A 55813-nucleotide genomic window follows, 5' to 3' on the forward strand; every position below is an offset into this window, starting at 1 on the left:
AGCTTGCCGGGCACCTCGCGGCTGGCCTTGGGCTTGAGTTCCAGGGCCATCTGCACGGCGATCACCAGGGCGAACACGCCGATGATCTTCTGCAGGTGCGGGCCGGAAATGGCCTCGGCCGTCAACGCCCCGAACCCGGCCCCCATGAGGATGCCCAGGGTCATCCAGGCGAATATCGGCCAGCGCACCGCGCCCCGGCGGTGGTGTTCGCGCACTGAATTGATGGACGTGAAGATGATGCTGGCCAGGGAGGTGCCCACTGCCAGGTGGGTCAGCACCGAGGCATCGAAGCCTTGCAGGGTGAAACTGAACACCAGCACCGGAACGATGATGATTCCGCCGCCTACGCCGAACAGCCCGGCCAGTACGCCCGCACAGGCGCCCAAGAGCAGATAGAGCAGAAATTCCATGGGAGCATCCAAAAATGAGTTCGGCATGGTAACGGATGCGCGGCCCAGGACTCCACCGGATGACGATGGATACCCATCGGCTCTGTGCGTAAAGTGGGCAAAAACACACAGGGGGCCACCTTCATGTGCTTGATTGTCTTTGCCTGGCGACCGGGACACACCCAACCGCTGATCGTCGCGGCCAACCGTGACGAGTTCTATGCCCGGCCCAGCCTGCCCCTGGCGCAATGGCCGGAGTCGCCACAGATCCACGCCGGACGCGACCTGGAGGCCGGCGGCACCTGGCTCGGGGTCGGCGCCGACGGGCGCTTCGCGGCCCTGACCAATATCCGCAACCCGCACCAGCCGCCGGCACGTCGCTCTCGCGGGGAACTGGTGGCACGCTTCCTGGCCGGCACCATCGACCTGGACGAGTACCTGCGTGACGTAGTGGGCCGCTCCCTGGAATACGCCGGTTTCAACCTGCTGCTGGGTACCGCGGACCAGCTCTGGCACTACAACGCCCATGACCCGGAGCCACGCCAGCTGGAGGCTGGCGTCTATGGCCTGTCCAATGCCGGCCTGGACACCCCCTGGCCCAAGCTGCTCAAGGCCAAGGCCGCGCTGCGTGAGGTGCTGGACGATCCCCGGCCCGAGGCCTTGCTGGCGCTGTTGGGCGACCCGCAGACCGCGCCTTTCGCCGACTTGCCAGACACTGGCGTGGGCCTGGCCACCGAGAGCCTGCTGTCGAGCATCTTCATTGCCAGTCCCAGTTATGGCACTCGCGCCAGTACCGCGCTGATCGTCCACGCCGACGGCTCACGGCATCTGGTCGAGCGCAGCTTTGGCCCCTATGGCGGGCATCTGGGAGAGATCGAACTGAGGATTTGAGGCGCCGTCGGCGGCCGGTCTCAAGGAGGACCGGCACGCGAACTAGAGGGTCTTGTTCGACGCGGGGTTGATCATCCGCGCCAGGCCGAGCTTCTTCAGCGCCAGCTGCAGCGAGCTGTGGATAACTTGCGGGTTGTCGATGGTCATCATCTCGTCCAGCAATTCCTTGGCCTTGGTCATGCTGATCTGGCGCAGCATCCACTTCACCTTCGGCAGGTTGGTGGCGTTCATCGACAGGCTGTCAAAACCCATGGCCATCAGCAGCACCGCAGCGGCCGGGTCGCCGGCCATCTCGCCACAGATACTCACCGGCTTGCCTTCGGCGTGGGCGTCGCGGACCACGGTCTGCAGGGCTTGCAACACCGCCGGGTGCAGGTAGTCGTAGAGGTCGGCCACCCGCGGGTTGTTGCGGTCCACCGCCAGCAGGTACTGGGTCAGGTCGTTGGAACCCACCGACAGGAAGTCCACCTGGCGCGCCAGTTCCTTGGTCTGGTACACCGCCGCTGGAATCTCGATCATCACCCCCACCGGTGGCATCGGCACGTCGGTGCCTTCGTCGCGCACCTCGCCCCAGGCCCGGTGGATCAGGTGCAGCGCCTCTTCCAGCTCGTGGATGCCGGAGATCATTGGCAACAGGATGCGCAGGTTGTTCAGGCCCTCGCTGGCCTTGAGCATGGCCCGGGCCTGCACCAGGAATATCTCCGGGTGGTCGAGGGTCACGCGGATACCGCGCCAGCCCAGGAACGGGTTATCTTCCTTGATCGGGAAGTAGGACAGCGACTTGTCGCCACCGATGTCCAGGCTACGCATGGTGACCGGCTGCGGATGGAAAGCCGCCAGTTGTTCACGGTAGATCGCCAGCTGTTCCTTTTCGCTGGGGAAGCGCTGGTTGATCATGAACGGCACTTCGGTGCGGTACAGCCCCACGCCCTCGGCACCACGCTTCTGCGCCCGGGCCACGTCCGCCAGCAGGCCGGTGTTGACCCACAGCGGCATGCGGTGGCCATCGGGGGTCACGCAAGGCTGGTCGCGCAGCGCATCCAGGCCCTGGGCCAGTTGCCGCTCCTCTTCCACCACATCGGCGAACTGCTTGCGCAGCACGTCGCTGGGGTTGGTGTAGACCTCGCCATGGTAGCCATCGACGATCATCTGGATGCCATCGACCTTGGAGTACGGCAGGTCGACCAGGCCCATCACCGTCGGGATACCCATGGCCCGGGCCAGGATCGCCACGTGGGAGTTGCCCGAGCCCAGTACCGAGACCAGGCCCACCAGCTTGCCCTCGGGCACTTCGCCGAGCATGGCTGGAGTCAGCTCCTCGCTGACCAGGATGGTGTTGTCGGGGTAGACCAGGGTCTGCTGGCGCTCTTCCTGGAGGTAGGCCAGGAGCCGCCGGCCCAGGTCCTTGACGTCCGAGGCGCGCTCGCGCAGGTAGGCATCGTCCATCAGTTCGAAACGGTTGACGTGATCGCTGACCACCTGGCGCAACGCACCCTGGGCCCATTGGCCGGTCTTGATCACGGCCTTCACTTCGCTGCCCAGGGAGGCATCGTCGAGCATCATCAGGTAGACGTCGAACAGCGCCCGCTCCTCGGGACGCAACTGGGTCGCGAGCTTTTCCGACAACGCCCGCATGTCGGCGCGCACCCCTTCCAGGGCGCTCCTGAACAACGCCAGCTCGGCGTCGATATCGGTGATGTGCTTGTCCGGCACCACGTCCAGGTCGGCCGGCGGCAGCATCACCACCGCGCTGCCCACGGCGGCGCCGGGAGAACCCGGCACGCCAACGAACTTGGCTTCCTGGATACCCTTGCCCTGGCGTCCCAGGCCGCGGATCGAGCCGGTGGCCTCGGCATGGGCGATAACCCCGGCCAGCTGGGCACTCATGGTCACCAGGAAGGCTTCTTCGCCTTCGTCGAACTGGCGGCGCTCCTTCTGCTGGATCACCAGGACCCCGACCACCCGCCGGTGGTGGATGATCGGCGCCCCGAGGAAGGAGGCATAGCGCTCCTCGCCGGTCTCGGCGAAGTAGCGGTAGCGGGGGTGATCGGCGGCGTTTTCCAGGTTGAGGGGTTCTTCCCGAGTGCCTACCAGGCCCACCAGGCCTTCGTTGGGAGCCATGCTGACCTTGCCGATGGAACGCTTGTTCAAGCCTTCGGTCGCCATCAGCACGAAACGGTTGGTTTCCGGGTCCAGCAGGTAGACGGAGCAGACCTGGCTGCCCATGGCCTCTTTGACGCGCAAGACGATGATCCCCAACGCCGTCTTGAGATCCTTGGCGGAGTTAACTTCCTGGACGATCTTGCGCAGCGTATTGAGCATGGCTCGGGGTCGAACTCCGTCGTCAGTCGCGCACTAGAAGGCGCGGGGCAAGCTCTTTGAGAGCGCGGCGATACACTTCGCGCTTGAATGTCACCACCTGGCCCAACGGGTACCAATAACTGACCCAGCGCCAGCCATCGAATTCCGGTTTACCGGTCAAATCCATCCGCACCCGCTGCTCGTTGGAGATCAGGCGCAAGAGAAACCATTTCTGCTTTTGGCCGATGCACAGCGGTTGGCTGTGGGTCCTTACCAGGCGCTGCGGCAAACGATAGCGCAACCAGCCGCGGGTGCAGGCGAGAATTTGCACATCTTCGCGCTCCAGGCCCACTTCTTCGTTCAACTCGCGATAAAGAGCGTCTTCCGGCGTCTCGTCGGGGTTGATGCCGCCTTGGGGAAACTGCCAGGCATCTTGATTGATACGGCGAGCCCATAGCACCTGGCCGGCATCATTCGTCAGAATGATCCCGACATTGGGGCGAAAACCATCGGGGTCGATCACGGCTACAACCTCGCAAACGCATGTCGCCGCATTGTTCCATAAAGCTTGGGAATGCAGCAACGAGGCTGCCAAGCTTATGTGCACTCTTGTGAAAAGACCGTATTCTGGGGGCCTTTTCCAAGACTTTTCAGTGAGTAACTGCAATGCGCCTGGCTTTATTCGACTTGGACAACACACTCCTGGGTGGCGATAGCGACCATGCCTGGGGCGACTACCTGTGCGAGAAGGGCTTCCTCGACCCCGTGGCCTACAAGGCCCGCAACGACGAGTTCTACCAGGACTACCTGGCCGGCAAGCTCGACAACGCCGCGTACCTGAATTTCTGCCTGGAAGTCCTCGGCCGCACCGACATGGACGTGCTGGAACAATGGCATCGCGACTACATGCGCGACTGCATCGAGCCGATCCTGCTGCCCAAGGCCCAGGCCCTGCTGGCCCGGCACCGCGAGGCTGGCGACAAGCTGGTGATCATCACCGCCACCAACCGCTTCGTCACCGCCCCGATCGCCGAGCGCCTGGGCGTGGAAACCCTGATCGCTACCGAGTGCGAGATGCAGGACGGTCGCTACACCGGCCGCAGCACCGACGTACCGTGCTTTCGCGAGGGCAAGGTGACCCGCCTGCTGCGCTGGATGGAAGAAACCGGCCACGACCTGCAAGACAGCTATTTCTACAGCGATTCGATGAATGACCTGCCGCTGCTGGAGCAGGTGACCACTCCGGTGGCCGTCGACCCTGACCCCAACCTGCGCGCCGAAGCCCAGAAACGCGGCTGGCAGGTGATCAGCCTGCGCGATTGAAGCGGCGCCCCGGGCCGCAGTGCGGTCCGGGGCCGCTCTGGGCATCAGGCCGGCTTGGCCACCATCAGGTAGAAGATCGCCATGAAGGCCAGGAACGCCGGCCAGCCCAGGGCGAACCACCAGCGCATATAGAGAGTGGCGCGCATCGGCATCGGCGTCCCATCGCGCAAGGCCTGCTCGGCCATCTTGTGCACCCGGATCTGCAACCAGACCACCGGCAGCCAGCACACCCCCGCCAAGACATACAGCCCCAGGCTCCACATCAGCCAGGACTGCTGGATCGACCATCCTGCCAGGTGGATCAGGCCCAGCCCGCTCAGCGGCTGGAACACCGCTGTGGTCGCGGTGAAGGCCCAGTCGGCGAACACCAGGTGCCTGAAGGTCACGGCGATCACCTGCACCTGGCCGCTGCGCCAGGCCCGCAAGGCATAGTAGGCCGACCCGGCGCCCAGGCCGAAGAGCACGGTGGAAGACAGGATATGCAGGGTTTTCAGCAGCAGGTAAGCGCTCATCGACGAGGTTCGGTCCACAACAGCCAAAGGGTCGCCACCATCAGCACCAGGTTCTTGGCGACGGCGGCATAAGGGTCAAACCAGAAATGCGGCAGGATCAGGCTGATGATCATTGTGTAGCCAAGCATCAGCAGCAATTGCGCCTGCAAAGCCCGCCGGCGCCAGCGCCGCAGCAGCAGGCCGACGCCGAGCACCGCGTCGCAGAGCGAACCGCCGATCACCGCCAGCACCGCCCAGGCGCCCTGCACCCCAGCCTCGGCCATGATCCGCAGGCCCCAGTCGTAGCCGGGCCCGATGCACACCACTGCCGTCCCGAGCCAGATCAGCACCATCACCGCCAATAGTAGCGGCCGCAGCACCCACTGGGTGGTTTGCCCGGCCTGGGGCCAGCCCTGCAGGCGCGTCGCCAGGGGAGCGGCGTGATAACCACAGACCGATGCCAGCACCTCGGGGTCCGCCAGGTTGTCCTGCCGGGCCATGCTCAGGCTTTGCCGGCTCAGCGCCCGCCAACCCAGGCGCTCGCCCAGCAGCGCGGCCAGGCCCAGGAGCGGCCCCGGCAACTGGATATAACGGGCCGGCGCCCAGCCCTGGGCCGCTCGCAGGCGATCGAGCAATTGCCCCATGGTCATCCGCTCCGGGCCAACCAGCGGCAGGACCATGGATTCTGTCGGCCACTGCCGCAGCAGCGCCAGCACCGCGGCGCTCAAGTCATCCACATGCAGGGGCTGCATCTGTGCCCTGGAGGACAGCAGCGGGATCAGCGGCCAGGGCGAGAGTCGTGCCAGCCAACCGCTACTGGCACCACCCGCCCCCAGCACCAATGAAGGACGCAGCACCACGGCTGAAATGCCCAGGCCCAGCAGATAGTCGTCCGCCACGGCCTTGCTTGCCAGGAACGGCACCCGAGGCTGGCTGCCGGCGCCCAACGCGGAAATCTGCAGGACTCGCGCGCCACGAGCCGCCGCCAGGTCGAACAGCGCGCGCGTACCCAGGTCCTGGGTCAGGTTCAAGGCCTGGGGGTCGTTGCTCAGCAAACCGGCGGCATTGATCAGCAGGTCGGTATCCGCTGGCAGTTCGAACGAACCGGGCTCACGACCGAGACGGTCAAGATCCAGCTGCAACCACTGCACCCCGGGCAAACCCCGAGGTTGTGGCTGGCGGCTGGTAGCGATCAATTGATGACCGGCGGCGTGCAACGCCGCCAGCAGATGACGGCCGACAAACCCTGTGGCCCCCACCAGAACAACCTTCATGGCAATCCTTAAGACCGGATCAGACCGGCTTGGCCCCCATGAGGCCGGCAATGGTGACGAAACACAGGGCGCTGAAGACCGCCAGGACCAGGGTAAAAGCCAGGCCACTGGCAGCCTTGGCCACGCGCAGGCGATTGAGCCGCACCATCAGCCATAGCCAGGCCAGCGCCCCCAGGGTGTAGAGCACGCTGGAGCCCAGGACCCAGGTCTGCCCCAGCGGCCAACCCACCAGGTGCACCAGCCACCAACCGGTGACCGGCAGGGTCACCAGGCCCAGGGCCAGTAGCAACCAGCCGAACAGGCCCGGGCGGTGCAGTACCCGGCTGTAGACCCCCGCGTCACCCTGGCGGCGCAGGCGCCAGACCCAGATAGCCAAGCCCAGCGCGCTGCCCAGCAGCAATACCGTGGCCGATACATGAAGCGTCTTCAGCGTGCTCAGCGTTTCCATATTCTCGTGTCCTTAAGGCCTCGATTCAGCGTAGCCGCTCAGCCGAGGAACAGCTGGTAGGCCGGGTTGTCGCTTTCGTCCCAGTACGGATAACCGATCTGCTCCAGGGCCGCAGGAACCAGGTGGCGCTCCTCGGCCGGCACCTGCAGGCCAGCGACCACTCGCCCGTCCGCCGCACCGTGGTTACGGTAGTGGAACATGGAAATGTTCCAGCGCCCGCCCAGCTTGTTGAGGAAGTTGAACAAGGCGCCCGGGCGCTCCGGGAACTCGAAGCGCAGGACCAGTTCGTCGCTGACCTTCTCCGCACGCCCACCGACCATGTAGCGAATGTGCAACTTGGCCAGTTCGTTATCGGTCAGGTCGATCACCGGGAAACCCTGGTCAGTCAGGTTGGCGATCAGGGCACTGCGCGGGTCGTTTTCCGGGTGGGTCTGCACGCCGACGAAAATGTGCGCCTCGCTGCCGGTGTTGTAGCGGTAGTTGAATTCGGTGATCTGGCGTTTGCCCACCGCCTCGCAGAAGGCCTTGAAGCTGCCAGGCTGCTCGGGAATGGTCACGGCGATGATGGCTTCGCGGCCCTCACCCAGCTCGGCGCGCTCGGCCACGTGGCGCAGGCGGTCGAAGTTGACGTTGGCACCGGAATCGATGGCCACCAGGGTCTGCCCGGTGATGCCACGCTGCTCGACGTACTTCTTGATCCCCGCCACCCCGAGGGCACCGGCAGGTTCGGTGATCGAGCGGGTATCGTCGTAGATATCCTTGATTGCCGCACAGATCTCGTCGGTGCTGACCGTGATGACCTCGTCGACGTGGTCCTTGCAGATATCGAAGGTGTGCTGGCCGATCTGCGCCACGGCCACGCCGTCGGCGAAGATGCCCACGGTTGGCAACACCACCCGCTCGCCGGCGGCCATGGCCATTTGCAGGCAGTTGGAGTCGTCCGGCTCGACGCCGATCACCCGCGTCTCGGGACGCAGGTACTTCACATAGGCTGCGATGCCGGCGATCAGCCCGCCGCCGCCGACCGGCACGAAGATCGCATCCAGCGGGCCGGGATGCTGGCGCAGGATCTCCATGGCCACCGTGCCCTGCCCGGCAATGGTGTGGGGATCGTCGTAGGGATGGATGTAGACGTAACCCTTCTCGTCCACCAGTTTCAGCGAATAGGCCAGCGCTTCGGGGAACGTATCGCCGTGCAGCACCACCTTGCCGCCACGGGAGCGCACGCCTTCGACCTTGATCTCGGGAGTGGTCTTGGGCATCACGATAGTGGCCTTGACCCCCAGCACCTTGGCGGCCAAGGCCAGGCCCTGGGCATGGTTGCCCGCCGAGGCGGTGACCACGCCACGGGCGCGTTCGACATCGGTGAGCTGGGTCAGCTTGTTGTAGGCGCCGCGAATCTTGAACGAGAACACCGGCTGCAAGTCTTCGCGCTTGAGCCAGACCTGGTTGCCCAGCCGCTCGGAGAGCTGGCGAGCGGACTGCAACGGGGTTTCTACGGCAACGTCATAAACGCGCGAGGTGAGGATCTTCTTTACGTACTGTTCGAGCATCGGAAAGCATCACTGAGCGGGTTGGGCAGGGCCAAGGAGTCTAACCCAGCGTTTGCCCGGGCGACCACACGAATACAGAGGTTTTGGCCTGTCTCCGGGACCTGTCGCCAATCCAGGCAAACGAGTGGCCAGACGGGCAATGACCTGGCCGGCGCCGGCGCCTATAATGCCGGGCTTTGTGCCCCCTGCCCGCTTCGGAGCCCGCATGACCCAGGATCAACTCAAACAGGCCGTCGCCCAGGCCGCCGTCGACCTCATCCTGCCGAAACTCGACGACAAGAGCATCGTCGGGGTCGGCACCGGCTCCACCGCCAACTGCTTCATCGACGCCCTGGCCCAGCACAAGGGCGCCTTCGACGGCGCCGTGGCCAGCTCCGAAGCCACCGCCGCGCGCCTCAAGGGCCATGGCATCCCGGTGTACGAGCTCAACACCGTCAGCGAGCTGGAGTTCTACATCGACGGCGCCGACGAAAGCGATGCGCACCTGAACCTGATCAAGGGCGGCGGCGCGGCCCTGACCCGGGAAAAGATCGTCGCAGCCGTGGCCAAGACCTTCATCTGCATCGCCGATGCCAGCAAGCTGGTCCCGGTGCTGGGCGCTTTCCCGCTGCCAGTGGAAGTGATCCCGATGGCCCGCAGCCACGTGGCGCGCGAGCTGGTGAAGCTCGGCGGCGACCCGGTGTACCGCGAAGGCGTGATCACCGACAACGGCAACATCATCCTCGACGTGCATAACATGCAGATCAGCAACCCGGTGGAACTGGAAAGCCAGATCAATGCCATCGTCGGCGTGGTCACCAACGGCCTGTTCGCCGCACGCCCCGCCGATGTGCTGCTGCTGGGCACCGCTGAAGGCGTGAAGACCCTCAAGGCCTGATGCCCCGAGCCAGCGCAGGCGCTCACCGGGCGCCCGCACTGGCAGCACATGGCTTATTCCCCAGGCTTCCTGAAGACGTAGAACAGGTTCGGCTCACTGACCAGGTACAGCGTGCCCGCCTTGTCCATGGCCATTCCTTCTGCCTGGGGCACAGCCTTGCTCAAGCCTTGGCGCCCCCTGCCCAGTGCCAGGGTACTCAACGGACGCCCCTCGGTATCCAGCTCTACGATCAGCCGCGACTCATCCGACAAAGCCAGCAGATGCCCGCTGCCCGCGTCGTACTGCAAGCTGGAGAGATCACGCACGAACAACCCCGCGTCGCGCTTGGGATCATTCACCACATGCATGCCACGAGGCGCGTGCGGGTCGCTGTCGGGAAAGCCCCGCACCTCATAGATCAGCATCGGATCGCGCTCCTTGGCGACGAACAGCCGCTTGCCCGAGGCATCGTAGGCCAGGCCTTCGAACCCCTTGTTACCTCCCAGGTGCATGCCGAGGGTCACCTGCTCGGACAGCGCCGCATCCACCTGCGTCGTGTCCTCTTGCAGGTGGATCTTCACCAGCCGCTGCTGGCGCTCATCACTGATGACGTAAGTATCGGCACTGATGAACTCCACCGCCTCCGGGTCCGTGAAGCCGGCCAGGGCGATCCGCCGGAGAACCTGCCCCTCCAGGGACAGCTCGATCAGCTCGGCGTTCTTGTTGGTAACGGTGAACAGGCTATTGCGCAGCGGGTCGTAGGTCAGCGCCGAGACATCGTCCAGGCCCTCGATAAGCTGCGCCTCACGCACCACTCGGTAATCGCCCAGGCTCAGCGAGCGAGGATCACCCGCCTGCCAGTAGGCCTGCCAGTCGAACCAGGCGCGCTGCCACAACCGCTGGTTATGCGCGAACGCGACAAACAGCACGGCCACCAGGCAGAGCAATAGAGAGAGGGAATGAAGACGACTCAGAGGGTACATGGCGGACAGGCTCGAAATCAGGACAGGCCGATGAAATATCACAGCCGACTGAATTCAAGCTTAATCCGCGGGAAGGCCCGGGAAACCGGGCCAGGACTCAGCGCTTCTCGAAGCGGTAGAACAGATTGGGCTCACTGACCATATACAGGTTGCCAGCTTCGTCCATGGCTACGCCTTCGGCCCGCGGAATGGTGTGTTCCAGGCCGTTGAAACCACCGAGCAGGGTCATGAAGCTGACTTGTTCGCCTTGCTCGTCCAACTCCAGCAACAGGTGGGAGTCGGCAGACAGCACCAGGGTATGGCCGGTGCGCGGGTCGATCCCCAACGCCGATAGATTGCGCAGGTCGAGCTCGTCGCTAGGCAGCTTCTGCTTGTCGCCCTTGAGCACGGTACCGTCGCTGCTCCAGGTGAACAACGCCGGCGGACGCTCCTCTCCCAACAGCAGTTGCTGCTTGCGCGGGTCCCAGGCCACAGCCTCGAAAGCCTTGTTCTGGTCTGCCGAGGGGCCCAGGTCATACTTCGGGAAGTCCGCGATGTTCAGCTCCCTGGTATTGCCATCGACCTTGACGACCACCAGCGAATGCTCGCGCTCATCGACAATCGCCAACAGGCCGTTTTCCATGACCGCCACCCCTTCCGGGTTGCTCCAGCCCACCAGGGGAATCTTGCGCAGGACATCGCCCTGCAGGGTCAACTCCACCAGGAACGGGTGTTTGCCCATCACCGAAAACAGGGTCTTGGTCTGCGGACTGTAGGAAAGATCGGAAGCTTCATCACGCTCCATGCCCGGCAGGACCTTGGCATCGATCACCGCGCGATAGGCAGGCAGCCAGATACTGGCGTTGCGCTCGGCAGGACTGACGAAGCCTTCCTGGACCCAAAGCGCACCACGGTCATCCCAGTGCATGATGCTGGCGACGCCATAGCTGATCACCCCGGCCAACAGCAGCCAGGAATACCAACGCATGCGCAGGCGGCGCAGAGTAAAAGGTTTGGTCAGCGGTTGGGCATCCATTTCACAGATTCCAGAAGCTCGGCCATAGGTAATAGCACGCAGATTTCACATCCGCGAACGGTAAACCCAGTGATTATCCAGAGAGAATGTGAAAAAACGGTTAATGCCCTGGCGTTTTTACGAGGCGTCCAGATATTCAGGGCCGCCTCGCAGAAAGTTTCCGATCAACGGACGCTACTGGTAAAGCGACTGGCGCCTGGCAACTCCAGTACCAGCTCATCCCCCACGTTCAGCGGACCGACACCCACCGGTGTGCCGGTGAGAATCACATCGCCAGCTTGCAGGGAGAAGCAGCCAGCCATGTACTGGATCATGGGGACGATGGGATTGAGCATGATGCTGCTGTTGCCATCCTGGCGCACCTCGCCATTGATGGTCAGGCGAATGCCGATATCGCCCAGGTCGGCAAAGGTACTGCCCACTACAAAGGGCGCGATCACCGCCGCGCCATCGAACGACTTGGCGATTTCCCAGGGCAGGCCCTTGGCTTTCAGTTCGGCCTGCTTGTCCCGCAGGGTCAGGTCCAGGGCCGGGGCGAAGCCGGAAATGGCATCCAGCACCTCTTCACGGCTGGGCTTGGTGGACAGCGGCTTGCCGATCAACACGGCAATCTCGGCCTCGTAATGCACCGAGCCACGCTCGGTAGGAATGGCGAAACCGCCCTCCAGGGGAACGACGCAGCTACCGGGCTTGATAAACAACAAGGGCTCGGTGGGAACCGGGTTGTCCAGCTCCTTGGCGTGCTCGGCGTAGTTGCGACCGATGCATACCACCTTGCCCACCGGGAAATGAATCCGGGTACCGTCGACATACTGGTGCTGATAGCTCATTACCGACTCCTGCTCGTACGCGTGCTCTGGACGCTGCCTGGATTCAGGCAGCGAAGATCTTGCCCGGATTCATGATGCCGTTCGGATCGAATACCGCCTTGACCGCCTTCATGTACTCGATCTCCACCGGCGAGCGGCTATAGGTCAGGTAATCGCGCTTGGTCATGCCTACGCCATGTTCCGCGGAGATCGAGCCATTGTGCTTCTCGACGGTTTCGAACACCCATTTGTTGACCGTGGCGCACTTGGCGAAGAACTCGTCCTTGCTCAGGTTGTCCGGCTTGAGGATGTTCAGGTGCAGGTTGCCGTCGCCGATATGGCCGAACCAGACGATCTCGAAGTCCGGGTAGTGCTTGCCGACGATGGCGTCGATTTCCTGGAGGAATGCCGGCACTTTCGACACTGTGACCGAGATGTCGTTCTTGTACGGGGTCCAGTGGGAGATGGTCTCGGAGATGTACTCGCGCAGCTTCCACAGATTCTGCAGCTGGGTTTCGCTCTGGCTCATCACGCCATCCAGGACCCAGCCCTGCTCGACGCAATGCTCGAAAGTCTCCAGGGCGTGGTTGGCCACCTCTTCGGTGGTGGCTTCGAATTCCAGCAGGGCGTAGAACGGGCAGTCGGATTCGAATGGCGCCGGTACGTCGCCGCGGGCCAGGACCTTGGCCAGCGCCTTGTCGGAGAAGAACTCGAAAGCCGTCAGGTCGACCTTGCCCTGGAACGCATGCAGCACCGGCATGATCGAGTCGAAGTCAGGCGTGCCCAGGACCATGGCGGTGAGGTTCTTCGGCGCGCGATCCAGGCGCATGGTGGCCTCGACCACGAAACCCAGGGTGCCCTCGGCGCCGATGAACAACTGGCGCAGGTCGTAGCCGGTGGCGTTCTTGATCAGGTCCTTGTTCAGTTCAAGCAGGTCGCCGTTACCGGTGACCACCTTCATGCCAGCCACCCAGTTACGGGTCATTCCGTAGCGAATGACCTTGATCCCGCCGGCATTGGTGCCAATATTGCCGCCAATTTGGCTGGAACCTGCCGAAGCGAAGTCCACCGGGTAGTACAGGCCGTTTTCTTCCGCCAGGTTCTGCAGTTGCTCGGTGACCACGCCCGGCTGGCACACTGCGGTGCGATCGGTCAGGTTCAGTTCGAGAATCTGGTTCATGTAGTCGAAGGACACCACCACTTCGCCGCTGGCCGCCACGGCAGCGGCCGACAATCCGGTACGACCGCCCGAAGGCACCAGCGCCACCTTGTGCTGGTTGGCCCAGCGGACGATGGCCTGGACCTGTTCGATGGTCTTGGGGAACACGATGGCCGTGGGTGCGGGGGCGAAGTGCTTGGTCCAATCCTTGCCGTAGGCATTCAGCGAGTCAGCGTCGGTCAGCACCTTGCCGGGCTCAACCAGGGTCTTCAGCTCATCAATCAGGGCAGGATTGGTCATCGACAGAACTCTCGAACAATTCATGGTCATCCTGAGAACGCTTCACGTCGCAGGAATGAGTGTTTAGCGGGGCGCGTATGCTAGCATACCGCCCCCGCAGAAGAGTGCCCAAGGGCCTTCTGCGGTGTCGGCCACGCGCCGCCCAGGTCAGCTCAAGCTGTCCACTTCCCTGCCAATTTTCTCCGGGACACAGGTTTACGCAGATGAGCAAGACTTCTCTCGATAAGAGCAAGATCAAGTTCCTTCTCCTCGAAGGCGTCCACCAATCCGCTGTCGACGTGCTCAAGGCCGCCGGCTACACCAACATCGAGTACCTCACCAGTTCTCTGCCCGAAGCCCAGCTCAAGGAAAAGATCGCCGATGCACACTTCATCGGTATTCGCTCCCGTACCCAACTGACCGAAGAGATCTTCGACCACGCGAAGAAACTGGTCGCAGTAGGGTGCTTCTGCATCGGCACCAACCAGGTTGACCTGGCTGCTGCTCGCGAGCGCGGCATCGCAGTGTTCAACGCGCCTTACTCCAACACCCGCTCGGTAGCCGAGCTGGTACTGGCCGAGGCCATCCTGCTGCTACGCGGCATCCCCGAGAAAAATGCATCCTGCCACCGTGGCGGCTGGATCAAGAGCGCAGCCAATTCCTTCGAAATCCGCGGCAAGAAGCTGGGTATCGTCGGTTATGGCTCCATTGGCACCCAGCTGTCGGTCCTGGCCGAGGGCCTGGGCATGCAGGTGTTCTTCTACGACACCGTGACCAAGCTGCCGCTGGGCAACGCCACCCAGGTGGGCAACCTGCACGAGCTGCTGGGCATGTCCGACATCGTGACCCTGCACGTACCGGAAACCGCAGCCACCCAGTGGATGATCGGCGAGAAGGAAATCCGTGCCATCAAGAAGGGCGGCATCCTGATCAACGCTGCTCGCGGTACCGTGGTCGAGCTGGACGCCCTGGCGGACGCGATCAAGGACAAGCACCTGATCGGCGCAGCCATCGACGTGTTCCCGGTCGAGCCACGCTCCAACGACGAAGAGTTCGAAAGCCCGCTGCGCGGCCTGGACAACGTGATCCTGACCCCGCACATCGGCGGTTCCACTGCCGAAGCCCAGGCCAACATTGGCCTGGAAGTGGCCGAGAAGCTGGTCAAGTACAGCGACAACGGTACCTCGGTGTCCTCGGTCAACTTCCCCGAAGTGGCCCTGCCTGCCCACCCTGGCAAGCACCGCCTGCTGCACATCCACGAGAACATTCCGGGCGTGATGAGCGAGATCAACAAGGTCTTCGCCGAAAACGGCATCAACATCTCCGGCCAGTTCCTGCAGACCAACGAGAAGGTCGGCTACGTGGTGATCGACGTCGACGCCGAATACTCGGACCTCGCTCAAGAGAAACTGCAGCACATCAACGGCACCATCCGTTGCCGGGTGCTGTTCTAAGAGCAGCTGCAAGCGGCAAGTTTCAAGCGGCAAGCAAGGGCCCGCCCTGGTTTGTAGCTGCAGCCTTGTAGCTAGCCGTACAAAAAAGGGAGCCTTGATGGGCTCCCTTTTTTTGCGCGGCATTTACGTTTATTTCACTGTCACTGTGATTTTCTTGGAGACGATCACCGGGTCGAACGGTACGTGGTTCTTGTCTCCCAGCTCCAGTTGCAGGGTGTGCTTGCCCGGGGCCAGGGTCACTTCGGTCTCGGTCTGGGCCTTGCCGAAATGCAGGTGCTTGGCGTCCATCGGGATCGGCATGTTCTCGGCCGGCAGTTGGTCGACATCGATCAGCAGGTGATGGTGGCCGGTATTGGCGGCCTGGTCGCCAGCCGGCGCCAGGGCAATGCCCTCGACGCCGAACTTGACCTTGAAGGTCTTGTCCACGGTATCTCCGTCAGCTGGAGATACGATGAACACCTTGGCACCGGCGGGTGCCTGAGTACGAGGAATTTCAGCGGCGCCGACCTGCAATGAGGCCCCCAGCAACAGACCGGCCAGTGCCGCGCAAGACATGAATTTATTCATTTTTTTCTCCAGTTTTCCGCAAATCTTTTACGGTTATGACAACTTCGTGGCGATTCGTTGTCGAAGGCACTCAACACCTTAGCAAAGCGAGCCTGAATGGCGCATCGCTCATATGACTTCAAGGAGTGACCATGCGTTTGCCTGGCCTGATACTTTTGCTACCTCTGGTAAGCCTCTGCGCCCAAGCCGAACTGATTGACGACATCAACGACCGTGGTGAACTGCGCATTGCCCTGGAAGCCGATACCCCCCCCTTCAACTTCAAGGACGAAGGCAGGCTCACCGGCTTCGAGGTCGAACTGGGGCAGTTGCTGGCCAGCGAACTGGACGTACGCGCCGACTTCGTCGTGACCGAGGCCGCCGAGCTGCTGCCTGGTGTCGAGAGCGGTCGCTTCGACGTCGCCATCAACCACATAGCAGTGACCCCGGAACTCAAGGATCGTTTCGACTTCAGTGAACCCTATAGCTACTCCAACGCCCAACTGATCGTGCGCAAGGAAGAACAACACCCACTCTTCAACCTGCAATCCCTGCGCGGCCGGGCCCTCGGTGTGGCCCAGGGCAGCCAGTTCGTCGACCAGGCACGGACCGTGGAAGGGATCAACCTGCGCAGCTATGCCGACGCCCAGCAGCCGATCAAGGATGTAGCGGACAAGCAGATCGATGCCGCCATCAGCGATCGCCTGCTGATCCCCTACGCCATTCGTGACAGCCGCCTGCCAGTGAAGGAAGGCGCCAAGGTGGGGCCTACCCTGAGCCTGGCCATTCCCTTCCAGAAGGGTAATCCGGCCTTTCGTGCCAGCCTGAACGGCGCCCTGCAGCGGATCAAGGCCGATGGCCGGCTGATGACCCTGTCGGAAAAATGGTTCGGCATCGACGCCAGCAAACCGCCCAAGGGCGAGACCGAGCAATAAACCTGAGCTGTAGCCACTGGCGCAGGCCGCGAATGGCTCGAAGGATTGCACCGCAGGGACGCCAAAGGTTTGGCGAGAGTATGCCAAGCGAGGCGCTGCGGGCCTTATCGCAGCCTCACTGAAACTCGACAGCGGTTACGAGGACAATGCGGCGAGGGCCCTGGCGGCCTCGAGCAGTTGCAACTCGCTGAAGACCTGCACGCCATGTTGCTTGAGCAAGGCGGCGGTGACGCCCTCTCCCGGGACCTTGACCCCACTGAAGGTGCCGTCATAGGTCAACAGGTTACCGCAAGACGGGCTGTTGGCCTTGAGCACGGCAATGCGGATGCCGTGCTTTTCCACCAGGGCCAAAGCCTGCCGGGCCCCGGAGAGGAACTCGGCGCTGACATCTTCACCTTCCGTGGTCATCACCGGTGCCCGCCCCTGCAGCACATCGACGCCCTGGCCACCCGGGATTTCCGCCGCGGCCCGTGGTGTCGGCAAGCCACCAGCCACTTCCGGACACAGCGCCACCACGCGCCCTTCCTGCTGCCAGGCCGCCAATTGATCGAAGGGGCCGCTGGCACCACCGTCGTAGCGTACTCGGTGGCCCAGCAGGCAGCGGCTGACCAGGATCTTGTGCATGGTCAGAACGGCTCGTTGCCACGGCGTCGGAACCAGCCGGTCAAGGACAGGCGTTCCCGGGTCGCGGGCAGGACTTCATGGGGCATTTCGCCGGAGAGGAATACCACTAGCCGGCCGCCGACCGGATCGACATCGTGCTCGCCGCGCTCCCCCAGGTACATGCGCAGTTGCCCGCCATGCTCGGGCAGCCATTGCGAGTTGAGGTAGATCACCGCCGACACCATGCGCCGGTCATCGTCGCGAAAGCGGTCCACATGGCGCTTGTAGAAGGCCCCTGGTGGGTACATCGCGAAATGACACTCGAAATCCTCCAGGCCGAGGAACAGGCCACGGTTCAAGGCTTCGCGCAGGCTGTCCATGAGCGCCAGGTAGGCGTCGCTGGCCTCGGCCTGGCCGGGCTCGAGCCACTGGATATGGTCGCCGCGGATACCCTCGCGGATTTCCTGGGCAGGGCCGCGCCCAACCGCCGCTGGAGCCAGTTCGCCCTCGGCGGCACGTTTACGGCACTCGGCAGCCAGGTCGAGGGTCAGAGCCTCAGGCAGGAAAATATCCTGCTGCGACCAGCCACGGGCGGCCAGGTCGTCGACGATGCTCAACAACAGCGGATGATCAGAGGGTATGTGCATGGCGCGCATAGTATCCAGCCGCAGATAAATCTGACAGAGCCGCAGGGCGGCAGATTCAGCTTTTTTTCCAACGTGCCTGGAACCATGACTTCATCTGATACGAATTCTCGACAACCACCCTCTTGCCCCGGAGAATAGTCGCCTGCTGACAGGAGTCCTTATGCGCCGTTTGCTTTTCTCACTGTTGATCCTCTGCACCACGCCCGCCTGGGCAGACAGCCACGACCAGTTGTACAAGGTCGCCGGTTGGGAGCAGCAGCGCGCGCACTTCAGCGATGCCCTCAACGCCGCCCAGCAGCGCTACCAGAACAGCCTGCCGCCAGCGGTCTACCAGGCCCTGGTGGATAACAGCAACCAGCGCTTCGCCCCCCAGGCCGTGGACAACCGGGCCGAGGAGCAACTACGCCAGCACTTGGCCGACCCGGCTCCCGCCCTGAATTTTTTCCAATCCCCCCTGGGCCGCAAGATCGTCGCCGCAGAACTGCTGGCTACCCGCCGCGACCAGTTGGCCAAGAACGCCCAGGGCCTGCCGAAGATGCAGGCCAGCGACAACCGTCAATTGATCATCGGCCACTTGGCCCAGGCCTTGCCCGCCCGCGAGGCCGGCGCGGAAGTCACCCTGGCCATCGCCGGGGTCGCGGCCGACAGCCTGAGCCAGATGATTCCCGGCCTGCTGGGCAACGGCCAGGCCCAGGGCATGCTCAACGGCCAGCGCCAGCGCCTGATGCAACAGATTGGTGCCGACTTGAACAACACCCTGCTGTACGTCTACCGGGACCTGTCCGATACCGAACTGGAAGAGTTCGCCACTTTTGCCGAATCCGCCGAAGGCAAGGCCTATTACCAAGCGGCCCTGGCCGCGATCCGCGCGGGCCTGGCGGTAGGCCAGAACACCTCCAGCCTCGCGCCCTGATCCGATAACTCACCTGTAGCCGCTGCCGAGCCTGCGAGGCGGCGCAAAGGGCCGCAGAACCTTGCCAGGCGATCGCTTACCCAACCAACGACCTTGAAACCTGGCGGCCCAGGCCAGTGCCTCAGTGGCCAACGGCTGCAAGGCAGGCGCGCTCCTGCGGCTCAAACGTGCCGCGCCAGGAACGCGAAATACTGGTCGCGGTACAGCGGCACTTCATTCGCCAGGTGATGCCGCGCTTCCGGCAGCATCAGCACCTCGGGCGCATTGAACTTGCTGCGGATCACCTGCAGGTTGTGCTGCCAGTCCACGGTCATGTCCGCTTGCCCCTGCACGATCACCGGCTGCCTGTTGCTGCGCGGGGCTGCCTCCAACCGCTTGATCCAGCGCGCCAGCGCACCGACCCAGGCCGTCGGCAGGCGCTGGGGCTGCAGGGGGTCGGCCTGGAGGAACGCGAGGAAGTCCTGGTCGTTGGAATTCTCGCTGAACCGCCGGGCGATGCCGGTGACGAAAGGCCGCAGCAGGTAGTAGCTGAGCAGCGACCAGCCCCACGCCCGGGGCCTGACCAGCGGCGATAGCAGAAACACCTGGCCCTGGGCCGGGCTTTGCGCGCCCTGGCTGAGCAAGTGATCCATGACGATAGCCCCGCCGGTGCTCTGCCCGAACAGGTGCCAGGGCGTGGGCAGCTCCAGGGCCCGCGCTTGCTCGAACAACCCCTGCAGCACTTGCTGGTACACCGCGAAGTCGTCGATGCTGGCCCGTTCGCCACTGGACAGGCCATGGCCGGGCAAGTCACAGGAAATCACCACGAAATCCCGTTGCAGCGCCCACTCGATCACATGCCGATATAGGCCCATGTGGTCGTAGAAGCCATGGAACAGGAACATCGTCGCCCGCGGCTGCGCTGGCCACCAGACCTGGCAGACCACCTCATAACCCTCCACCTGGAAGCGCCCCAAGCGGCTGCGGGGCACTCGCGCACGCCCGGCGAAGTCCAGGCCGTAGAAACGCTGGTAGGCCTGGCCCTGATCCGACAGGGGCTGCCCATCGGCCAGTGATTGCAGGCTGGCGCGCAGGAGGTCGGGGTCGAAGGTCGTAGGCATGGATGTTTCCAAAACGGGGTACCGGGCAAAACGGGCTTTGTGGGCCTGCGATATTCATCTGTCGCGGCAAGCATGGCAAGCTACGCGACCTTCGAGGACCGATCCCCATGCGCCAGCCCTACCGCACGACCCTGCTTGCCAGCCTGCTCGTCCTGATTTGCGCCGCCGTCCTGTGGAGCGCCTACGACTGGTTCCAGGGCCGCTACCTGCGGGCCTTCAGCGAGCATACGGCGATGTTCTCCGGCGATGCCCTGCAGTTGCCAGAGGAACTGGCCGGCCCGGGAGCGATTCGCCTGGTGCACTTCTGGGACCCGGCCTGCCCCTGCAACGTCGGCAACCAGCAGCACCTGGCCGAGCTGATCGAAACCTATGGCCCCCGGGGCGTGGAGTTCTACGCCGTGCAAAAGCCAGGCAGCCATGATCGGTTACCAGGCAACCTGGACCGGCTCAAGCCCCTGCACAACCTGCCCGGAGCCGAACAGATCCCCGCCAGCCCGGCCGTGGCGATCTGGGACCGCAACGGCCAGCTGGCCTACTTCGGCCCCTACAGCGAAGGCCTGACCTGCAACTCCAGCAACAGCTTCATCGAACCCATTCTCCAGGCCCTGCAGGAAGAGCGCGGGGTCAGCGCCACCCATACCCTGGCGGTGGGCTGCTACTGCCCCTGGGCCAGCGGCAACGACCAAGGCATTCACGACTAATCGAGGACTGCCTCCTGCGCACTGCTGTCCAGATGTGCTACATGTCTGCTGCCCGAGCAAGACGGCACTGAACACAACAACAGCAAGGAGCTCGCATGAAACGCAGCCTGACCGTCGTCGCCGTGTTGGTCCTCGCCCTGCTGGCGGGCATCGGCGGGTATCTGTACAGCAAGCAGCCGGTGCGTCAGGGCCAGGTGGAGATCAGCGGCCTGCAAGGCTCGGTCACGGTGCGCTACGACGAGCGCGGCGTACCGCACATCCGCGCGGAGAACGAAACCGACCTGTATCGCGCGCTGGGCTACGTGCATGCCCAGGACCGTCTGTTCCAGATGGAAATGCTGCGACGCCTGTCCCGTGGCGAGCTGGCCGAGATCCTCGGGCCCAAGCTGCTCGATACCGACAAACTGTTCCGCAGCCTGCGCATCCGCGAGCGAGCCGATAGCTACGTAGCCGCGCTGGACCGCCAGTCCCCGGCCTGGAAGGCCCTGGAAGCCTATCTGGACGGTATCAACCAGTATCAGGAAAGCCACGCCCAACCCATGGAGTTCGACGTCCTGGGCATCCGCAAGCGACCCTTTACCGCCGAAGACACTGTCAGCGTCGCCGGGTTCATGGCCTACAGCTTCGCCATGGCCTTTCGCTCCGAGCCCGTGCTGACCTACATCCGCGACGAACTGGGCAACGACTACCTGAAGATCTTCGACCTGGACTGGCAACCCAAGGGCGTGCTGGCCAAGGGTAAGCCACAACCGTCCCTGCCCCTGGCCACCATTGATTGGCAGGACCTGGGCCGCATCGCCCACCTGAGCCAGCAAGCCCTGGTGGAGGCCGGGTTGCCGCAATTCGAAGGCAGCAATGCCTGGGCCGTGGCCGGCAGCCGGACCAAAAGCGGCCGCCCGCTGCTGGCCGGCGACCCGCATATCCGCTACTCCCTGCCGTCGGTGTGGTACGAAGCGCAGCTGTCGGCACCGGGCTTCGAGCTCTACGGCCACCACCAGGCCCTGGTGCCCTTTGCGTTTCTGGGCCATAACCTGGACTTCGGCTGGAGCCTGACCATGTTCCAGAACGACGATCTCGACCTGATCGCCGAGAAGGTCAACCCGGACAACCCCAACCAGGTCTGGTATCACGAGCAGTGGGTCGACCTGGCCAGCAGCCAGCAGCAGATCGCCGTCAAGGGCCAGGCACCGGTGACCTTGACCCTGCGCCAGTCGCCCCATGGCCCGATCATCAACGACATGCTCGGCAGCACCGTGGGCAAGGCCCCGGTGGCCATGTGGTGGGGTTTCCTGGAGACCCCCAACCCGATACTCGATGGCTTCTACCAGCTCAACCGCGCCGACACCCTGGCCAAGGTCCGCGCCGCGGCGGCCAAGGTCCACGCACCCGGGCTGAATATCGTCTGGGCCAATGCCAAGGGCGATATCGGCTGGTGGGCCTCGGCGCTGCTGCCCAAGCGCCCGGCCGGCGCCAAGCCGGCCTTCATCCTCGACGGCAGCACCGCCATGGCGGACAAGGATGGCTTCTACCCCTTCAGCGCCAATCCCCAGGAAGAGAACCCGGCCCGGGGCTACATCGTCTCGGCCAACTTCCAGCCAGTCTCGCCCACCGGCATGGAGATCCCCGGCTACTACAACCTGCCCGACCGCGGCCAGCAGCTGGATCGCCAACTCAGCGACAAGAGCGTGAAATGGGACCTGGAGAACACCCAGAAGCTGCAACTGGGCACCACCACCGCCTACGGTCCGCGCCTGTTGGCACCTCTGCTGCCAGTACTGCGTGAAGTGGTCAGCGCCCCAGAGGAACTCAAGCTGGTGGAGCAACTGGCGCAATGGCAAGGCGACTATCCACTGGAATCCACCAGCGCCACCCTGTTCAACCAGTTCCTGTTCGAACTGGCCAACGCCACCTTCCATGAAAAGCTCGGCGATGCTTTTTTCGATGCGCTGATCCAGGCCCGCGTTGTGGATGCCGCCCTGCCACGCCTGGCGGCAGACCCCGATTCACCCTGGTGGGACAACCGTGCCACCGCCCAGCGTGAAACCCGGGCCGACACGGTGAAAGTGGCCTGGCGCGCCAGCCTCGACCACCTCAAGCGCACCCTGGGGCCGAACCCGGCGCAATGGCGCTGGGGCACTGCCCACACCCTGACCCATGTTCATCCGCTGGGCATGCAAAAACCCCTGGACCGCGTGTTCAACGTCGGCCCCCTGGAAGCCCCCGGCAGCCATGAGGTGCCGAACAACCTCACCAGCAAGATCGGCCCGGCCCCCTGGTCGGTGGTCTACGGCCCTTCGACCCGGCGCATCATCGACTTCGCCGATCCGGCCCATAGCCTGACCATCAACCCGGTCGGCCAGAGCGGGGTGCTGTTCGACAAGCACTATGACGACCAGGCCGAGGCCTACATCGAAGGGGTTTACCAGCAGGCGCACTTCAGCGAAGAGGAAGTCACTGCCAACACCCGCAGCACCCTGAAGCTGCTGCCGGCCCGCCGCCCCTGAACCAGGCGCCCTGGTAGCCGCCGCTGGCTACCAGGACGGCGGGGCGAAGTTCGCCCGGAACTGCTGCGGGGTCAGCCCCAGGCGGCGCTTGAACACACGGAGCAGGTGCTGGGCATCGCGAAACCCGCAGCGATAGGCCAGGGTCTTGAGCGGCGCCGACGAGCGCTCCAGCAGCGCCCGAGCGGCATCTACCCGCGCCCGCTCGACGAACTGTGCCGGGGTTATTCCAGCCTCACGAACAAAGACCCGGGAAAAGTTGCGTGGACTCATGCGCGCCGCACGCGCCAGCTCGCCGATACTCAGGTTGTCCTGCAGGTGATCCAGCACATGTTGCTGGACCTGGGCCACGACGGAGGTGGCTGTAGCCTGGGGCAGCAGGAACGGGCTGAACTGCGACTGGCCTCCGGCACGCTGGGTAAACACCACCAGGCGCTTGGCCACGTTCAAGGCCACCTCGGCGCCCCAGTCCTTGGCCAGCAGATACAACGACAGGTCGATGCCGGCGGTGACCCCCGCCGAGGTAAACAGCCTGTCGTCCTCGACATACAGGCGATCGACCTCGACCCGAGTCGAGGGATACGAGGCCGCGAGCGCCGGCGCATCGCTCCAGTGGGTGGTCACCGTGCGTCCCTCCAGCAGGCCTGCCCGAGCCAGGATGAACGCGCCGTTGCAGATCGAACCGAAGCCCGCGGCCCGGGCACAAGCCCCGCGCAGCCAGGCGTCGAAGGCCGGACCGAAGTCGCTGCCGGGGACTTGCGGCCCACCCGCCACCAGCAACAGGTCGAAGGCTTCCACAGCCTCTTCGAAGGAGCGCCGGGCCTGCAGCACCAGGCCGTTGGAGCAAACCTGCGCGCCGGCCTGGAGCCCGATCACCTCCAGGCGGTAATGGTCTTCGACCGGCAAGAACCGATTGGCCTCGCAAAATACGTCCATGGGGCCCGTCACATCGAGGGCCTGGACACCGGGAAACACCAGGATGGCAACGGATCTGGCCATGGCACGCACCTTCTTCTATGGGCCGGGCAGGCAAGCCCGACGCTGGATTGTCGCAACCAGGCCCCCGAGGCGACAGCCCATGGCCGTAAATGCCCCCAGGTTGGCCCGGATCGCAGCCCCGGATCGATTGTCCCCATGCCCGGCCAGGCACAGACTCTGGGCTCCAGCGCCAGTACGGCGCCCGCCACGAGGACCGCCCCATGAGCTCCACCATCGCCGGGATCAAGATTCCCGACAGCGCCCTGGCCCGGGCCACCACCGACTACATTCGCGATATCGAATCCGACTTGCTGTACCACCACTCGCGTAGGGTGTTCCTGTTCGGTGCCCTGAGCGGCGAACGCCGCCAGTTGCAATACGACCCACAGCTGCTGTACGTCGGCGCGATGTTCCACGACCTGGGCCTGCTGCCCGGCCACCGCAGCGACGACCAGCGCTTCGAAGTCGACGGCGCCAATGCCGCCCGGGACTTCCTCAAGCCCTACGGGCTGAGCGACGACGATATCGAGCAAGTCTGGCTGTCCATCGCCCTGCATACCACTCCCGGCATCCCCCAGCACCTGCGCCCCACCGTGGCCCTGGTCACAGCCGGGGTCGAGATGGACGTCCTGGGCATCGACTACGCGGCCTTCCCCAGCGCCCAGCGCGAGGCGGTGGTGCATGCCCATCCCCGGGGCGAAGGTTTCAAGGAGTGCATCATCTGCGCATTCGCCGACGGCCTGCGCCATCGGCCGCAGACCACCTTCGGCAACGTCAAGACCGATGTCCTGGCCGACCAGCAGCCTGGGTTCCAGCCGACGAACTTCGTCGAAGTGATTCGCCGCTCGCCCTGGGTTTCCTGAACCAGGATACGAGGCCAGAAACCACAACGCCCCTGGAAAGGGGCGTTGTGCTATTGCAACAGGCTCAAGCGGCTTGCGGCGCCTTGGGCCGACGCACGTCCGGCTGTTTCCAGGAATCGGCGGCGCTCTCTTCGATGGCTTGCTGGATCGCCCGCTTGCGGGCCTCTTCGGCACGCCGGCTGAAGAACCAGACCAGGAAGGTCACCAGGGACACCGCCAGCAGGATCAGGCTGGCCACGGCGTTGATCTCCGGCTTGACCCCCAGGCGCACTGCCGAGAAGACTTCCATCGGCAAGGTGGTGGAGCCCGGGCCGGACACGAAGCTGGCCAGCACCAGGTCGTCCAGGGACAGGGCGAAGGACATCATGCCGCCCGCCGCCAGGGACGGGGCGATCATCGGGATGGTGATCAGGAAGAACACCTTGAACGGCCGCGCGCCCAGGTCCATGGCCGCTTCTTCGATGGACAGGTCCAGCTCGCGCAGGCGCGCCGACACCACCACCGCCACGTAGGCGGCACAGAAGGTGGTATGGGCGATCCAGATGGTGGCGATGCCACGCTCCTGGGGCCAGCCGATGGCCTGGGCCATGGCCACGAACAGCAGCAACAGCGACAGGCCGGTAATCACCTCGGGCATCACCAGCGGCGCGGTGACCAGGCCGCCGAACAGGGTGCGCCCCTTGAAGCGGCTGATCCGGGTCATGACGAACGCCGCCAGGGTGCCCAGGGCCACCGCCGCCACGGCGGTGTAGCAGGCGATCTCCAGGGAGCGCAGCACCGAGCCCATCAACTGGGTGTTGTCCAGCAGGCCGACATACCAGCTGACCGACCAACCGCCCCACACCGTCACCAGCCGCGAGGCGTTGAACGAGTAGATCACCAGGATCAGCATCGGCAGGTAGATGAACAGCAGGCCCAGGACCAGCATCAGGTTGGAGAAACTGAAGCGCTTCATTCCTTGGCCTCCATTTCTTTGGCCTGGCTACGGTTGAACAGGATGATCGGCACGATCAGGATCGCCAGCATCACCACCGCCAGGGCCGAGGCCACCGGCCAGTCACGGTTGTTGAAGAACTCCTGCCACAGCACCTTGCCGATCATCAGGGTCTCCGGACCACCGAGCAATTCAGGAATCACGAATTCACCCACCACCGGGATGAACACCAGCATGCAGCCGGCGATGATGCCGTTCTTGGACAGCGGTACGGTGATCCTCCAGAAGCTGTTGAAGGTCCCCGACCCCAGGTCGGCGGCGGCTTCCAGCAGGCTTGGGTCATGCTTGACCAGGTTGGCGTACAGCGGCAGCACCATGAACGGCAGGTAGGAATAGACCACGCCGATGTACACCGCGGTGTTGGTGTTGAGGATCTGCAGCGGCTCGCTGATCCAGCCCATGGACATCAGGAAGCCGTTGAGCAGGCCGTTGTTGCTCAGGATGCCCATCCAGGCATAGACGCGGATCAGGATCGCGGTCCAGGTCGGCATCATGATCAGCAGCACCAGCACGGTCTGCATTTCCTTGCGGGCACTGGCGATGGCATAGGCCATCGGGTAGCCGATCAGCAGGCAGAGGATGGTGCTGATGAATGCCATCTTCAGCGAGCCGAGGTAGGCGGCGATGTACAGCTCGTCGTCCCCGAGCATCGCGTAGTTGCCCAGGTTCAGCAGGATCTGCAGCTTCTGGTCGACGTAGCTGTAGATCTCGGTGTACGGCGGGATGGCCACGTCCGCTTCGGCGAAGCTGATCTTCAGGACGATGAAGAACGGCAGCATGAAGAACAGGAACAGCCAGATGAACGGAATCCCGATGACCAGCTGGCGGCCTCCGGGAATTATTCGGTCGAGTCGGCGCTTGAGCTTTCGCATGTTCATGAGCGCAGTACCACGCCGCTGTCGTCTTCCCACCACACGTAGACCTGGTCACCCCAGGTCGGCCGCGCCCCGCGGCGCTCGGCGTTGGCGACGAAGGATTGCACCAGCTTGCCGCTCGGCAGCTCAACGTAGAACACCGAGTGGCCGCCCAGGTAGGCGATGTCGTGGACCTTGCCACTGGACCAGTTGTACTCGCAGGTCGGCATCTCGGCGGTCACCAGGAGTTTTTCCGGGCGGATGGCGTAGGTCACCGACTTGTCCTGGACCGAGGTGCTGATGCCGTGGCCGATGTAGATGTTGCGGTCCACGTCCTTGCAAGTAATCAAGGCATGGCCTTCGGCATCGTCCACCACTTCGCCCTCGAAGATGTTGACGTTGCCGATGAACTCGCAGACCAGGCGGCTGACCGGGGTCTCGTAGATATCGATCGGGCTGCCGATCTGGGCGATCCAGCCCAGGTGCATGATGGCGATGCGCTCGGCCATGGTCATGGCCTCTTCCTGGTCGTGGGTCACCATCACGCAGGTCACGCCTACGCGCTCGATGATCTCCACCAGCTCCAGTTGCATCTGCGAGCGCAGCTTCTTGTCCAGGGCGCCCATGGGCTCGTCGAGCAGCAGCAGCTTGGGTCGCTTGGCCAGGGAGCGGGCCAGGGCCACGCGCTGGCGCTGGCCGCCGGAGAGCTGGTGCGGCTTGCGCTTGGCGTACTGGCTCATCTGCACCAGCTTGAGCATCTCCGCCACCCGGGCGTCGATCTCCGCCGTCGGGATCTTGTCCTGCTTGAGGCCGAAGGCGATGTTCTGCGCCACGGTCATGTGCGGGAACAGCGCATAGGACTGGAACATCATGTTGATCGGCCGCTCGTAGGGCGGCATGTCGGTAATGTCCACGCCATCGAGGAAGATCCGCCCCTCGGTAGGCCGCTCGAAGCCGGCCAGCATGCGCAGCAGGGTGGACTTGCCCGAACCGGAGCCGCCCAGCAGGGCGAAGATCTCGCCTTTCTTGATCTCCAGGGACACATCGTCCACGGCCACCGTCTCGTCGAACTTCTTCGTGACCCGGTCGATCTTGACCAGCACCTGCTTGGGTGTCTGGTCGCCCTCGAGGGCTTTCTTATAGGCGCCGGAGGCAACTGCCATTTGCGAAACTCCCAACAAAATTTTCAGCCCGCCCCTGGTGGACGGGTCCCGGATAGTTTGAGCCTGTAGAACTATTTACCCGTCTTGACCTTGGTCCAGCTGCGGTTCATCAAGCGTTGGATACTGGCTGGCAACTCTATGGACACGTAAGTCTTGTCGAGCACGGCCTGCGGTGGATAAACCGCTTCATCGGTGCGGATGGACTGGTCCATCAACTTGTCCGACCCGGGGTTGGGGTTGGCATAACCGACATAATCACTGACCTGGGCGATCACCTCAGGTTGCAGCAAATAGTTGATGAAGGCGTGAGCCTCCTTGACGTTGCTCGAGTCCTTGGGGATGGCCAGCATGTCGAACCACAGGGCGCCGCCTTCCTTGGGAATGGTGTAGGCGATGTTCACGCCCTTGCCGGCATCGGCGGCCCGGGCCCGGGCCTGGAACACGTCGCCGGAAAAGCCGACGGCCACGCAGATATTGCCGTTGGCCAGGTCAGAGATGTACTTGGACGAGTGGAAGTAGGTCACGTAGGGACGTACCGCCAGGAGCTTGGCCTCGGCCTTCTTGTAGTCCTGAGGGTTGGTGCTGTTGGCGTCCAGCCCCAGGTAGTTGAGCACCGTGGGCATCATTTCGTCGGCGGAATCGAGGAAGGCCACGCCGCAGCCGCTGAGCTTCTTGATGTTCTCCGGCTCGAACAGGGCGCTCCAGGAGTCGATCTTGTCCACACCCAGGGCGGCCTTCACTTTCTCGACGTTGTAGCCAATGCCGTTGGTGCCCCACAAATAGGGCACCGCGTATTGGTTGCCCGGGTCGTTGGCTTCAAGGCGCTTGAGCAACTTCGGGTCGAGGTTGGCATAGTTGGGCAACAGGCTCTTGTCGAGCTTCTGGAACGCCCCGGCCTTGATCTGCTTGCCCAGGAAGTGGTTGGACGGCACTACCACGTCATAACCGGTACGACCGGCCAGCAACTTGCCTTCCAGGGTTTCATTGGAATCGAATACGTCATACAGCGGCTTGATACCCGTGGTCTTTTCAAACTCAGACAGGGTGCTCTGACCGATGTAGTCGGACCAGTTATAAATATGCACCGTCGGTGCCGCCTGAACGCCTGCCACCAGCGTCAGGCTGGCGGCGACCAGCATGGCTTTGCGAAATAAAGAAATAGGCAAGTGGAGGTCCTCTTAAATAGTTGGGCCCAAGTTGCTCCGAGCTACCTGACAGCCCCCAAGCTGCCCAGCAACAAAACCGGCGCGCAACTTACCCTCGATAAACCAATCCAGCAAAACTTTCTGTCATTTATTTGTTTCCTGTTGCCGTCGTCGTCACGACAACGGCAACAGGTCTTGCTGAAAATCGGCTTACTTGCCGGATTTGATCTTGGTCCAGCTGCGAGTCAGGATGCGCTGGGTTGCGGCCGGCAGGTCGGCGATCGCATACAGCTTGGCCTGGACTTCAGCCGGTGGGTAAACGCCTGGATCGCTGGTGATGTCTTTATCGACCAGTGGGGTTGCAGCCGCGTTACCGTTGGGGAAGCGCACGGCGTTGGTGATCTCGGCCATGATTTCCGGCTTCTGCAGGAACGTCATGAACTTGTAGGCACCCTCGACGTTCTCTGCGTCCTTGGGAATGGCCACCATGTCGTAGAAGCTGCCAGCACCTTCCTTGGGAATGTTATAGCTGACCTTGACCTTGTCACCGGCTTCCGCAGCGCGGGCCTTGGCCTGGTAGATGTCACCCGAGTAACCCACGGCTACGCAGATATTGCCGTTGGCCAGGTCCGAGATGTATTTGGAGGAGTGGAAGTAGCCGATCGAAGGACGGATCTTGAGGAACAGCTTCTCAGCCTCGTCCAGTTGCTTCTTGTCCTGGCTGTCGGTCGGATAGCCCAGGTAGTGCAGCGCCACCGGGATCATCTCGGTCGGCGAATCGAGGAAGCTGATACCGCAGGACTTCAACTTCTCGGCGTTTTCCGGCTTGAACAACAGGTCCCAGGAGTTGGTGGGAGCATCGGCACCCAGCGCAGCCTTGACCTTCTCGGCGTTGAAGCCGATGCCGATCGAACCCCACATGTAAGGGAAGGCATGCTTGTTGCCCGGGTCACTCACCGATACCGCCTTGAGCAGCGACTCGTTGAGGTTCTTCCAGTTCGGCAACTTGGACTTGTCCAGGTCCTGGTAGACACCGGCCTTGATCTGCTTGGCCAGGAAGTTGTTGGAAGGCACTACCACGTCGTAACCGGACTTGCCGGCGAGCAACTTGGCTTCCAGGGTTTCATTGCTGTCGAAAACGTCATAGACAACCTTGATACCCGACTCGGCTTCAAACTTCTTGATGGTGTCTGGAGCAATGTAGTCGGACCAGTTGTATACGTGCAGCACTTTATCGTCCGCCTGTGCTGCCGCCGCCATCACGCCCATCAGGGACATGGCGAGGAGGGTCTTGCCAGCTAACTTCTTACCTAATGCCTTCATGCGTAATGCTCCAATTATTCTTTTTAACCACATTCTCGGTGATCAGGAGCCAGGACCAGGTTCCGGGCCACTAAAAACGGCGGGTAGTCTGGCAAGATCCAAGGCCGGCTTTCAAGAAAAGTCGGCCTTTAATCTGCCCTGGACACGGTGCCCGCAAGCACCGCGCCCAAAGCCTAGCACTCAGCCCTGCAGGACACTCAAGGTCAGGTCCAGGCACTTACGCGCCTTGGCCACCAACTCGTCGATTTCCGCCTCGCTGATCACCAGCGACGGGGCAATGATCATGGTGTCGCCCACGGCGCGCATGATCAGGCCGTTGTCGAAGCAGAACTGCCGGCAAATCATGCCCACGCCTCGGCCCTCGTAGCGCGCCCGGGTGGCCTTGTCCTTGACCAATTCGATTGCCCCCAACATCCCCAGGCCACGAACTTCGCCCACCAGCGGGTGGTCGCCGAGCTCACGCAGACGCTTCTGCAAATACGGTGCCGTCTGGCTATGTACCTTCTCGACGATTTTCTCTTCGCGCAGGATACGGATGTTTTCCAGGCCCACCGCTGCTGCCACCGGGTGGCCGGAATAGGTGAAGCCGTGGTTGAAGTCACCGCCCTCGCTGAGCACCTTGGCCACGGTGTCACGTACGATCACACCGCCCATGGGGATGTAACCGGAGGTCAGGCCCTTGGCGATGGTCATGAGGTCAGGCGCCAGGTCATAGTAGTCGGCGCCGAACCATTGGCCGGTGCGACCGAAGCCGCAGATCACTTCGTCGGCGACGAACAGGATCTCGTACTTGGCGAGGATTTCCTTGATCTTCGGCCAGTAGGTTTCCGGAGGGATGATCACACCGCCAGCGCCCTGGATCGGCTCGGCAATGAAGGCGGCAACGTTGTCTTCGCCGACTTCGAGGATTTTCTTCTCCAGTTGCTCGGCAGCCCACACGCCGAACTCATCCGGCGTCATGTCGCCGCCTTCGCCGAACCAATATGGCTGCGGGATATGCACGATGCCGGGAATCGGCAGGCCGCCCTGCTCGTGCATGCCGCTCATGCCGCCCAGGCTGGCGCCAGCTACCGTGGAACCGTGGTAGCCGTTGATGCGGCCGATGATGGTCTGCTTCTGCGGCTTGCCCTTGAGCGCCCAGTAATGGCGCACCATGCGCAGCACGGTGTCGTTGCCCTCGGAGCCGGAGCCGGTGAAGAACACATGGCTCATGCCCTTGGGGGCCACGTCGATGATCGCCTTGGCCAGTTCCAGCGCCGGTGGGTGGGCAGTCTGGAAGAACAGGTTGTAGTACGGCAGTTCGCGCATCTGCTTGCTGGCCACCTCGGCCAGTTCGTCACGACCGTAGCCGACGGCCACGCACCACAGCCCGGCCATGCCGTCGAGAATCTGGTTGCCTTCACTGTCCCACAGGTACACGCCCTTGGCATGGGTGATGATTCGCGGCCCCTTCTCCTTCAGTTGATTGAAGTCGCTGAAGGGTGCCAGGTGGTGATCACTGCTGAGGGTTTGCCACTCGCGGGTTTGCGGGTTTTTATGAGTCATCAATGTCTCCTTAGTGTCAGTGAAGGCGCCACCGCCGGACAGCGGCGCCCGGCGTATCAGACGGCGAACAACAGGAATTCCCTCTCCCAGGAACTGATCACGCGCTTGAAGTTTTCATGCTCGGCCCGTTTGACCGCGACGTAGCCGGTGATGAATTTGTGGCCCAGGTACTTCTCGATGGTCTTGCTGTTTTCCATCCGTTCCAGTGCGTCCTCGATGGTCAGCGGCAGGCGCAGGTTGCGGCGCTCGTAGCCACGGCCCACCACTGGCGCACTCGGGTTGTGCCCCTCGACCATGCCGATGAAGCCGCACAGCAGGCTGGCGGCGATCGCCAGGTAGGGATTGGCGTCGGCACCCGGCAGGCGGTTTTCCACCCGGCGGTTCTGCGGCCCGGCATCCGGCACCCGCAGGCCCACGGTACGGTTCTCCTCGCCCCACTCGACGTTCACCGGCGCCGAGGTGTCGGGCAGGAAACGGCGGAACGAGTTGACGTTGGGGGCGAACAGCGGCAGCAGCTCGGGGATGAATTTCTGCAAGCCGCCAATGTGATTGAGGAACAGCTGGCTCATGGTCCCGTCTTCATTGGAGAAGACGTTCTTGCCCGTGTTGATGTCGATGATGCTCTGGTGCAGGTGCATGGCACTGCCCGGCTCGCCGGTCATGGGCTTGGCCATGAAGGTGGCCGCCACATCGTGCTTGAGCGCCGCTTCGCGCATGGTGCGCTTGAACACCAGGATCTGGTCGGCCAGGGACAGGGCGTCGCCGTGACGGAAGTTGATTTCCATCTGCGCCGTGCCGTCTTCGTGGATCAGGGTATCGAGGTCCAGCTCCTGCAGTTCGCACCAGTCGTAGACATCCTCGAACAGTGGGTCGAATTCGTTGGCCGCTTCGATGGAGAAAGACTGGCGCCCGGTTTCCGGACGGCCGGAACGGCCCACCGGCGGCTGCAACGGGTAGTCGGGGTCCTCGCTGCGCTTGGTCAGGTAGAACTCCATTTCCGGCGCCACGATCGGCTGCCAGCCATGGTCGGCATAGAGTTTCAGGACCTTCTTGAGCACGTTGCGCGGCGACAGCTCGATGGGGTTGCCCTGCTTGTCGTAGGTATCGTGGATCACCTGGGCCGTGGGCTCTATGGCCCAGGGTACGAGATAGACCGCGTTATGGTCGGGGCGACAGATCATGTCGATGTCCGCCGGGTCCAGCAGCTCGTAATAGATGTCGTCTTCGACATAGTCGCCGGTGACGGTCTGCAGTAGCACGCTCTCGGGCAGGCGCATGCCTTTTTCGGCGATGAACTTGTTGGTCGGCGAGATCTTTCCCCGGGTGATGCCGGTCAGATCGCCGATCATGCATTCGACTTCTGTGATCTTGTGGTCTTTCAACCAATCGGTGAGCTGGTCGAGGTTGTTACTCATAAATGCCTCTAGGCTGAGTTTCCTGACTCTCTATTAAGTCAGGCGTTGTATGACGCTTCGGCGTCGCGCTGTTTTGCCCGCTTGCGGCAGGCATCACCAAAAGCCCGGAAGATGGCCAGGTAGTGAGGATTGCAGCTTACCTGCCATTCGGGGTGCCATTGCACCCCCAAAGCAAAAGCCTTGCTCGCCTCGACGGAAACAGCCTCGATCAGCCCATCCGGAGCCCGGGCCTCGACCTTCAACCCCGGGGCCAGGCGCTCGATGCCCTGGGCATGGATCGAGTTGACTTGGATTGTTTCCGGTAGCCCCAGCCCCGCCAGTACTCCATCGGCCTCGATGAACAGCTCGTGGGCCGGCGCATACCAGGCGTCCAGGGGTTGGCCGGGCACCTCGGCATGCCGGTGGTCCATGAACGGCGGCACCTGGTGCACGCTCTGGTGCAGGCTGCCGCCCAGAGCGACATTCATCTCCTGGAAGCCGCGGCAAATCCCCAGAACCGGGACGCCCGCCTCGACGGCGGCATCGAGCAGCGGCAGGGTGGCGGCATCCCGTGCAGAATCATGAGCAGTTCCAGGCTCGCTGGCCTGGCCCTGATAGTGGAAAGGTTCGATATTGGAAGGGGAGCCGGTAAAGAGGATACCGTCCAGACCGTCCAGAATATCGGACGGGGCAAGCAGCTGCGCCATGGACGCGAGGATCACCGGCAGGCCCTGGGCCGCGGTGGCTACTGCCTGGACATACTCGTCGCCACTGATGTGATAAGCGTGCGAACCGATCTGCCTAGAGCAGGCGGTGACGCCGATTAACGGCAGGCGAGACATGAAACACCCCGGTATTATTGATGTTATGGGTTTGGCCCGAGCTTAGCCTTGTTCATTTTTTTACACAACACCCCTGTAAAAGATACAACACAGCCTGTTCAAACCAAGGGTAGCCAGGGTGCCCGAACTCGCAAAAGCGCCCTGTTTTACTGCAAAAACACCCTGCCAGCCCTTTATTAGGGCAAAAAAGGCCTTGCTTGACTTCGGCATGCCGTTCGGGTTGACTGAAACCAGAAAAGATCAATGATTGATATTTTTAACAACAAAGGTGTTGCATCATGTCGGTACCCCCGCGTGCCGTTCAGCTGAACGAAGCGAACGCGTTCCTTAAGGAACATCCTGAGGTTCTGTACGTCGACCTTCTGATTGCGGATATGAATGGTGTGGTGCGCGGCAAGCGCATCGAACGCACCAGCCTCCACAAGGTTTACGAGAAAGGCATCAACCTCCCGGCTTCCCTCTTTGCTCTGGATATCAATGGCTCCACGGTGGAAAGCACCGGCCTGGGCCTGGATATCGGTGACGCTGACCGCATCTGCTATCCAATCCCCGATACGCTCTCCAACGAACCCTGGCAGAAGCGCCCCACTGCACAACTGTTGATGACCATGCACGAGTTGGAAGGCGATCCGTTCTTCGCCGACCCTCGTGAGGTCCTGCGCCAGGTGGTGAGCAAGTTCGACGAACTGGGCCTGACCATCTGCGCGGCGTTCGAGCTGGAGTTCTACCTGATCGACCAGGAGAACGTGAACGGTCGCCCACAACCCCCACGCTCGCCGATCTCCGGCAAGCGCCCGCAATCCACCCAGGTCTACCTGATCGACGATCTGGACGAATACGTCGACTGCCTGCAGGACATCCTCGAAGGCGCCAAGGAACAAGGCATCCCGGCCGACGCCATCGTCAAGGAAAGCGCCCCGGCCCAGTTCGAAGTGAACCTGCACCACGTCGCCGACCCGCTCAAGGCCTGCGATTACGCGGTGCTGCTCAAGCGCCTGATCAAGAACATCGCCTACGACCATGAGATGGACACCACCTTCATGGCCAAGCCTTATCCGGGCCAGGCGGGCAACGGCCTGCACGTCCATATCTCGGTGCTGGACAAGGATGGCAAGAACATCTTCACCAGTGAGGATCCCGAGCAGAACGCCGCGCTGCGTCACGCGATCGGCGGTGTGCTCGAGACCCTACCCGCGTCGATGGCCTTCCTGTGCCCGAACGTCAACTCGTACCGCCGTTTCGGTGCCCAGTTCTACGTCCCCAACGCTCCGAGCTGGGGCCTGGACAACCGTACCGTAGCGCTGCGCGTACCGACGGGCGCACCGGATGCGGTACGTATCGAGCACCGTGTGGCCGGCGCCGATGCCAACCCCTACCTGCTGATGGCTTCGGTGCTGGCGGGCGTGCATCACGGCCTGACCAACAAGGTCGAGCCAAGCACGCCAATCGAGGGTAACGCCTACGAGCAGGTGGAACAGAGCCTGCCGAACAACCTGCGCGATGCCCTGCGCGAGCTGGACGACAGCGAGATCCTCAACAAGTACATCGATCCGAAGTACATCGATATCTTCGTTGCCTGCAAGGAAAGCGAGCTGGAGGAGTTCGAACACTCCATCTCCGACCTCGAGTACAACTGGTACCTGCACACCGTCTGAACGGCCTGCAGCAAAGAACGCCGCGCAGCCCATGGCCCGCGGCGTTTTTTATGCCCGTGATCCGCAACTACGGCGCTCGGTTGCCGCTACAGGGAGCCCAATCCTCTGGCGTACAATGCCGGCTGTCCAACAGGAGACCCCGATGACGCGCACCGCCCCTCTTCGCAAGCCCCGTGCACGCAGCCAGGCCCGGATCGACTCGATACTTGACGCGGCCCGCACCCTGCTGGCCAGCGAAGGCGTGGCCAGCCTGTCGATCTACAGCGTGGCCGAGCGCGCGCAGATCCCGCCGTCGTCGGTTTATCACTTCTTCGCCAGCGTACCGGCCCTGCTCGAGGCCCTTACCGCGGATGTCCACGCCGCATTCCGCGCGTGCCTGCAAGCCCCGATCGAGCATGAACGGCTCGACGGCTGGCGGGACCTGTCACGCCTGGTGGAGCAACGCATGCTCGCCATCTACGCAGACGATGCCGCAGCCCGGCAGTTGATCCTGGCGCAACATGGATTGACCGAAGTCACCCAGGCCGACCGCCAGCACGATCTCGAACTGGGCGACCTGATGCACAAGCTGTTCAACCGGCACTTCACCCTACCGGCACTGCCACAGGACGTGGACGTATTCGCCCTGGCCATGGAGCTGGGGGACCGGGTGTATGCCCGGTCGGTGCAGCAACACGGGCAAATCACCGCCCGCATGGCAGAGGAAGGCATGCGGGTATTCGATGCCTACCTGGGCCTGTACCTGCCGCCGTACCTGCCCAAGCGCCCCACCCCGCTCTGAACGTTCAAGCCTGGCGCAGCGACAACCTGTCGATGCGGTGATCCAAAGTCTTGTGGATCACCAGGTTGGCCCGCTCCCGGGTGGGCAGGATGTTCTCCACAAGATTCTTCAGGTTCACCCGGTCCCAGGTATCGGAGGCCATGGCCAGCGCCTCTGGGTCGGACAGCCCCTTGAACTTGTTGAAGTAGGAGTCGTCCGACTGGAAGGCCGTGTTCTTCAAATAGACGAAGCGCTCCAGGTACCAGGTCTTGATGGCCTCCGGTGCGGCGTCGACATAGATCGAGAAGTCGATGAAATCCAGGGCATGCAGGCCCTGCCCCCGCTCACCCTGCAACACATTCAGGCCTTCGAGGATGATGATGTCCGGCGCCTCCACCGACTGCGCCTCGTCAGCCAGGATGTCGTAGCGGACATGGGAATAGATCGGGATCTGCGCGGCCTCGCCCCGCCGGCACACCGCCTGGAGAAACTCCAGGAATAGCGGCTCGTCGTAGGACTCGGGAAACCCCTTGCGATGCAGGATGTTCTTTTCCTGCAGGCTCGCCAGGGGCAAGAGGAACGAATCGGTGGTCACCAACTGCACGTTGGGCTTGCCCGGCCAGTAGGCCAGCAACGCGGCCAGGACCCTGGCGAAGCTGCTCTTGCCCACTGCGACACTGCCCGACACCCCGATGACATAAGGCACCTTGCCCCCATCCTGTGGCGCCTTGAGCGCCTGGACCTGCGTGGCATGCAGATGCAACAGGCGCGACAGCGGCAACAGGATCTGCCTGACCTCTTCTGACTCCATGGGCTGGGTCGGGCTGGTCAGCGTCTCCATCTCCGACGGCGACAGGCTCATGGGCTCCCCGGCCCGGAGAGCGGCCCAATGGTCGCGGTCGAACTCCAAGTACCCTGCGTTTGGACCCTGCTTTGTTGTCATGTCTGTACTGTTCAGGCCTTGCGAAAGCAGGGAAAGTATCAAATCTGACCGTTATTTACAGCGCCCATGAAAAAGCCCCGCAGGGCTCGCTCCCTCCGGGGCCTTGATACGACGGTGTTCACAACTTGGCGATCGACACCTCCGTGGACTTCACGAAGGCAATCACTTCACTGCCAATGGACAGCTCCAGCTCCTTGACCGAGCGGGTAGTGATCACCGAAGTGACGATCCCCGAGGCTGTCTGCACGTCGATTTCCGACAACACATCACCCTCGACGATTTCCTTGATGGTGCCCTTGAACTGGTTGCGAACATTGATGGCTTTGATGGTCATGGTATTTCTCCTGGGGTCGAAAAACAGAGCTGCACGTTTCAAGCGGCCAGCGGCAAGCCCAAGCACAACGCTCTTGCTTGCTGCTGCTCTACAGCGCCCAACGCAATTGCGTGGGCAGGGGTGAAACAGGTTCCGGCTCGGGCGGCGACCCGGGCAGCGACAACACGCGATTGAGCACCTCGGTCTCCAGCGCCGCCAGGCGATGGGAGCCGCGTACCCGCGGCCGCGGCAGCTCGACATGCAAGTCGAGGCCAACCTCACCGTCCTCGATCAACAGCACCCGATCGGCAATCGCTACCGCCTCGCTGACATCGTGGGTCACCAGCAGCACGGTGAAGCCGTGCTGCTGCCACAGGCGTTCGATCAACTGCTGCATCTCGATCCGGGTCAGGGCATCCAGGGCCCCCAAGGGCTCGTCCAGCAACAACAGCCGTGGTTGATGGATCAGCGCCCGGGCCAGGGCCACGCGCTGCTTCTGCCCACCGGACAAGGCCGCCGGCCATTCATTGGCCCGATCCGCCAGGCCTACCGCCTCCAGGGCCTCCAGGGCCTGGGGCCGCCAGTTGCCCTTGAGCCCTAACCCAACGTTGTCGATGACTTTCTTCCAGGGCAGCAGGCGCGCCTCCTGGAACATCAAGCGAGTGTCCTCGCGCGCCTCGACCAGCGGTGCAGTACCGGCCAGCAACTGGCCGCCGCTAGGCTGGTCGAGGCCCGCCAGCAAGCGCAGCAAGGTGCTCTTGCCACAGCCACTGCGCCCCACCACCGCAACGAACTGGCCAGCGGGAATATGCAAGTCGACTTCCCGCAGCACCTGTCGCGAGCCAAAGGTCTTCTGCAGTTTGCGTACTGCCAGCGGGATGCCCCGCAGCAGCCGTGGTGGTTGCTGGGCAGTCATTGCGCACCTCCCTTGACGACCTGATAAGCCGGGTGCCAACGCAGCCAGACTCGCTCCAGGCCACGTGCCGCAAGGTCTGCAAGCTTGCCCAGCACGGCGTACATGACAATCGCCAGGACCACCACGTCGGTCTGCAGGAACTCCCGGGCATTCATTGCCAGGTAGCCAATGCCGGAACTGGCAGAGATGGTTTCGGCAACGATCAGGGTCAGCCACATAAAGCCCAGGGCGAACCGCACCCCCACCAGGATCGATGGCAAGGCTCCCGGCAGGATGACCTGGCGAAACAACGCGAAGCCCGTCAGGCCGTAGCTGCGGGACATTTCCACCAGCGCCGGGTCGACGTTGCGAATGCCGTGGTAGGTGTTGAGGTAGATCGGGAACAACGTACCCAGGGCCACCAGGAAGATCTTCGCCGACTCATCGATACCGAACCACAGGATCACCAGCGGGATCAGCGCCAGGTGCGGCACGTTGCGGATCATCTGCACCGAGCTGTCCAGCAAGCGCTCGCCCCATTTCGACAGGCCGGTAATGAAGCCCAGCACCAGGCCGATGCTGCCACCGATCAGGAAGCCCAGCCCGGCACGCCAGCCACTGATGGCCAGGTGGGTCCAGATATCGCCACTGCGTATCAGGCTGACCCCCGCCTCTATCACCGCGCTGGGGGCCGGCAGGATACGGGTCGACAGCCAACCCGCCGACACCGACAACTGCCAGGCCGCCAGTAACAGCAACGGCAGCCCCCACGGCGCCAGCCGATGCACTATGCGTTGTCCGTTCATGGCCGCACCTCAGCTCTGGGACGCGGCTTTGGGAATGATGTCGTTGGCTACCATCTCGCCGAACGGACTCACATAACCGGCAGCCTCCGGCAGCTTGGGCCGCTCGATGTCCAGGTGCGGGAACAGCAACTCGGCCACCCGGTAGGACTCCTCCAGATGGGGATAACCGGAGAAGATGAAGGTGTCGATCCCAAGGTCCGCGTACTCCTGCATCCGCGCCGCCACGGTAGGCCCGTCGCCCACCAAGGCGGTGCCAGCCCCGCCACGCACCAGGCCGACTCCAGCCCAGAGATTGGGGCTGACTTCCAGCTTGTCGCGACGACCGCCGTGCAAGGCCGCCATGCGCTGCTGGCCCACGGAGTCGAAGCGCGCCAGGGATGCCTGGGCCCGGGCGATGGTCTCGTCATCCAGATGGGAGATGAGTTTGTCCGCGGCTTTCCAGGCCTCTTCGTTGGTTTCGCGCACGATCACGTGCAACCGGATACCGAAGCGCACGGTGCGCCCAAGCTTGGCGGCCTTATCCCGCACTTGCTGGATCTTCTCGGCCACTGCGGCCGGTGGTTCGCCCCAGGTCAGCACCATCTCCACCTGCTCGGCGGCCAGGTCCTGCGCCGCTTCCGACGATCCGCCAAAGTACAGCGGTGGACGGGGTTGCTGCAGCGGCGGATAGAGCAGCTTGGCGCCCTTCACGCTGATGTGCTGGCCGTCGTAGTCCACGGTTTCGCCTTCCAGTACCCGGCGCCAGATGCGGGTGAACTCCACCGAAGCCTGGTACCGCTCCTCATGGTCGAGGAACAGGCCATCGCCCGCCAGCTCGTCAGGGTCGCCCCCGGTTACCAGGTTGAACAGGGCACGGCCGCCGGACAAGCGATCCAGAGTTGCCGCCTGACGCGCTGCCACCGTCGGGGAAATGATCCCGGGGCGCAGGGCCACCAGGAATTTCAGGCGCTGGGTCACCGGAATCAGCGAGGCTGCCACCAGCCAGGAGTCCTCGCAGGAACGCCCGGTAGGGATCAGCACGCCACCGAAACCCAGGCGGTCGGCGGCCTGGGCGATCTGCTGCAGGTAACCATGATCGACGGCGCGGGCGCCTTCGGCGGTGCCAAGGTAATGGCCGTCACCGTGGGTGGGCAGGAACCAGAAGATGTTGAGGCTCATGGAGTGGTCTCCTAAGGGGTCGGGTTACGGCGCTTTGGCCACGGCGGCGCCGGGCGTCCAGATCACGTCTTTGATGTTCAGGGGCTTGGGGATCAGCTTGAGCTGGTAGAAGCTGTCGGCGATTTTCTGCTGGGCGGCGATCACTTCCGGGGTCAGGAAGCCTGCGCCATAGCCCTGGCGCTTGACCGAGGTCAGGGTGATCTCGGGAGACAGCCCCAGCAGCGGCGCCACCTGTTGGGTGACCTCCTGCGGGTTGGCCCTGGACCATTCGCCCACCGCCCGCACTTCTTCTACCAGGGTCTTGATCACCTCAGGGTGCTGCTGCGCATAGGGCTTGGTGGCCAGGTAGAACTGGTGGTTGTCGACGATGCCGCTGCCGTCACGCAGGGTTCGCGCTTGCAACTGCTGCTCGGCGGCGGCCTGGTAAGGGTCCCAGATCACCCAGGCATCGACGCTGCCACGCTCGAAAGCGGCGCGGGCATCGGCCGGTGGCAGGAACACGGTCTGGATATCGCTGTACTTCAGGCCGGCATCTTCCAGGGCGCGGACTAGCAAGTAATGGACGTTGGAGCCTTTGTTGAGCACCACCTTCTTGCCCTTGAGCTCCTGCACCGAGCGGATCGGCGAGTCCTTGGGCACCAGGATTGCTTCACTCAGGGGAGCCGGTGGCTCATAGGCCACATAGAGCAGGTCGGCGCCGGCAGCCTGGGCGAACACCGGTGGCGTCTCGCCGGTCACGCCGAAGTCGATGGAGCCGACGTTCAGCCCCTCCAACAGCTGCGGGCCACCGGGAAACTCAGTCCACTGTACATCGACGCCCTGCTGCGCCAGGCGCTTCTCCAGGGAGCCCTTGGCCTTGAGCAGCACCAGGGTGCCGTACTTCTGATAGCCGATACGCAGGGTCTCGGCCTGGGCTTGGACAATGGCGCCGAAGGACACAGCCGCAGCAAACAGAGCGACCAGCCCGCGACGCAAAATGACAGGGCGCATGGCGCTCTCCTTTTTGCTGTGGGTTTTTGGCTGCACCTGCTTGCCCGTTGGCGGGCGAGTAAGGCCAGTAGTTCAGATCAATGACGTGGCTCAAATGCTCCAGCGAGCACTGAGCAGGCGTTCGTTCAACAGATTCGGGTCCAGCGGCTTGGGACGGCGTGCCAGGGCGCTGTGGAACTGCCCCAGGGCTTCATGCAAACGCAGTTCCAGGGCTTGGGCCAACTGCGGCTGGACGCTGCCTTCGCCGTAGGCGATCTGGCTATCCTCGGCAAAGATGCCCTGGAGCATTTCCTGGGCCTTGAGCGCCGAAAGCACAGGCTTCAAGGCGTAGTCCACCACGAGCATGTGGGCGATGCTGCCGCCGGTGGCCATGGGCAGCACCACCTTGTGCCTCAACGCGCCCTCGGGCAGCAGGTCCAGCAATGTCTTCAGGGCTCCGGAGAACGAAGCCTTGTAGACCGGAGTGGCGATCAGCAGGCCGTCGGCCTGTTCGATCTGGCGCAGCAGGTCGATGACCTTGGGGCTGTCGAAGCGGGCGTGAAGCAGGTCCTCGGCCGGGAAGTCCCGCACCTGGTAACTGACCACTTCCACACCTTGCTGCTGCAACCAGCGCTTGGCCAACTCCAGCAGCACTCCGGAACGGGAACGCTGGCTGGGACTGCCACCGAGAGAGACCACCAGCATGCAGGGGATTCCTTGAACGAATAAGGTGATTCGCGGGATGCGATCTCACCGGATGAGCAGACCTTAACAGTCTATTTTTATATCTATAAATCTTATTTATTCATTTGTTTATTCCACAAAAGAATATAAGAAGGTGCATTTACCAGGCGAAAAAAAAGGCCGTCGAAACGGCCTGAAAACCCCTGCTTTATGGATCTGTCATGCGCCTCAACGGTTGGGTTGTGGAGTCAGCCGCAGGTAGGGCTTCACTGCGCGATAGCCTTTGGGAAAACGCCGCTTGATCTCTTCCTCGTCCTTCAGGGACGGCACGATCACCACTTCGTCACCGTCCTGCCAGTTGGCCGGGGTGGCCACCTTGTAGTTGTCGGTGAGTTGCAGCGAGTCGATCACCCGCAGGATCTCGTGGAAATTGCGCCCAGTGCTGGCTGGGTAGGTGATGGTCAGGCGGATTTTCTTGTTCGGGTCGATGATGAACAGCGAGCGCACGGTCAGGGTGTCGCTGGCATTGGGATGGATCAGATCATAGAGGTCCGAGACCTTGCGGTCGGCGTCGGCCAGGATCGGGAAGTTGACCCGGGTGTCCTGGGTCTCGTTGATGTCCTCGATCCAGCGGTGATGGGAATCCACCGGGTCCACCGACAGGGCAATGGCCTTGACCCCGCGCTGGGCGAATTCATCCTTGAGCTTGGCGGTAAAACCCAGCTCGGTGGTGCATACCGGGGTGAAGTCCGCCGGATGGGAAAACAGCACGCCCCAGCTATCACCCAGCCACTCGTGGAAACGAATCTTGCCGGCACTGGAATCCTGTTCGAAGTCGGGGGCGATATCGCCCAGTCTGAGGCTCATGGGTGCTGCTCCTGTGAGTGCGTGATGACGCTACTCTGCCTCGGGCGCAGTTTATTTAAAAAGAATAAATATCGATTTATTAAGACCGTAAAGGAATATTAAAAATCTCTTCACTGGACTCGCAGGCACGCCAGGAACACCCTGGTACACAAGGTTCGAGAAGGCCTTGAGTAGCTGCAAGAAAGAGGGGAATTCAGGAAGGGCTCACGGGGGTGGGCCTGACTTGGAACGAAGCCTCGCCCGGCATTGCGCCGGGCGAGGTTTTTTATTGCCGATTACAGCAGCGGGATCGAGTAGCTGACGATCAGGCGGTTTTCGTCCTGGGAACGGGTGTTCGCCAGGTCGGTACGCCACATGGCGTTTTTCCAGGCGAAGCCCAGGTTCTTCAGCGGGCCTTCCGGAATGACGTAGGCAACGGTCAGGTCGCGTTCCCACTCTGTCTTGCTGCCCAGGGAGGTATCGATGTTGTTGCCACGCAGGTAGACCGCGTTGGCGGTCAGGCCAGGCACGCCGACCTTGGCGAAGTCATAACCGTAGCGAACTTGCCAGGTGCGCTCGCCAGCACGGGCGAACTTCTGGATCTGCATATCGGTGATGGTGCTGTTGGACGAGCCGTCACCCTGGTTCAGCCAAGGGAAGTCGCTATCGCCCTTGGTGTACTGGTAGCCGGCACCGAAGGTGTGGCCTTCGACCGAGTACAGGGCCAGGTAGCTGTACAGGTCGTTGTCGACCTTGCCCTTGGTGACCTTGTCGCCGTAGTAACCCGTGGTGTAGTAGCCCGCGGTGTCGCCATTACGACCGTCGTCGCGGCTGCGGTAGTAGCGCAGGTCGCTCTTCAGGACGCCCGGGCCGATTGCCCAGTTGTGCACCAGGCCGAGGAAGTTCTGGTTGTAGAAGTTCTTCAGCTCACCGAAGTAGTACGAAGCCGTCAGATCCTTGGTGATCTTGTAGTCGGCACCGGCGTAGTAGAACTTGTTGCTGAACTCGCCTTTCGGGTAGTTCGAGCCAGCGTTGGCGCCCGCGATGGACAGGCCTTCGTTGTTGCTCGAGTTACGGCCCTTGGCGCGCTCGACCTGGCCTGCGGTCAGGGTCAGGTCCTTGATTTCGTTCGAGGTGATCTGGCCGCCCTGGAAGGTTTGTGGCAGCAGGCGACCGTCGTTGTACTTGATCACCGGGTTGTTCGGCAGCAGGGTACCGACCTTCAGCTCGGTCTGGGAAACCTTGACCTTACCGGTCAGGCCCAGGCTGGCGAAGTCATGAACAGCCTTGTTGCCATCGCTCGGGAAGATGGTGCCGCCAGAAGCGGTACCAGAAGAGTTACCGCTCGTGGCCGGCGAGGAATCCAGGCGCAGGCCATACAGCGCAATGGCATCGACACCGAACTGGACAGTGCCCTGGGTGTAACCCGAGGTGAAACGCAGATCGAAGCCTTGGCCCCACTCTTCGTTCTTGTTCGGGCCAGTACCGTCACGGTTATCGGTGTTGATGTAGAAGTTACGCAGCCCCAGGGTGGCCTTGCTGTCCTCGATGAAACCAGCGGCGCCTGCCTGCTGCGCCAAAACCCCTACGGCCACAGCCAGGGCCAAGGTGGACTTGTTCATGTATCGCTCCTCTCGTTTTCTAATTCTTGTGGTTCCTGGCCCCAGATCGAAACGCCCGGGTGCCACAGATGCGCGATTAGCGCCAGACCGTGACTGATAAGTCAATCGTAACGATCTGTGTCTTCGACCAATGTCTAATCGCAGTTATTTGGTCCATGCAGGTTAATGAATTCTTCATAAACCCAAAAAGAATTATTCCATTCTTTCTCATACCCTTCAGGAATAAAGCTCGCCATCCGCCAGCCCAAAGCTCCAGCGTAGACGCCTGCGAGCCTATTCCTGAAAAATATTTTCCCGCCGCTATTGCTTCCAGGCCCTCGGCCAGATCAATGAATAACGTCATAAGGGATCAAAAAAGCGGCGCAATCATGGCTAAGAGCCTATCCTCCCGTCAATTTGTTACAGTTTTAGTATCGAAATGAAATTATTCTGAAATACACAAGGCCGCGCTTCGATCCCGGACCGAAGCGCGGCCTTGTCATTCCGGACACTATTTCACAGGGCTTTTTCGAAGATCTTCGAATTGCGCTGGTAGTTGTACAGCGAGGCTCGGGCCGATGGCAGGCGCTCGACACTGCTGGGCACGAAGCCACGCTCACGGAACCAGTGGGCCGTCCGCGTGGTAAGGACGAACAGCGTCTTGAGGCCCTGGGCCCGGGCACGAGTCTCGATCCGCTCCAGCAGCTCGTCGCCACGCTTGCCATGCCGGTACTCAGGATTGACGGCCAGGCATGCCAGCTCACCCGCATCGGAATCGGCGATCTGGTACAGCGCCGCGCAGGCGATGATCATGCCTTCGCGCTCGACCACGCTGAACTGCTCGATCTCGCGCTCCAGTACTTCGCGGGAGCGACGTACCAGGATGCCCTGCTCTTCCAATGGGCTGATCAGCTCCAATAGGCCACCAACGTCTTCGATCGCCGCCTCGCGCACCCGCTCGAACTGCTCCTGGGCAACCAGGGTGCCGCCGCCATCGCGGGTAAAGAGCTCGGTCAGCAAGGCACCATCCTCGGCATAGCTGACGATATGGCTGCGCCCTACCCCACCCCGGCAGGCCTCAGCCGCCGCATCCAGCAACTCGGCCTGGTAATTGGCGCCCAGGCGCTGCAAATGAGCAGGAACCTGCTGCGGGCGCAGTTCACGCACCAACTTGCCATCCTCGTCCAAAAGCCCTGGGTCTGCACCGAACAGCAGGAGCTTGTCGGCGCCCAGGTCGATGGCGGCACGGGTAGCCACGTCTTCACAGGCCAGGTTGAAGGTTTCCCCGGTAGGCGAGTACCCCAGGGGCGAGAGCAGGACGATGGAACGCTCGTCCAGCAGGCGATTGATACCCTTGCGATCGACCCGGCGCACCTCGCCGGTGTGGTGGTAGTCGACGCCTTCGAGCACGCCGATCGGACGAGCGGTCACCAAATTGCCGCTGGCCACCCGCAAGCGCGAGCCCTGCATTGGCGAGGACGCCATGTCCATGGACAGGCGCGCTTCGATGGCGATACGCAACTGGCCCACGGCGTCGATCACGCATTCCAGGGTCGCCGCATCGGTGATCCGCAGGCCGTGATGGTAATGGGGCGTCAGGCCGCGGGCGGCAAGGCGCGATTCGATCTGCGGGCGGGAACCGTGCACCAGCACCAGGCGCACCCCGAGGCTGTGGAGCAGCACCAGGTCGTGGACGATATTGCCAAAGTTGGGATGTTCAACGCCGTCGCCGGGGAGCATGACCACAAAGGTGCAGTCGCGGTGAGCATTGATATAGGGAGACGCGTGGCGGAGCCAATTGACGTATTCGGGCATGAACCTGAGCCTGTAAATAAAAAGCAGCCTATGAAAGGACGAAACGGAAAACGCACTGCGGGCTGATGGTTATCGTCGGAACAGGCTTGGCAACACGCTTACTCTCCTCATGGGTACGGACAGGAATACCGGCAATTTACTGAAATTGGGCCGGCGTCAGGCAGTAATGTTCAATCAATTCACGCAATAGCTGCACGGTAGGCTGCAAGCGTGACATTTCGAGGTACTCCCCCGGCTGGTGGGCACAGGCGATATCCCCGGGCCCCAGCACCAGGGTCTGGCAACCAAGGCGCTGAAGATAAGGGGCTTCTGTGCCAAACGCCACTGCTTCGGCACGATGTCCGGTCAAGCGCTCCGCCACTCGCACCAATTCGGCGTCCTCGGGTTGCTCGAACGGCGGTACGGCAGGAAACAGCGGGGCATAGTCGATCTGCACCTCGTGCCGTTCGGCCACTGGCCTGAGCCTCTGCCGGATCGCCTCGCGCAGGGCCTGCGGGTCCATGCCCGGCAAGGGACGCAGATCGAACTCCAGAGAGCACTGGCCACAGATGCGGTTGGGGTTGTCGCCACCGTGGATGCAGCCGAAGTTCAGGGTCGGCTGCGGCACGCCAAATTGCGGATTACGAAATTCACGCTGCCACTGCAGGCGCAGGCCACGCAGTTCGCCGATGGCATCGTGCATGGCCTCCAGGGCGCTGCGGCCAAGGCTCGGGTCCGACGAATGGCCGCTACGACCGAGAATGTCGATGCGCTCCATCATCACGCCCTTGTGCAAGCGGATCGGCCTGAGCCCGGTCGGTTCGCCAATCACTGCCGCTCGCCCCAGGGGACGTCCGGCGTCTGCCAGGGCCCGGGCTCCAGCCATGGAGCTTTCCTCGTCGCAAGTGGCCAGGATCAACAACGGCTGCTTGAACGGCCGCTCGAGCAACGGCCTTACAGCCTCGATGGCCAGGGCGAAGAATCCCTTCATGTCGCAACTGCCAAGGCCGACCCAACGCCCATCGACCTCGGTCAGCTTCAGTGGGTCGGTCTGCCACAGCGCCGCGTCGAACGGCACCGTGTCACTGTGCCCGGACAGCACCAGGCCGCCAGGGCCCGTGCCAAAGCTGGCCAGCAGGTTGAACTTGCCGGGGCTGACCTGCTGGATATCGCAGGTGAAGCCCAGATCGCCCAGCCAGCCGGCGAGCAGGTCGATGACCGGACGGTTGGACTGGTCCAGTGCAGGTTGGGTACAGCTCACCGAGGGGGCGGCGATCAGTGCGGCGAACTGCTCCTTCATGGACGGCAATGGCATGAGCTGGCTCCGGAAATCCCAAGACAAGGCCCATCATAGGGGCTGTTGCCCCGTCGAAGGAACCGCGGCGGCACCTCCAGGCGCCTTGTCCTGTACACTGCACGGCCTTGGCAGCCAATTTTCCCCCGGCTGCGCTCCCGATCCTGGATTGTCCGGCCATGCAGAAAGAAACCGAAATCAAACTCCGTGCCAGTCGCGAGACCCTCGTGGCCCTGCGCGAGCACCCGCTCCTGAAAAAACGCAACAAAAGTGGCTGGGAACGCCGTGAACTGATGAACCAGTACTTCGACACCCCGGACCGCGACCTGGCCCAGGCCAAGGTGGCCCTGCGCCTGCGCCGCGATGGCGATGTCGTGATCCAGACCCTCAAGACCCGTGGCCAAAGCGTCGCCGGCCTGTCCGAGCGCAACGAATACGACTGGCAGCTGCCCAAGGCCAAGCTCGACCTGAAGAAACTCGACGGCCAGTGCTGGCCCGAGGCCCTGGCCGAACTGGACAAGAAAACCCTCAAGCCGATGTTCACCACCGATTTCGTCCGCGAACGCGCAGAAATCGCCTGGGGCCGTGGCAAGGCCAAGGTGGTGATCGAGGCAGCCCTGGACCTGGGCCAGGTGATCGCCGGCAAGCACAAGGAAGAAATCTGCGAACTGGAGCTGGAACTGCGCGAAGGCGAGCCGGCGGCCCTGCTGGAGCTGGCAGCGGAGCTGGCCCTCACCCTGCCACTGATGCCCTGCGACATCAGCAAGGCCGAACGCGGCTACCGCCTGTTCGATGCCGGCAGCTATTCCCTGAGCCTGCCGGCCCCGCAACTGAGCGCCGAAACGTCGCTGGACGAAGCCTTCGCCGCCCTCGCCTGGCACCTGCTGGGCAGCAGCCAGCGCCTGGCCGAACAGTACCGCTTCAACGGCCACTGGCGCCTGCTGCAGGATTGGGTGGACAGCCTCGCCGAATTGCGCGCCCTGGTCAGCAGCCTGGGCCAGGCCGCGCCACGCCAGTCCAGCGCCGAACTGCGCAGCGCCCTGGATGCCCTGCTGGAAGACTGGCGCCCGCTGGTGCAGGCCGGCCTGGATGACGAAGACGTGCGCAAGGCCGCTCCAGAGCAATTCATCGAAGAACTCCAGGACGTGCGCTGGGGCCTGTTCTCGCTGAACACCTCGCGTTGGCTGCTGGACCGTACCTGGGCCGCCGAGCGCAACACCCGCGGCAATCGCCAAGGGGCCGCCCAACTCTCCAGCTGGCTGCCGCGCCTGCTGGCCGATGAGGCCTCGTCCCTGCAACTGCCACGCTACCAGCAGCAGCCCGAAGACCTGGCCGAGCAACTGCCGCGTATCGAGCGCATCCAGGCCTGGCTGCACCATGCCCGCAACGTGCTGGAAATCCCCGAGCTGGATCGTCTCTATGGCGAGTTGAACAAACTGGCACAACTGGCCAACGAGCCCATCACCGAGGACGCCCTGGTCGCCCGCAAGCAGCAAGCCATCGCGGTGTTCCAGAACCGCGCGTGGAAAACCCTGCTGCGCATGTGATCCACGGCGCTCAGCGCAATACCGGCAGGCTGGTGGTGGACTTGATCTCCGACAGGGCAACGATCGAGTTCACCTCCTGGATTCCCGGCACCATGGACAGCTTCTCGAAGAAGAAGCGTTCATAGGCCTCGATATCCGCCGCCACCACCCGCAATAGAAAATCCACCGCCCCCATCAGCACATAGCATTCCAGCACTTCCGGGAAACCACGGATCGCCTCGGTGAACTCGGTGAAGTTGGAGCGGCCGTGGGCATTGAGCTTGATCTCGGCAAAGATCTGCGTGTTCAGCCCGATCTTCTTGCGGTCGAGCAAGGTCACCTGGCCGCGGATCACCCCCTCTTCCTTCAAACGCTGGATCCGCCGCCAGCATGGCGACTGGGACAATCCCACCTGCTCGGCGATCTGTGCGCTGGAAAGCGAAGCATCTTCCTGCAACAGCGCGAGAATCCGGCGATCATAAGCGTCCAGCTCGCTATGCATGATTAATCCTCAAATAGGCATATATGTGAATTATTCAATTCAATAAATATAAAAATAGACTCATCTTAGATAAGAAATACCCAGAATCGAATGTAAAAATTTCTCCACTCACCTGGAGACCGCCATGCCCCTTCTCGATACCCCTGGCCAATCGTTGCGCCCCGATGCCTGGAGCCCCAACCAAGCCCATTGCCGCGTGCAATACCAGCTACTGGCCGATATCGAAGCCGACATCCTGTGCCGGGTACTCAACCACTTCGCCTTGCAGTTCCTGATTCCGCAGCGAGTCTCGGTGCAGCAGCAAGAGTCGACCCTGCAGATGGAGGTGGAACTCGATGGCTTGAGCTGGCATCGGGCCGGGGTCATCGCGGACAAGCTGCGCAACCTGATCAGCGTCAGCTCGGTTGAACTGGCAATGGTTGAGCCATCGCGCCTGCAAGCCGCAGGCTGACCCCGGTAAAACCCTGCAACCCTTGGCCGACAGGCTCCCGGCCTGGGCTGGCTATCCTTGGCTGTTCGTGGCTGGGCAACCGCGCCTCGTCCATAGCCCAAGGAGGCCAGCATGGCCGCCGTGCACATTCCCCAGGACCGTTGGCTGGAGCTGACCGAACTACTGCGCGACCTGCTGGCCCAGGGCCGTATCAGCCAGGACGCCGCCGAACAGGCGATGACAGCTCGCCACTTGGCAACCGACATCGACTCGCATCCGCTGGAAACCATCGCCGCCCGCCAGTTGCCGGACCTGCAGCGCCCCGGCCACAGCCTGGACCTGGACAGCCTCACGGCCTGGCTCGCTCGCCAGGCTGGCCTGCCCTACCTGCACCTCGACCCGCTGCAGATCGACGCGGCCAGCATCACGCCCCTGATGTCCTGCGCCTTTGCCCAGCGACATGCAATCCTCGCAGTGGCCGTGGATGCCCAAAGCGTGACGGTGGCCAGCGCCCAACCGTACGTCACGACCTGGAAAGCCGACCTGGCCCACGTTCTCAAGCGCTCCATAAGACACGTGATCGCCAACCCGGCGCAGATCCGCCGCCTGACCCAGGAGTTCTATCGCCTTGCGCGATCGGTCAGTGGCGCCAGCAACGAGCAGCGAGCCAGTACTCCGGGCGATTTCGAGCAGTTGCTGAAGTTGGGAAGCAGCGACCCGGCAGCGGGCACCGACGACGCCCACACCGTCCATATCGTCGACTGGCTGTTCCAGTACGCCTTCGAGCAACGAGCCAGTGACATTCATATCGAACCTCGCCGCGAACAGGGCAACCTGCGTTTTCGCATCGACGGCATGCTGCACCACGTCTACGCGTTTCCAACCCAGGTGACCCTGGCCATCATCAGCCGCCTCAAGAGCCTTGGGCGCATGAACGTCGCGGAAAAACGCCGCCCACAGGACGGTCGGGTCAAGGCCCGCACGCCATCGGGCAACGACGTCGAGCTGCGCCTGTCGACCCTGCCCACGGCCTTCGGCGAGAAACTGGTGATGCGCATCTTCGACCCCCAGGTCCTGCTCAAGGACTTCGACCAGCTGGGCTTCTCCGGCGCGGACCTGGAGCGCTGGCAAGCCATGACCACCCAGGCCCACGGCATCATCCTGGTCACCGGGCCCACGGGTTCGGGCAAGACCAGTACCCTCTACGCCACCCTGAGGCAGCTGGCGACACCTGAAATCAATCTCTGCACCATCGAGGACCCGATCGAAATGCTCGAGCCAGCGTTCAACCAGATGCAGGTGCAGCACAACATCGACCTGGACTTCTCCAGCGGCGTCCGCGCCCTGCTGCGCCAGGACCCGGACATCATCATGATCGGCGAAATCCGCGACCTGGAGACCGCCGAGATCGCGATCCAGGCCGCGCTGACCGGCCACCTGGTGCTGTCCACCCTGCACACCAACGACGCCCCGGGCGCCATCAGCCGCCTGCTGGAGCTGGGCGTACCGCATTACTTGATCAAGGCCACGCTGATCGGGGTCATGGCCCAGCGCCTGGTACGTACCCTGTGCGGCCATTGCAAGCAACCTGTGGATCTCGACGCGGACCAATGGCAGAGCCTGGCGCCTGCCGAGCGGCTGCCGGTGCCCCTGCACGCCTACTGCGCCATTGGCTGTGCCGAGTGCCGAGGCACCGGCTACCGCGGGCGGGTCGGGGTCTATGAAATCCTGCGCATGAACGATGCCCTCAAGCCCCTGATCCAACCTGACCTCGACTTGGCCGGACTGCGCCGCCAGGCCGCTGCCGACGGTATGCGCAGCCTGCGCCTGGCCGCCTCGTACCAGGTGACACAAGGGCTGACCAGCCTGGAGGAAGCCCTGCGGGTCACGCCCTGTAACGAGTCCCGATAGCGCCGCCAAAGCGCGCCTCTAGGGCTGGACTACGCTGTAGGCACAGCCAAAACGTGCAAGGAGCCGGGCATGAACATCCGCCAGAACATGATCACCTCGGGCGCCATCAGCCTACTGGCCATCGCCCTGGTGGCCGGCATCGGTCTCTGGGGCCAGTCGCGCCTGGCCAGCGCCCTGCACGACAACGAACTCAATGCCAGCGCCCTGCGCAACCACCTGGAAGCCGACATGATGCATGACGCCCTGCGGGCCGATGTGCTGCAAGCGCTGAGCAGCCAGCCTGGTGATGAAGCGGCGGGCAACGAAGTGCGCGACAGCCTGCGCGAGCACGGCGACTGGTTCCGCAAATCCCTGGCCGAGAATGCCCGGCTGCCACTGGCGTCGGAGATCCGCGAGGCCATCGGTGAACTGCAGCCGGTGCTGGAGAACTACATCCGGGCCGCACAGGACATTGCCGGGCTGGCCCTCAAGGATCCCCAGGCCGCACGCCTGCAGATGCCGGAGTTTTCCCAGCGGTTCACTGAAGTGGAAACCCGCAACGAGGCCCTGAGCAGCAAGATCGAAGCCAGCAGCGCCCAGACCCGCGCCCGCAGCGAAACGGCGGTACGCCAGGCCGCCGGGTGGCTGATCGGCGGTAGCCTTTGCGCCGCCCTGGCCTTGTGCCTGCTGACCCGGCAACTGCTCAACCGCGTGCTCAAGCCCCTGGAGAAGTCCGTGGCCACGGCCCGGGCCATTGCCCAGGGCGACCTGACCCGCAGCATCAGCGTCGACAGCCATGACGAAGCCGGCCAACTGCAACAGGCTTTGGGCGAAATGCAGAACAACCTACGGCAGATGATCACCACCATCCGCCATGAAAGCGAGGAACTGCGCGGCCGCTCCCACAGCCTCAGCGGCACCTCGTCGCACATCGCCGACGGGGCCAGCGAGCAGGCCGATGGCGCCACCGACATGGCGGCAGCCATGGAACAGATGATCAGCAATATCGCCCAGGTCGCCGAACATGCGCGCAATGCCCAGAGCATTTCTTCCCAGTCCGAATCCCTGGCCGATAGCGGCGGCCAAGTGATACTCGGCGTGGTGGACGGCATGAGCCAGATTGCCGAGGCGGTCAACCAGTCCTCTGAAAGCATCACCGCCCTGGGCCAGTCCTCCGAAGAAATCCACTCGATCATCCAGGTGATCAACAGCATCGCCGAACAGACCAACCTGCTGGCGCTCAACGCCGCCATCGAGGCTGCCAGGGCCGGCGAGGCCGGGCGCGGGTTCGCCGTGGTCGCCGACGAGGTGCGCAACCTGGCGGCCCGTACGGCGCAATCGACCCAGGAGATCACCGGCATGATCCAACGCATCCGGGAAACCACCGAACAGGCGGTCAGCGGCATGCAGACCGGAGTCAGCCGGGTGAACGACGGGGTGAACATGGCCCAGCAGGCGGGCACCTCGATCAACGAGATCCGCCAGGGAGCCCAGCGCTCGGCGCTGATGGTCCAGGAGATCTCCCACACCATCGGCGAACAGTCCAAGGCCAGCGGCGAAGTCGCCCAGCGAGTGGAAATGATCAGCGAGGTGGCCCGGCGCAACAGCCAGGCCATGCGCGACCTGATCCTCACGGTGGAACAGATGGAGAGTTCGGTTGCCACCCTGCAGACCTCGGTCACGCGTTTCCAACTGTGAAGCCAAGGCCGAGACCCCATTGACCCATAGATGAACAGGTGAGCCTGATGCAGATCACAAGCGTGCTGCTACTTTTCGTCGCCCTGGCCGTGGCCCTGGTGTTCATGGGATTCAAGGTGGTACCCCAGGGCTACCAGTGGACCGTGGAGCGCTTCGGTCGCTACACCAACACCCTCAAGCCGGGGCTGAACATCATCATTCCGGTGATGGACCGCATCGGGCGCAAGATCAACGTCATGGAGAACGTGCTGGACATCCCGCCCCAGGAAGTCATCACCGCCGACAACGCCACGGTGCAGATCGACGCCGTATGCTTCTTCCAAGTGGTCAATACCGCCCAGGCCGCCTATGAGGTCAACAACCTCGAGCACGCCGTGCGCAACCTGCTGCAGACCAACATCCGTACCGTGCTCGGTTCCATGGAACTGGATGCGATGCTCAGCCAACGCGATGCGATCAACGAGAAACTGCTGAAGACCGTGGACGAGGCCACCGCGCCCTGGGGCATCAAGATCACCCGGATCGAGATCAAGGACATCAGCCCACCGGCCGACCTGATGGCCGCCATGTCCGGGCAGATGAAGGCCGAACGGGTCAAGCGCGCGCAAATCCTGGAGGCAGAAGGCCTGCGGGCCGCCGCCATTCTCACCGCCGAAGGCAAGAAACAGGCGCAGATCCTGGAAGCAGAAGGCGAGCGCCAGGCGGCGTTTCTCGAATCCGAGGCCCGGGAGCGCCAGGCCGAAGCGGAAGCCAGGGCAACCCAAGTCGTGTCCGAGGCCATCGCCAATGGCAATGTCCAGGCCATCAACTATTTCGTGGCCCAGAAATACGTCGACGCCCTGGGCAAGCTGGCCTCGGCCAACAACAGCAAGGTGGTCCTGATGCCGCTGGAGGCCAGCCAGGTGATCGGCGCGGTGGGTGGCATCGGCGAAATCGTCAAGGCCACGTTCGACGGCAAGAAACCCTGAGGCCGGCTCCATGGCGACATTCCTGCAAGCACTGTCGTTCTGGGACTGGCTGGCCCTGGGCACCGTCCTGTTGATCCTCGAAGTGTTTGGCGCTGGCGGCTACCTGCTGTGGATCGGCCTGGCGGCAGCCTGTGTCGGGGTGCTGGCCTTCCTGCTCCCGGGCCTGCCGGGGGAAGCGCAGGTCTTGCTGTTCGGCCTGGTATCGGTATTGACCGCCCTGTACTGGTGGTACCGTCAACGCCGCGTGATTCGAACCAGCGACCAGCCGACCCTCAACCTGCGGGGCCAGGAGCTGATCGGCAAGACCTTCGTCGTGCACCAGGCCATCGCCAACGGCCGGGGGCGGATCAAGGTTGCCGACGGGGTATGGATTGCCAAGGGTGCAGACGCGCCGGTGGGCGCCCGGGTCCGGGTGATCGGCCAGGAAGGAAGCATCCTGCTGGTCGAAAACCTTGACTGACAGGCTACGGAACTCAGCCAGGGAATCTAGAATCAAACGGTGTAGTTCCCCCTAGTCGGAGTCACCCATCATGCGTCTGAAAATAGCTGTCGTCACACTTGCCCTGCTGTCGTTGCCCATAGGTTCGGCAATGGCCGATACCTTCTGGCGCAACGTCATCTCCTCCGGTGCGACCACAGGCTCTACCTACCTGACCTTCAAGGACCACAAGTTGATCGTCGCCGCCCAGGACGATGCCGGCAGCTTCGTCGCCAGCAACGGCAGTATCCGTGGCCCCTACCTCGAAGCCGCCATGCAGAAGGTCCGTGCCGACAATCCCGGCCTCAAGGCCACCGACATGGAACTGGCC

54 protein-coding genes (2 of these 54 running past the window's edge) are annotated in these 55813 nt (G+C 62.9%); 18 read left to right on the top strand and 36 right to left on the bottom strand.

All coding sequences use genetic code 11. The annotated features are described in order from the left end of the window. A protein-coding gene (locus I9018_RS30685; RefSeq protein WP_068575434.1) for a sulfite exporter TauE/SafE family protein crosses the window boundary here: on the bottom strand, positions 1–410 show its 5' portion. 373 nt of this gene lie to the left of the window's left edge; 410 of the gene's 783 nt are visible here — the first part of the coding sequence; its start codon is at positions 408–410; its stop codon lies off the left edge, out of view. 123 nt (positions 411–533) lie between these two features. Here I9018_RS30685 and I9018_RS30690 point away from each other — a divergent pair, with 123 nt between their 5' ends. Further along, a complete protein-coding gene (locus I9018_RS30690) occupies positions 534–1280 on the top strand; it encodes an NRDE family protein (RefSeq protein ID WP_068575433.1) in 747 nt (248 codons plus the stop codon). A 42-nt stretch (positions 1281–1322) separates the two neighbouring features. Here the strand turns inward: I9018_RS30690 and ptsP are convergent, their stop codons facing one another. Both ptsP and I9018_RS30700 read right to left on the bottom strand, forming a co-directional pair. Further along, positions 1323–3602, bottom strand: coding sequence for a phosphoenolpyruvate--protein phosphotransferase (ptsP, locus tag I9018_RS30695; RefSeq protein ID WP_068575432.1), 2280 nt, complete (start codon positions 3600–3602; stop codon positions 1323–1325). Positions 3603–3624: 22 nt separating this feature from the next. Continuing rightward, positions 3625–4104, bottom strand: coding sequence for an RNA pyrophosphohydrolase (locus tag I9018_RS30700; RefSeq protein WP_011064073.1), 480 nt, complete (start codon positions 4102–4104; stop codon positions 3625–3627). A gap of 143 nt (positions 4105–4247) precedes the next feature. Here I9018_RS30700 and I9018_RS30705 point away from each other — a divergent pair, with 143 nt between their 5' ends. Further along, entirely contained in the window at positions 4248–4904 is a 657-nt protein-coding gene (locus tag I9018_RS30705; protein WP_068575431.1) for an HAD family hydrolase, read from the top strand. A gap of 44 nt (positions 4905–4948) precedes the next feature. On the opposite strand, the gene I9018_RS30710 is transcribed toward I9018_RS30705, so the two are convergent. The 4 genes from I9018_RS30710 to ilvA are packed head-to-tail and all read right to left on the bottom strand — an operon-like array spanning position 4949 to position 8670. Next, entirely contained in the window at positions 4949–5416 is a 468-nt protein-coding gene (locus I9018_RS30710; RefSeq protein ID WP_068575430.1) for a DUF2269 domain-containing protein, read from the bottom strand. Next, a complete protein-coding gene (locus I9018_RS30715; protein ID WP_241108253.1) occupies positions 5413–6669 on the bottom strand; it encodes an SDR family oxidoreductase in 1257 nt (418 codons plus the stop codon). The genes I9018_RS30710 and I9018_RS30715 overlap by 4 nt, the downstream gene beginning before the upstream one ends. Before the next feature lie 19 nt (positions 6670–6688). After that, positions 6689–7117, bottom strand: coding sequence for a DUF2269 family protein (locus I9018_RS30720; protein ID WP_068575428.1), 429 nt, complete (start codon positions 7115–7117; stop codon positions 6689–6691). A gap of 38 nt (positions 7118–7155) precedes the next feature. Then, positions 7156–8670 carry a threonine ammonia-lyase, biosynthetic gene (ilvA, locus tag I9018_RS30725; RefSeq protein ID WP_068575427.1) on the bottom strand — a complete coding sequence of 505 codons (1515 nt, stop codon included), beginning with the start codon at positions 8668–8670 and terminating at the stop codon, positions 7156–7158. 205 nt (positions 8671–8875) lie between these two features. Here ilvA and rpiA point away from each other — a divergent pair, with 205 nt between their 5' ends. Further along, positions 8876–9547 carry a ribose-5-phosphate isomerase RpiA gene (gene rpiA, locus I9018_RS30730; RefSeq protein ID WP_068575426.1) on the top strand — a complete coding sequence of 224 codons (672 nt, stop codon included), beginning with the start codon at positions 8876–8878 and terminating at the stop codon, positions 9545–9547. A 53-nt stretch (positions 9548–9600) separates the two neighbouring features. On the opposite strand, the gene I9018_RS30735 is transcribed toward rpiA, so the two are convergent. The 4 genes from I9018_RS30735 to I9018_RS30750 form a co-directional block, all read right to left on the bottom strand. Next, positions 9601–10509: an SdiA-regulated domain-containing protein gene (locus I9018_RS30735; protein WP_241108254.1), complete on the bottom strand. Its 909-nt coding sequence runs from the start codon at positions 10507–10509 to the stop codon at positions 9601–9603. 97 nt (positions 10510–10606) lie between these two features. Next, the gene (locus I9018_RS30740) at positions 10607–11524 is read right to left on the bottom strand and encodes an SdiA-regulated domain-containing protein (RefSeq protein ID WP_068575424.1); all 918 of its coding nucleotides are present in this window, start codon (positions 11522–11524) and stop codon (positions 10607–10609) included. Positions 11525–11688: 164 nt separating this feature from the next. After that, a complete protein-coding gene (locus I9018_RS30745; RefSeq protein WP_068575423.1) occupies positions 11689–12354 on the bottom strand; it encodes a fumarylacetoacetate hydrolase family protein in 666 nt (221 codons plus the stop codon). 43 nt (positions 12355–12397) lie between these two features. After that, entirely contained in the window at positions 12398–13792 is a 1395-nt protein-coding gene (locus I9018_RS30750; protein ID WP_068575422.1) for an FAD-binding oxidoreductase, read from the bottom strand. Positions 13793–13995: 203 nt separating this feature from the next. Between I9018_RS30750 and serA the strand changes: the two genes are divergently transcribed. Beyond that, on the top strand, positions 13996–15225 hold the full coding sequence (gene serA / locus I9018_RS30755; RefSeq protein ID WP_241108255.1) for a phosphoglycerate dehydrogenase: 1230 nt from the start codon (positions 13996–13998) through the stop codon (positions 15223–15225). 129 nt (positions 15226–15354) lie between these two features. On the opposite strand, the gene I9018_RS30760 is transcribed toward serA, so the two are convergent. Then, entirely contained in the window at positions 15355–15792 is a 438-nt protein-coding gene (locus I9018_RS30760; RefSeq protein ID WP_068575420.1) for a DUF4399 domain-containing protein, read from the bottom strand. 131 nt (positions 15793–15923) lie between these two features. Here I9018_RS30760 and I9018_RS30765 point away from each other — a divergent pair, with 131 nt between their 5' ends. Then, entirely contained in the window at positions 15924–16706 is a 783-nt protein-coding gene (locus I9018_RS30765) for a transporter substrate-binding domain-containing protein (RefSeq protein WP_241108256.1), read from the top strand. A gap of 135 nt (positions 16707–16841) precedes the next feature. Here I9018_RS30765 and I9018_RS30770 read toward each other — a convergent pair whose 3' ends face one another. Together I9018_RS30770 and I9018_RS30775 are read right to left on the bottom strand one after the other, a co-directional pair. Beyond that, positions 16842–17330 carry a DUF523 domain-containing protein gene (locus tag I9018_RS30770; RefSeq protein WP_241108257.1) on the bottom strand — a complete coding sequence of 163 codons (489 nt, stop codon included), beginning with the start codon at positions 17328–17330 and terminating at the stop codon, positions 16842–16844. Positions 17331–17332: 2 nt separating this feature from the next. Further along, positions 17333–17965 (bottom strand): 2OG-Fe(II) oxygenase, encoded by a 633-nt coding sequence (locus I9018_RS30775; RefSeq protein WP_241108258.1) that lies wholly within the window; start codon positions 17963–17965, stop codon positions 17333–17335. Positions 17966–18116: 151 nt separating this feature from the next. Here I9018_RS30775 and I9018_RS30780 point away from each other — a divergent pair, with 151 nt between their 5' ends. Then, positions 18117–18869 (top strand): DUF2059 domain-containing protein, encoded by a 753-nt coding sequence (locus I9018_RS30780; protein WP_241108259.1) that lies wholly within the window; start codon positions 18117–18119, stop codon positions 18867–18869. A gap of 161 nt (positions 18870–19030) precedes the next feature. Here I9018_RS30780 and I9018_RS30785 read toward each other — a convergent pair whose 3' ends face one another. Further along, positions 19031–19969, bottom strand: coding sequence for an alpha/beta hydrolase (locus tag I9018_RS30785; RefSeq protein ID WP_241108260.1), 939 nt, complete (start codon positions 19967–19969; stop codon positions 19031–19033). Between the two features lie 107 nt (positions 19970–20076). Here I9018_RS30785 and I9018_RS30790 point away from each other — a divergent pair, with 107 nt between their 5' ends. Continuing rightward, positions 20077–20670 carry a DUF6436 domain-containing protein gene (locus tag I9018_RS30790; protein WP_124347139.1) on the top strand — a complete coding sequence of 198 codons (594 nt, stop codon included), beginning with the start codon at positions 20077–20079 and terminating at the stop codon, positions 20668–20670. Between the two features lie 95 nt (positions 20671–20765). Then, positions 20766–23174 (top strand): penicillin acylase family protein, encoded by a 2409-nt coding sequence (locus tag I9018_RS30795; RefSeq protein WP_241108261.1) that lies wholly within the window; start codon positions 20766–20768, stop codon positions 23172–23174. 27 nt (positions 23175–23201) lie between these two features. Here I9018_RS30795 and I9018_RS30800 read toward each other — a convergent pair whose 3' ends face one another. Further along, on the bottom strand, positions 23202–24170 hold the full coding sequence (locus tag I9018_RS30800; protein ID WP_241108262.1) for a GlxA family transcriptional regulator: 969 nt from the start codon (positions 24168–24170) through the stop codon (positions 23202–23204). A gap of 200 nt (positions 24171–24370) precedes the next feature. Between I9018_RS30800 and I9018_RS30805 the strand changes: the two genes are divergently transcribed. Continuing rightward, complete coding sequence (locus tag I9018_RS30805; RefSeq protein ID WP_241108263.1) at positions 24371–25012, top strand: HD domain-containing protein; 642 nt, start codon at positions 24371–24373, stop codon at positions 25010–25012. Positions 25013–25076: 64 nt separating this feature from the next. On the opposite strand, the gene I9018_RS30810 is transcribed toward I9018_RS30805, so the two are convergent. The 8 genes from I9018_RS30810 to I9018_RS30845 all read right to left on the bottom strand — a co-directional run bounded on the left by I9018_RS30810 (position 25077) and on the right by I9018_RS30845 (position 34272). After that, positions 25077–25967, bottom strand: a complete 891-nt coding sequence (locus I9018_RS30810) for an ABC transporter permease subunit (protein ID WP_022641701.1) — start codon at positions 25965–25967, stop codon at positions 25077–25079. Further along, positions 25964–26884: an ABC transporter permease subunit gene (locus I9018_RS30815; protein ID WP_022641702.1), complete on the bottom strand. Its 921-nt coding sequence runs from the start codon at positions 26882–26884 to the stop codon at positions 25964–25966. The genes I9018_RS30810 and I9018_RS30815 overlap by 4 nt, the downstream gene beginning before the upstream one ends. Then, positions 26881–28023 (bottom strand): polyamine ABC transporter ATP-binding protein, encoded by a 1143-nt coding sequence (potA, locus tag I9018_RS30820; RefSeq protein ID WP_241108264.1) that lies wholly within the window; start codon positions 28021–28023, stop codon positions 26881–26883. Before potA ends, I9018_RS30815 begins: the two co-directional genes overlap by 4 nt. Before the next feature lie 71 nt (positions 28024–28094). Further along, positions 28095–29189, bottom strand: a complete 1095-nt coding sequence (locus I9018_RS30825) for a polyamine ABC transporter substrate-binding protein (RefSeq protein ID WP_241108265.1) — start codon at positions 29187–29189, stop codon at positions 28095–28097. A gap of 189 nt (positions 29190–29378) precedes the next feature. Next, the gene (locus I9018_RS30830; protein ID WP_068575407.1) at positions 29379–30491 is read right to left on the bottom strand and encodes a polyamine ABC transporter substrate-binding protein; all 1113 of its coding nucleotides are present in this window, start codon (positions 30489–30491) and stop codon (positions 29379–29381) included. A 180-nt stretch (positions 30492–30671) separates the two neighbouring features. Further along, complete coding sequence (locus I9018_RS30835; RefSeq protein WP_124347134.1) at positions 30672–32036, bottom strand: aspartate aminotransferase family protein; 1365 nt, start codon at positions 32034–32036, stop codon at positions 30672–30674. A gap of 56 nt (positions 32037–32092) precedes the next feature. Beyond that, on the bottom strand, positions 32093–33451 hold the full coding sequence (locus I9018_RS30840; protein ID WP_068575405.1) for a glutamine synthetase family protein: 1359 nt from the start codon (positions 33449–33451) through the stop codon (positions 32093–32095). Positions 33452–33489: 38 nt separating this feature from the next. Then, positions 33490–34272, bottom strand: coding sequence for a gamma-glutamyl-gamma-aminobutyrate hydrolase family protein (locus tag I9018_RS30845; RefSeq protein ID WP_068575404.1), 783 nt, complete (start codon positions 34270–34272; stop codon positions 33490–33492). Positions 34273–34550: 278 nt separating this feature from the next. Between I9018_RS30845 and I9018_RS30850 the strand changes: the two genes are divergently transcribed. Further along, positions 34551–35927, top strand: coding sequence for a glutamine synthetase family protein (locus I9018_RS30850; RefSeq protein ID WP_068575403.1), 1377 nt, complete (start codon positions 34551–34553; stop codon positions 35925–35927). A gap of 142 nt (positions 35928–36069) precedes the next feature. Continuing rightward, the gene (locus tag I9018_RS30855) at positions 36070–36708 is read left to right on the top strand and encodes a TetR/AcrR family transcriptional regulator (protein ID WP_068575402.1); all 639 of its coding nucleotides are present in this window, start codon (positions 36070–36072) and stop codon (positions 36706–36708) included. 4 nt (positions 36709–36712) lie between these two features. Here I9018_RS30855 and coaA read toward each other — a convergent pair whose 3' ends face one another. The 11 genes from coaA to argE all read right to left on the bottom strand — a co-directional run bounded on the left by coaA (position 36713) and on the right by argE (position 48011). Continuing rightward, positions 36713–37630, bottom strand: coding sequence for a type I pantothenate kinase (coaA, locus tag I9018_RS30860; RefSeq protein WP_068575401.1), 918 nt, complete (start codon positions 37628–37630; stop codon positions 36713–36715). Between the two features lie 118 nt (positions 37631–37748). Continuing rightward, on the bottom strand, positions 37749–37964 hold the full coding sequence (locus I9018_RS30865; protein ID WP_011064106.1) for a TOBE domain-containing protein: 216 nt from the start codon (positions 37962–37964) through the stop codon (positions 37749–37751). A gap of 88 nt (positions 37965–38052) precedes the next feature. Next, complete coding sequence (gene ssuB / locus I9018_RS30870) at positions 38053–38859, bottom strand: aliphatic sulfonates ABC transporter ATP-binding protein (protein WP_241108267.1); 807 nt, start codon at positions 38857–38859, stop codon at positions 38053–38055. Continuing rightward, positions 38856–39644 carry an aliphatic sulfonate ABC transporter permease SsuC gene (ssuC, locus tag I9018_RS30875; RefSeq protein ID WP_068575399.1) on the bottom strand — a complete coding sequence of 263 codons (789 nt, stop codon included), beginning with the start codon at positions 39642–39644 and terminating at the stop codon, positions 38856–38858. Before ssuC ends, ssuB begins: the two co-directional genes overlap by 4 nt. Positions 39645–39653: 9 nt before the next feature. After that, complete coding sequence (gene ssuD / locus I9018_RS30880) at positions 39654–40802, bottom strand: FMNH2-dependent alkanesulfonate monooxygenase (RefSeq protein ID WP_068575398.1); 1149 nt, start codon at positions 40800–40802, stop codon at positions 39654–39656. Positions 40803–40826: 24 nt separating this feature from the next. Continuing rightward, positions 40827–41792 (bottom strand): sulfonate ABC transporter substrate-binding protein, encoded by a 966-nt coding sequence (locus I9018_RS30885; RefSeq protein WP_053133817.1) that lies wholly within the window; start codon positions 41790–41792, stop codon positions 40827–40829. A 90-nt stretch (positions 41793–41882) separates the two neighbouring features. Continuing rightward, on the bottom strand, positions 41883–42476 hold the full coding sequence (gene ssuE / locus I9018_RS30890) for an NADPH-dependent FMN reductase (RefSeq protein WP_241108268.1): 594 nt from the start codon (positions 42474–42476) through the stop codon (positions 41883–41885). Positions 42477–42683: 207 nt separating this feature from the next. After that, the gene (locus I9018_RS30895; protein ID WP_022641715.1) at positions 42684–43322 is read right to left on the bottom strand and encodes a peroxiredoxin; all 639 of its coding nucleotides are present in this window, start codon (positions 43320–43322) and stop codon (positions 42684–42686) included. Positions 43323–43597: 275 nt separating this feature from the next. Then, a complete protein-coding gene (locus tag I9018_RS30900) occupies positions 43598–44923 on the bottom strand; it encodes an OprD family porin (RefSeq protein WP_241108269.1) in 1326 nt (441 codons plus the stop codon). Positions 44924–45418: 495 nt separating this feature from the next. Further along, positions 45419–46717, bottom strand: coding sequence for an amino-acid N-acetyltransferase (gene argA, locus I9018_RS30905; RefSeq protein ID WP_068576058.1), 1299 nt, complete (start codon positions 46715–46717; stop codon positions 45419–45421). A 136-nt stretch (positions 46718–46853) separates the two neighbouring features. Continuing rightward, positions 46854–48011 carry an acetylornithine deacetylase gene (argE, locus tag I9018_RS30910; protein WP_241108270.1) on the bottom strand — a complete coding sequence of 386 codons (1158 nt, stop codon included), beginning with the start codon at positions 48009–48011 and terminating at the stop codon, positions 46854–46856. Positions 48012–48169: 158 nt separating this feature from the next. Between argE and I9018_RS30915 the strand changes: the two genes are divergently transcribed. Continuing rightward, positions 48170–49537, top strand: a complete 1368-nt coding sequence (locus tag I9018_RS30915; protein ID WP_241108271.1) for a CYTH domain-containing protein — start codon at positions 48170–48172, stop codon at positions 49535–49537. A 10-nt stretch (positions 49538–49547) separates the two neighbouring features. Here I9018_RS30915 and I9018_RS30920 read toward each other — a convergent pair whose 3' ends face one another. Continuing rightward, complete coding sequence (locus I9018_RS30920) at positions 49548–50018, bottom strand: Lrp/AsnC family transcriptional regulator (protein ID WP_241108272.1); 471 nt, start codon at positions 50016–50018, stop codon at positions 49548–49550. Between the two features lie 124 nt (positions 50019–50142). On the opposite strand from I9018_RS30920, the gene I9018_RS30925 reads away from it, so the two are divergent. The 6 genes from I9018_RS30925 to I9018_RS30950 form a co-directional block, all read left to right on the top strand. Further along, on the top strand, positions 50143–50469 hold the full coding sequence (locus I9018_RS30925) for a hypothetical protein (protein ID WP_241108273.1): 327 nt from the start codon (positions 50143–50145) through the stop codon (positions 50467–50469). 111 nt (positions 50470–50580) lie between these two features. Next, positions 50581–52359 carry a type II/IV secretion system protein gene (locus I9018_RS30930; protein WP_241108274.1) on the top strand — a complete coding sequence of 593 codons (1779 nt, stop codon included), beginning with the start codon at positions 50581–50583 and terminating at the stop codon, positions 52357–52359. A 69-nt stretch (positions 52360–52428) separates the two neighbouring features. Further along, positions 52429–54036 (top strand): methyl-accepting chemotaxis protein, encoded by a 1608-nt coding sequence (locus tag I9018_RS30935; protein ID WP_068576046.1) that lies wholly within the window; start codon positions 52429–52431, stop codon positions 54034–54036. A 47-nt stretch (positions 54037–54083) separates the two neighbouring features. Continuing rightward, positions 54084–55004 carry an SPFH domain-containing protein gene (locus tag I9018_RS30940; protein ID WP_124347129.1) on the top strand — a complete coding sequence of 307 codons (921 nt, stop codon included), beginning with the start codon at positions 54084–54086 and terminating at the stop codon, positions 55002–55004. Between the two features lie 10 nt (positions 55005–55014). Then, on the top strand, positions 55015–55464 hold the full coding sequence (locus tag I9018_RS30945) for an NfeD family protein (protein ID WP_068576042.1): 450 nt from the start codon (positions 55015–55017) through the stop codon (positions 55462–55464). Positions 55465–55534: 70 nt separating this feature from the next. Next, positions 55535–55813: the 5' portion of a DUF2388 domain-containing protein gene (locus tag I9018_RS30950; RefSeq protein ID WP_068576040.1), read on the top strand. Its footprint extends 39 nt past the window's final position; only the first 279 of its 318 coding nucleotides appear in the window; its start codon is at positions 55535–55537; the stop codon falls past the right edge of the window.

This window comes from Pseudomonas sp. MPFS (genome assembly GCF_022537035.1).
GTDB classification, from domain to species: domain Bacteria; phylum Pseudomonadota; class Gammaproteobacteria; order Pseudomonadales; family Pseudomonadaceae; genus Aquipseudomonas; species Aquipseudomonas sessilinigenes.

Excerpts from the sequence above, each read along its gene's own strand:
- I9018_RS30690 (WP_068575433.1), top strand. The coding sequence starts at position 534 with ATGTGCTTGATTGTCTTTGCCTGGCGACCGGGACACACCCAACCGCTG.
- ptsP (WP_068575432.1), bottom strand. The coding sequence starts at position 3,602 with ATGCTCAATACGCTGCGCAAGATCGTCCAGGAAGTTAACTCCGCCAAG.
- I9018_RS30705 (WP_068575431.1), top strand. The coding sequence starts at position 4,248 with ATGCGCCTGGCTTTATTCGACTTGGACAACACACTCCTGGGTGGCGAT.
- I9018_RS30710 (WP_068575430.1), bottom strand. The coding sequence starts at position 5,416 with ATGAGCGCTTACCTGCTGCTGAAAACCCTGCATATCCTGTCTTCCACC.
- I9018_RS30715 (WP_241108253.1), bottom strand. The coding sequence starts at position 6,669 with ATGAAGGTTGTTCTGGTGGGGGCCACAGGGTTTGTCGGCCGTCATCTG.
- I9018_RS30720 (WP_068575428.1), bottom strand. The coding sequence starts at position 7,117 with ATGGAAACGCTGAGCACGCTGAAGACGCTTCATGTATCGGCCACGGTA.
- ilvA (WP_068575427.1), bottom strand. The coding sequence starts at position 8,670 with ATGCTCGAACAGTACGTAAAGAAGATCCTCACCTCGCGCGTTTATGAC.
- rpiA (WP_068575426.1), top strand. The coding sequence starts at position 8,876 with ATGACCCAGGATCAACTCAAACAGGCCGTCGCCCAGGCCGCCGTCGAC.
- I9018_RS30735 (WP_241108254.1), bottom strand. The coding sequence starts at position 10,509 with ATGTACCCTCTGAGTCGTCTTCATTCCCTCTCTCTATTGCTCTGCCTG.
- I9018_RS30740 (WP_068575424.1), bottom strand. The coding sequence starts at position 11,524 with ATGGATGCCCAACCGCTGACCAAACCTTTTACTCTGCGCCGCCTGCGC.
- I9018_RS30745 (WP_068575423.1), bottom strand. The coding sequence starts at position 12,354 with ATGAGCTATCAGCACCAGTATGTCGACGGTACCCGGATTCATTTCCCG.
- I9018_RS30750 (WP_068575422.1), bottom strand. The coding sequence starts at position 13,792 with ATGACCAATCCTGCCCTGATTGATGAGCTGAAGACCCTGGTTGAGCCC.
- serA (WP_241108255.1), top strand. The coding sequence starts at position 13,996 with ATGAGCAAGACTTCTCTCGATAAGAGCAAGATCAAGTTCCTTCTCCTC.
- I9018_RS30760 (WP_068575420.1), bottom strand. The coding sequence starts at position 15,792 with ATGAATAAATTCATGTCTTGCGCGGCACTGGCCGGTCTGTTGCTGGGG.
- I9018_RS30765 (WP_241108256.1), top strand. The coding sequence starts at position 15,924 with ATGCGTTTGCCTGGCCTGATACTTTTGCTACCTCTGGTAAGCCTCTGC.
- I9018_RS30770 (WP_241108257.1), bottom strand. The coding sequence starts at position 17,330 with ATGCACAAGATCCTGGTCAGCCGCTGCCTGCTGGGCCACCGAGTACGC.
- I9018_RS30775 (WP_241108258.1), bottom strand. The coding sequence starts at position 17,965 with ATGCGCGCCATGCACATACCCTCTGATCATCCGCTGTTGTTGAGCATC.
- I9018_RS30780 (WP_241108259.1), top strand. The coding sequence starts at position 18,117 with ATGCGCCGTTTGCTTTTCTCACTGTTGATCCTCTGCACCACGCCCGCC.
- I9018_RS30785 (WP_241108260.1), bottom strand. The coding sequence starts at position 19,969 with ATGCCTACGACCTTCGACCCCGACCTCCTGCGCGCCAGCCTGCAATCA.
- I9018_RS30790 (WP_124347139.1), top strand. The coding sequence starts at position 20,077 with ATGCGCCAGCCCTACCGCACGACCCTGCTTGCCAGCCTGCTCGTCCTG.
- I9018_RS30795 (WP_241108261.1), top strand. The coding sequence starts at position 20,766 with ATGAAACGCAGCCTGACCGTCGTCGCCGTGTTGGTCCTCGCCCTGCTG.
- I9018_RS30800 (WP_241108262.1), bottom strand. The coding sequence starts at position 24,170 with ATGGCCAGATCCGTTGCCATCCTGGTGTTTCCCGGTGTCCAGGCCCTC.
- I9018_RS30805 (WP_241108263.1), top strand. The coding sequence starts at position 24,371 with ATGAGCTCCACCATCGCCGGGATCAAGATTCCCGACAGCGCCCTGGCC.
- I9018_RS30810 (WP_022641701.1), bottom strand. The coding sequence starts at position 25,967 with ATGAAGCGCTTCAGTTTCTCCAACCTGATGCTGGTCCTGGGCCTGCTG.
- I9018_RS30815 (WP_022641702.1), bottom strand. The coding sequence starts at position 26,884 with ATGAACATGCGAAAGCTCAAGCGCCGACTCGACCGAATAATTCCCGGA.
- potA (WP_241108264.1), bottom strand. The coding sequence starts at position 28,023 with ATGGCAGTTGCCTCCGGCGCCTATAAGAAAGCCCTCGAGGGCGACCAG.
- I9018_RS30830 (WP_068575407.1), bottom strand. The coding sequence starts at position 30,491 with ATGAAGGCATTAGGTAAGAAGTTAGCTGGCAAGACCCTCCTCGCCATG.
- I9018_RS30835 (WP_124347134.1), bottom strand. The coding sequence starts at position 32,036 with ATGACTCATAAAAACCCGCAAACCCGCGAGTGGCAAACCCTCAGCAGT.
- I9018_RS30840 (WP_068575405.1), bottom strand. The coding sequence starts at position 33,451 with ATGAGTAACAACCTCGACCAGCTCACCGATTGGTTGAAAGACCACAAG.
- I9018_RS30845 (WP_068575404.1), bottom strand. The coding sequence starts at position 34,272 with ATGTCTCGCCTGCCGTTAATCGGCGTCACCGCCTGCTCTAGGCAGATC.
- I9018_RS30850 (WP_068575403.1), top strand. The coding sequence starts at position 34,551 with ATGTCGGTACCCCCGCGTGCCGTTCAGCTGAACGAAGCGAACGCGTTC.
- I9018_RS30855 (WP_068575402.1), top strand. The coding sequence starts at position 36,070 with ATGACGCGCACCGCCCCTCTTCGCAAGCCCCGTGCACGCAGCCAGGCC.
- coaA (WP_068575401.1), bottom strand. The coding sequence starts at position 37,630 with ATGACAACAAAGCAGGGTCCAAACGCAGGGTACTTGGAGTTCGACCGC.
- I9018_RS30865 (WP_011064106.1), bottom strand. The coding sequence starts at position 37,964 with ATGACCATCAAAGCCATCAATGTTCGCAACCAGTTCAAGGGCACCATC.
- ssuB (WP_241108267.1), bottom strand. The coding sequence starts at position 38,859 with ATGACTGCCCAGCAACCACCACGGCTGCTGCGGGGCATCCCGCTGGCA.
- ssuC (WP_068575399.1), bottom strand. The coding sequence starts at position 39,644 with ATGAACGGACAACGCATAGTGCATCGGCTGGCGCCGTGGGGGCTGCCG.
- ssuD (WP_068575398.1), bottom strand. The coding sequence starts at position 40,802 with ATGAGCCTCAACATCTTCTGGTTCCTGCCCACCCACGGTGACGGCCAT.
- I9018_RS30885 (WP_053133817.1), bottom strand. The coding sequence starts at position 41,792 with ATGCGCCCTGTCATTTTGCGTCGCGGGCTGGTCGCTCTGTTTGCTGCG.
- ssuE (WP_241108268.1), bottom strand. The coding sequence starts at position 42,476 with ATGCTGGTGGTCTCTCTCGGTGGCAGTCCCAGCCAGCGTTCCCGTTCC.
- I9018_RS30895 (WP_022641715.1), bottom strand. The coding sequence starts at position 43,322 with ATGAGCCTCAGACTGGGCGATATCGCCCCCGACTTCGAACAGGATTCC.
- I9018_RS30900 (WP_241108269.1), bottom strand. The coding sequence starts at position 44,923 with ATGAACAAGTCCACCTTGGCCCTGGCTGTGGCCGTAGGGGTTTTGGCG.
- argA (WP_068576058.1), bottom strand. The coding sequence starts at position 46,717 with ATGCCCGAATACGTCAATTGGCTCCGCCACGCGTCTCCCTATATCAAT.
- argE (WP_241108270.1), bottom strand. The coding sequence starts at position 48,011 with ATGCCATTGCCGTCCATGAAGGAGCAGTTCGCCGCACTGATCGCCGCC.
- I9018_RS30915 (WP_241108271.1), top strand. The coding sequence starts at position 48,170 with ATGCAGAAAGAAACCGAAATCAAACTCCGTGCCAGTCGCGAGACCCTC.
- I9018_RS30920 (WP_241108272.1), bottom strand. The coding sequence starts at position 50,018 with ATGCATAGCGAGCTGGACGCTTATGATCGCCGGATTCTCGCGCTGTTG.
- I9018_RS30925 (WP_241108273.1), top strand. The coding sequence starts at position 50,143 with ATGCCCCTTCTCGATACCCCTGGCCAATCGTTGCGCCCCGATGCCTGG.
- I9018_RS30930 (WP_241108274.1), top strand. The coding sequence starts at position 50,581 with ATGGCCGCCGTGCACATTCCCCAGGACCGTTGGCTGGAGCTGACCGAA.
- I9018_RS30935 (WP_068576046.1), top strand. The coding sequence starts at position 52,429 with ATGAACATCCGCCAGAACATGATCACCTCGGGCGCCATCAGCCTACTG.
- I9018_RS30940 (WP_124347129.1), top strand. The coding sequence starts at position 54,084 with ATGCAGATCACAAGCGTGCTGCTACTTTTCGTCGCCCTGGCCGTGGCC.
- I9018_RS30945 (WP_068576042.1), top strand. The coding sequence starts at position 55,015 with ATGGCGACATTCCTGCAAGCACTGTCGTTCTGGGACTGGCTGGCCCTG.